General features: G+C 61.8%; 38 protein-coding genes and 2 pseudogenes (1 of these 40 running past the window's edge). 24 read left to right on the top strand and 16 right to left on the bottom strand.

Annotated features, from left to right (window positions below):
• Together P0D89_RS17315 and P0D89_RS17310 are read left to right on the top strand one after the other, a co-directional pair.
• Positions 1-166 carry the 3' portion of a glycogen/starch/alpha-glucan phosphorylase gene (locus P0D89_RS17315; protein ID WP_408359216.1) on the top strand. It extends 83 nt beyond the left edge of the window, so only the last 166 of its 249 coding nucleotides appear in the window; the start codon falls outside the window, past its left edge; its stop codon occupies positions 164-166.
• Positions 167-173: 7 nt separating this feature from the next.
• Positions 174-2246, top strand: a complete 2073-nt coding sequence (locus P0D89_RS17310) for a glycogen debranching protein (RefSeq protein WP_408359218.1) — start codon at positions 174-176, stop codon at positions 2244-2246.
• 617 nt (positions 2247-2863) lie between these two features.
• Here P0D89_RS17310 and ptsG read toward each other — a convergent pair.
• Positions 2864-4642 carry a PTS glucose transporter subunit IIBC gene (gene ptsG, locus P0D89_RS17305; RefSeq protein WP_408359220.1) on the bottom strand — a complete coding sequence of 593 codons (1779 nt, stop codon included), beginning with the start codon at positions 4640-4642 and terminating at the stop codon, positions 2864-2866.
• A 23-nt stretch (positions 4643-4665) separates the two neighbouring features.
• Positions 4666-7203: a phosphoenolpyruvate--protein phosphotransferase gene (gene ptsP, locus P0D89_RS17300; RefSeq protein WP_408359222.1), complete on the bottom strand. Its 2538-nt coding sequence runs from the start codon at positions 7201-7203 to the stop codon at positions 4666-4668.
• 488 nt (positions 7204-7691) lie between these two features.
• Between ptsP and P0D89_RS17295 the strand changes: the two genes are divergently transcribed.
• Both P0D89_RS17295 and P0D89_RS17290 read left to right on the top strand, forming a co-directional pair.
• A complete protein-coding gene (locus tag P0D89_RS17295) occupies positions 7692-7958 on the top strand; it encodes a hypothetical protein (RefSeq protein ID WP_408359224.1) in 267 nt (88 codons plus the stop codon).
• 26 nt (positions 7959-7984) lie between these two features.
• Positions 7985-8980, top strand: coding sequence for a 2-hydroxyacid dehydrogenase (locus tag P0D89_RS17290; RefSeq protein ID WP_408376937.1), 996 nt, complete (start codon positions 7985-7987; stop codon positions 8978-8980).
• 54 nt (positions 8981-9034) lie between these two features.
• Here P0D89_RS17290 and P0D89_RS17285 read toward each other — a convergent pair whose 3' ends face one another.
• Both P0D89_RS17285 and P0D89_RS17280 read right to left on the bottom strand, forming a co-directional pair.
• Positions 9035-11533, bottom strand: coding sequence for a glycogen/starch/alpha-glucan phosphorylase (locus P0D89_RS17285; protein WP_408376935.1), 2499 nt, complete (start codon positions 11531-11533; stop codon positions 9035-9037).
• 19 nt (positions 11534-11552) lie between these two features.
• Complete coding sequence (locus tag P0D89_RS17280) at positions 11553-13949, bottom strand: phosphoketolase family protein (protein ID WP_408359228.1); 2397 nt, start codon at positions 13947-13949, stop codon at positions 11553-11555.
• Between the two features lie 544 nt (positions 13950-14493).
• Here P0D89_RS17280 and P0D89_RS17275 point away from each other — a divergent pair.
• Both P0D89_RS17275 and P0D89_RS17270 read left to right on the top strand, forming a co-directional pair.
• Positions 14494-15633 (top strand): acyltransferase family protein, encoded by a 1140-nt coding sequence (locus P0D89_RS17275; protein WP_408359229.1) that lies wholly within the window; start codon positions 14494-14496, stop codon positions 15631-15633.
• Positions 15634-15869: 236 nt separating this feature from the next.
• Positions 15870-17717, top strand: coding sequence for an FAD-binding oxidoreductase (locus P0D89_RS17270; RefSeq protein WP_408359231.1), 1848 nt, complete (start codon positions 15870-15872; stop codon positions 17715-17717).
• A gap of 235 nt (positions 17718-17952) precedes the next feature.
• Here P0D89_RS17270 and P0D89_RS17265 read toward each other — a convergent pair whose 3' ends face one another.
• Both P0D89_RS17265 and P0D89_RS17260 read right to left on the bottom strand, forming a co-directional pair.
• Positions 17953-18528 (bottom strand): class I SAM-dependent methyltransferase, encoded by a 576-nt coding sequence (locus tag P0D89_RS17265; RefSeq protein ID WP_408359233.1) that lies wholly within the window; start codon positions 18526-18528, stop codon positions 17953-17955.
• A gap of 114 nt (positions 18529-18642) precedes the next feature.
• Complete coding sequence (locus P0D89_RS17260) at positions 18643-18966, bottom strand: hypothetical protein (RefSeq protein ID WP_408359235.1); 324 nt, start codon at positions 18964-18966, stop codon at positions 18643-18645.
• Positions 18967-19135: 169 nt separating this feature from the next.
• Between P0D89_RS17260 and P0D89_RS17255 the strand changes: the two genes are divergently transcribed.
• On the top strand, positions 19136-20002 hold the full coding sequence (locus P0D89_RS17255) for a sigma-70 family RNA polymerase sigma factor (RefSeq protein WP_408376934.1): 867 nt from the start codon (positions 19136-19138) through the stop codon (positions 20000-20002).
• Positions 20003-20121: 119 nt separating this feature from the next.
• Here P0D89_RS17255 and P0D89_RS17250 read toward each other — a convergent pair whose 3' ends face one another.
• Both P0D89_RS17250 and P0D89_RS17245 read right to left on the bottom strand, forming a co-directional pair.
• A complete protein-coding gene (locus P0D89_RS17250) occupies positions 20122-21045 on the bottom strand; it encodes an ATP adenylyltransferase family protein (protein WP_408359239.1) in 924 nt (307 codons plus the stop codon).
• 138 nt (positions 21046-21183) lie between these two features.
• Entirely contained in the window at positions 21184-21669 is a 486-nt protein-coding gene (locus tag P0D89_RS17245) for an adenosine-specific kinase (RefSeq protein ID WP_408359241.1), read from the bottom strand.
• Between the two features lie 440 nt (positions 21670-22109).
• On the opposite strand from P0D89_RS17245, the gene P0D89_RS17240 reads away from it, so the two are divergent.
• Complete coding sequence (locus P0D89_RS17240; RefSeq protein WP_408359243.1) at positions 22110-22517, top strand: GFA family protein; 408 nt, start codon at positions 22110-22112, stop codon at positions 22515-22517.
• Between the two features lie 9 nt (positions 22518-22526).
• Here the strand turns inward: P0D89_RS17240 and P0D89_RS17235 are convergent, their stop codons facing one another.
• The 3 genes from P0D89_RS17235 to P0D89_RS17225 all read right to left on the bottom strand — a co-directional run bounded on the left by P0D89_RS17235 (position 22527) and on the right by P0D89_RS17225 (position 27302).
• Positions 22527-22835: a GFA family protein gene (locus P0D89_RS17235; protein WP_408376932.1), complete on the bottom strand. Its 309-nt coding sequence runs from the start codon at positions 22833-22835 to the stop codon at positions 22527-22529.
• A gap of 255 nt (positions 22836-23090) precedes the next feature.
• The gene (locus P0D89_RS17230; RefSeq protein ID WP_408376931.1) at positions 23091-23783 is read right to left on the bottom strand and encodes an NnrU family protein; all 693 of its coding nucleotides are present in this window, start codon (positions 23781-23783) and stop codon (positions 23091-23093) included.
• Between the two features lie 234 nt (positions 23784-24017).
• Entirely contained in the window at positions 24018-27302 is a 3285-nt protein-coding gene (locus P0D89_RS17225; protein WP_408359249.1) for an adenylate/guanylate cyclase domain-containing protein, read from the bottom strand.
• A 424-nt stretch (positions 27303-27726) separates the two neighbouring features.
• Between P0D89_RS17225 and P0D89_RS17220 the strand changes: the two genes are divergently transcribed.
• The 8 genes from P0D89_RS17220 (at position 27727) to P0D89_RS17185 (ending at position 38064) form a co-directional block, all read left to right on the top strand.
• On the top strand, positions 27727-29958 hold the full coding sequence (locus P0D89_RS17220) for a SulP family inorganic anion transporter (RefSeq protein WP_408359251.1): 2232 nt from the start codon (positions 27727-27729) through the stop codon (positions 29956-29958).
• 16 nt (positions 29959-29974) lie between these two features.
• The gene (locus P0D89_RS17215) at positions 29975-30532 is read left to right on the top strand and encodes an SRPBCC family protein (RefSeq protein ID WP_408359253.1); all 558 of its coding nucleotides are present in this window, start codon (positions 29975-29977) and stop codon (positions 30530-30532) included.
• Between the two features lie 335 nt (positions 30533-30867).
• Complete coding sequence (locus P0D89_RS17210) at positions 30868-31842, top strand: hypothetical protein (protein WP_408359255.1); 975 nt, start codon at positions 30868-30870, stop codon at positions 31840-31842.
• A gap of 20 nt (positions 31843-31862) precedes the next feature.
• The gene (locus P0D89_RS17205) at positions 31863-33191 is read left to right on the top strand and encodes a hypothetical protein (RefSeq protein WP_408376945.1); all 1329 of its coding nucleotides are present in this window, start codon (positions 31863-31865) and stop codon (positions 33189-33191) included.
• Positions 33192-33211: 20 nt separating this feature from the next.
• Positions 33212-35365, top strand: a complete 2154-nt coding sequence (locus P0D89_RS17200) for an 8-amino-7-oxononanoate synthase (protein ID WP_408359257.1) — start codon at positions 33212-33214, stop codon at positions 35363-35365.
• Positions 35366-35412: 47 nt separating this feature from the next.
• Positions 35413-36543, top strand: a complete 1131-nt coding sequence (locus P0D89_RS17195) for an aminotransferase class I/II-fold pyridoxal phosphate-dependent enzyme (protein WP_408359259.1) — start codon at positions 35413-35415, stop codon at positions 36541-36543.
• Positions 36536-37297 (top strand): GIY-YIG nuclease family protein, encoded by a 762-nt coding sequence (locus P0D89_RS17190; RefSeq protein ID WP_408359261.1) that lies wholly within the window; start codon positions 36536-36538, stop codon positions 37295-37297. Before P0D89_RS17195 ends, P0D89_RS17190 begins: the two co-directional genes overlap by 8 nt.
• Positions 37294-38064, top strand: coding sequence for an amidohydrolase family protein (locus tag P0D89_RS17185; protein WP_408359262.1), 771 nt, complete (start codon positions 37294-37296; stop codon positions 38062-38064). The genes P0D89_RS17190 and P0D89_RS17185 overlap by 4 nt, the downstream gene beginning before the upstream one ends.
• Here the strand turns inward: P0D89_RS17185 and P0D89_RS17180 are convergent, their stop codons facing one another.
• The gene (locus P0D89_RS17180; protein WP_408376929.1) at positions 38065-39408 is read right to left on the bottom strand and encodes a sigma 54-interacting transcriptional regulator; all 1344 of its coding nucleotides are present in this window, start codon (positions 39406-39408) and stop codon (positions 38065-38067) included.
• A 754-nt stretch (positions 39409-40162) separates the two neighbouring features.
• Here P0D89_RS17180 and P0D89_RS17175 point away from each other — a divergent pair.
• Positions 40163-41095: pseudogene (locus P0D89_RS17175) on the top strand (LysR family transcriptional regulator).
• Positions 41096-41143: 48 nt separating this feature from the next.
• Here P0D89_RS17175 and P0D89_RS17170 read toward each other — a convergent pair.
• On the bottom strand, positions 41144-41815 hold the full coding sequence (locus tag P0D89_RS17170; protein WP_408359268.1) for a peroxiredoxin-like family protein: 672 nt from the start codon (positions 41813-41815) through the stop codon (positions 41144-41146).
• A 372-nt stretch (positions 41816-42187) separates the two neighbouring features.
• On the opposite strand from P0D89_RS17170, the gene P0D89_RS17165 reads away from it, so the two are divergent.
• The 4 genes from P0D89_RS17165 (at position 42188) to P0D89_RS17150 (ending at position 48361) form a co-directional block, all read left to right on the top strand.
• Positions 42188-42955 (top strand): SDR family NAD(P)-dependent oxidoreductase, encoded by a 768-nt coding sequence (locus P0D89_RS17165; protein ID WP_408359270.1) that lies wholly within the window; start codon positions 42188-42190, stop codon positions 42953-42955.
• Positions 42956-43084: 129 nt separating this feature from the next.
• Positions 43085-43723, top strand: a complete 639-nt coding sequence (locus P0D89_RS17160; protein ID WP_408359272.1) for a TetR/AcrR family transcriptional regulator — start codon at positions 43085-43087, stop codon at positions 43721-43723.
• Positions 43720-44628 (top strand): haloalkane dehalogenase, encoded by a 909-nt coding sequence (locus tag P0D89_RS17155; RefSeq protein ID WP_408359274.1) that lies wholly within the window; start codon positions 43720-43722, stop codon positions 44626-44628. The genes P0D89_RS17160 and P0D89_RS17155 overlap by 4 nt, the downstream gene beginning before the upstream one ends.
• A gap of 205 nt (positions 44629-44833) precedes the next feature.
• Positions 44834-48361: an ATP-binding protein gene (locus P0D89_RS17150; RefSeq protein WP_408376927.1), complete on the top strand. Its 3528-nt coding sequence runs from the start codon at positions 44834-44836 to the stop codon at positions 48359-48361.
• Between the two features lie 203 nt (positions 48362-48564).
• Here P0D89_RS17150 and P0D89_RS17145 read toward each other — a convergent pair whose 3' ends face one another.
• Together P0D89_RS17145 and P0D89_RS17140 are read right to left on the bottom strand one after the other, a co-directional pair.
• A complete protein-coding gene (locus P0D89_RS17145; RefSeq protein ID WP_408359278.1) occupies positions 48565-49269 on the bottom strand; it encodes a response regulator in 705 nt (234 codons plus the stop codon).
• A gap of 413 nt (positions 49270-49682) precedes the next feature.
• A complete protein-coding gene (locus P0D89_RS17140) occupies positions 49683-50357 on the bottom strand; it encodes a response regulator (RefSeq protein WP_408359292.1) in 675 nt (224 codons plus the stop codon).
• A gap of 423 nt (positions 50358-50780) precedes the next feature.
• On the opposite strand from P0D89_RS17140, the gene P0D89_RS17135 reads away from it, so the two are divergent.
• Both P0D89_RS17135 and P0D89_RS17130 read left to right on the top strand, forming a co-directional pair.
• On the top strand, positions 50781-51578 hold the full coding sequence (locus P0D89_RS17135) for a hypothetical protein (RefSeq protein ID WP_408359280.1): 798 nt from the start codon (positions 50781-50783) through the stop codon (positions 51576-51578).
• 286 nt (positions 51579-51864) lie between these two features.
• The gene (locus P0D89_RS17130; protein WP_408359282.1) at positions 51865-53979 is read left to right on the top strand and encodes an ATP-binding protein; all 2115 of its coding nucleotides are present in this window, start codon (positions 51865-51867) and stop codon (positions 53977-53979) included.
• Positions 53980-54879: 900 nt separating this feature from the next.
• On the opposite strand, the pseudogene P0D89_RS17125 reads toward P0D89_RS17130, so the two are convergent.
• Positions 54880-55561, bottom strand: a pseudogene (locus tag P0D89_RS17125) (transposase); the annotation flags it as partial.
• Positions 55562-56295: 734 nt separating this feature from the next.
• On the opposite strand from P0D89_RS17125, the gene P0D89_RS17120 reads away from it, so the two are divergent.
• Positions 56296-57671 (top strand): ESPR domain-containing protein (locus P0D89_RS17120; protein ID WP_408376926.1); only part of this gene is annotated, 1376 nt, incomplete at its 3' end.

The raw sequence follows: 57671 nt of genomic DNA, 5'->3' as shown, positions 1-57671 counted from the left end.
AGCGGAACGGGTGAGCGCTGCGCGCCACGACGCACGGCAATGGACCCGAATGCCGATCACGAATGTGGCGCGCTCGGGGCCTTTGTCTTCCGACGGAGCGATTCGCAAGTACTGCGAGCGCATCTGGGACGCTCGCGCGATGAAAGTGAACCTTGCCGAGCCATAAAGCCGCGATGAAACGCAGCTATGCATTGCAGCCGGGTTCAAGATTCCCATCTGGCGCGACGCTCGTATCCGGCGGCGTCAATTTCTGCGTGTTCTGCCGCCACGCAACAGCAGTCGAACTTCTCCTTTACGCCGGTCCGGACAGTCCGGAGCCGTTTCAGGTGATCTCGCTCGCGCCCGAATCCAATCGCACGTTTTTCTACTGGCATGTGTTGGTGGAAGATCTGCCGTTGCACTGTTATTACACGTGGCGCGCGCATGGCCCGCACGACCTGCCGCAGATCAGCGACGAATCCGCGGGCCGCATGGAGCTTCTCGATCCTCACGCGCGCGCAGTGAGCGATCGCCTCTGGAGCCGACAGCGATCTGCAGATCCGGCCGACACCAGTCGCGCGTCATTGAGGGCCATCGTCACGGAACCGATCTGCGCGCCCGACGCTGCGAACGTCCGCACGCTGGACGACGCGATCATCTACGAACTGCACGTCGGCGGCTTTACCCGGCATCCTTCGAGCGGTGTCCGGTATCCCGGCACATTCGCGGGTCTGATCGAAAAAATCCCCTATCTGCAGCAACTCGGCGTGACGCATGTGGAACTGATGCCGGTGATGGCTTTCGACGAGCAGGACGTCCCCCCCGCAGTGGCGGCGAGGAGCTTGCGCAACTACTGGGGATACAGCACCCATAGCTTTTATAGCGCGCACCCGCGCTACTGTGTCGAACCTGAACTGGGACCGCAGGAGTTCCGCTCGCTCGTCGACGCCTTTCATGCGGCGGGCATCAGCGTACTGCTCGACGTGGTGTTCAACCATACGGCGGAAGCGGGCGCGACTGGCCCGGTGATCAACTTCAAGGTTCTCGCGAACGACATCTTCTACCATTTCGATCCGACCGTCGGCGAGCCTTACCGCGACTATACGGGCTGCGGCAATACGGTGAACTGCAATCATCCGCTGGTGTGCGCATTCATTGTGCAGTGCCTCGAATACTGGGTGCGTGAACTGGGCGTCGACGGCTTCCGGTTCGACCTTGCGAGCGTTTTTGCACGCGGCTCGCGCGGCGAATTGATGACCGTGCCCCCGCTGCCGTGGACGATCGAGTCCTCGCCCGCACTGTCTCGCGTGTCGCTGATCGCAGAGGCGTGGGATGCGGCGGGCCTCTATCATTTGGGGGCGTTTCCCGGCATGGCATGGGCGGAATGGAACGGACGTTACCGCGATATGATCCGCCGTTTTGTGCGAGGCGACCCTGGACTCGTTGGGCAGGTCGCCACGTGTGTGGCGGGAAGCGCCGATCTCTATCAGGACGACGGGAGGCTACCGTCCAACAGCATCAATTTCTTCGCATGTCACGATGGCTTCACGCTGAGCGATCTCGTCAGCTATAACGCAAAACACAATGAGGCCAATGGAGAGGACAACCGGGACGGCAGCAACGACAACCTGTCGTGGAATTGCGGCGCCGAAGGCGCGACAGACGATGCGCAGATCATCGAACTGCGCCAGCGTCAGGCTAGCAACTTCATGGCGATCCTGCTCCTGAGCCAGGGTGTGCCGATGATCCTGGCGGGCGACGAGTTCCTGCGAAGCCAGCATGGGAACAACAACGCCTTTTGCCAGGACAACGAGCTGTCGTGGGTAGACTGGCGGCTCCCGGATCGTGCTTGCAGAATGCTGCGCTTCACGCGTGAGCTCATCGCATTGCGCAAGCGCCATGCGTGCCTGCGCCACCGGCGTTTCTTGACCGGGCGTCCGTCGAACGGGCAAACGCATCCGGATGTCGCTTGGCATGGCGAGTGCCTGAACGCTCCTGAATTTGGCGATGCCGAGGGCCGTCTCCTCGCTTTCACGCTCGCCGGGAGGTCGCCCGGCGAGCCGATGCTGAATGTTGCGTTCAACATGGGCGATGCCGCGCGTGTGGTCGCGCTTCCTGTTCTCGAAGAAAAGCGGCAGTGGCGGCGCATTGTCGATACCGCGGCCGCACCGCCGCGCGATATCGTTTCGCGCGCCGACGACGCGAACGTCGAAAGCGGCGCATGTACCGTGCAACCACGCAGTGTCGTCGTTCTCGAAGAGGGGTGATGTTGCCGTTGCTGCCGTGCCCGGCGTAGACGTCGCCATTGTTCAAGGCGAATGCATCGCCAGTGCCGGGATTGACCACGCTTCCCTTGCTGGTCACGGTCGATTCGCCAGTCTGCGTGTTGCCACTCACACCGATTTCGGCGGCGCCGGCCTGTCAGGTTTGAGCCTTGTATCCCGCGATCCGCCGGCCGGCCGCATTTTCGCCTGGAGCACGTCGAGCGCGGCTGTCAGTCCTTGGGGCGGCAGCCGGGAACCAATGCCTTGAGCACCAGGCTGGCCTTATCCGGGTCTATCGGCATTTCTACGCGACTCACGGTGATTTGCGACAGCTGTACGAGACCAGAGGGGCTTGTCGATGTCAGCAATCGCGGAGAGGCGCGCGACTACGTAAGTCGGGCTGCCTCCATTCGACCAGGCGCAATCGCGGCACGGGCTGAGAGCTTGTTGCCTTCCTACGCGTCGATCTCGGGGTGGTATAACTCGATGCGATCGGAAACTGCGTGGCCAACTCGATGAAGGTCTCAGTCCAGGCGAGGTGGTGGCATCCTGACAGCAGTGTCAGGCGTCTGCTGATTCCGCCAGAATCGCCCCGTCGGCACGGGCGTCATTGCCCGCGCTTATCGCATCGCGCCAGCCAGATTTTCCGCATCGAGACCGACGATCAGATCCAACTCGCCGCTGCTGAAGGATTGCGTCGCGGGGACGCCGGCCGCCTTCAGCGCTGCGGTGTCGAGGCGGGACGCATCGGACAGCACGACGCGCAGGCGCGTGGCGGCAAGCGCTTCGAGCTTCTGGATGTTGGCGGCGCCACCGAGCGCTGCGCGGATCTTTTCCGCACGCGCCGTTTGCTGTGTCGAACTGGCCGCTGAAACCGCGGCCGCTGCAACCGGAGCCGCGGCTTCAGCAGCAGGCGTACCGGCCGGCGCGAGTTCAGCGTCGCTGCCTGCCGTCTTCAGGTATTCCTGCATGTCGGTCTTCATGTTCTCCGACAGCGGCCCGAAGATCGCCTGCACGCCGTTGCCGACGCGCACCACGCCCGCTGCACCGAGCGCCTTGAGCCTGCCGTCGTCGACGAGCGCCGGATTGTCCACCGTGATGCGCAGACGCGTGATGCAGGCGTCCAGGCTCTTGATGTTGGAACGGCCGCCGAAGGCGAGCACGAGATCGCGCGAACGTCCTCCAACCCCGCTCGTGCCGACTGCGGTTGCTTCGACTGTGTCGTCCTCGCGGCCCGGCGTCTTGAGGTTGAAGCGGGTAATCACGAAGCGGAACACGCAGTAATAGATGACGGCGTAGATCGGACCGAGGATGAACACGTACCAGGCGTGAGTCGCCTTGTTGCCGATCAGGTTGAACATCAGGAAGTCGATGCCGCCCTGCGAGAAAGTGAACCCCATGCGCATGCCCAGGGTGTTGGCCACGAACTGCGCTGTCGCCGCGAGGCACGCGTGGATGAAGTAAAGGACCGGAGCAACGAAAAGGAAAGCGAACTCGATCGGCTCGGTGATGCCGGTGAGGAACGAGGTCAGCGCGGCCGAGACCATGATGCCGCCGACGACGACCTTATTCTCCGGCTTGGCGCAGTGCCAGATTGCGATCGCTGCGGCCGGCAGGCCGAACATCTTGAACAGGAACGCGCCCGCCAGGATGCCGGCGGTGCGATCGCCCGCGAAGAAGCGGCCGATGTCGCCGTGAACCACCTTGCCGGTCGTCGGGTCCATGAAGCTGCCCGCCTCGAAGAAGAACGGCACGTTCCAGATGTGATGCAGGCCGAACGGAATCAGCAGACGCTCGACGAAGCCGTAGACCGTCGCCGCGGTGCGCGGATCCGAAACCGCCGCCCACTGCGAAAATGCCTTGATCGCGCTGCCGATCGGCGGCCACACGACGGACAGGATCCCGCCGAGCACGATTGCACCGATCGCCGTCACGATCGGCACGAAGCGCTTGCCCGCGAAGAAGCCGAGATAGGCCGGCAGCGCGATCCTGTAGTAGCGGTTGAACATCCATGCCGCCAGGCCGCCCGCCAGGATGCCGCCGAACACGCCGGTCTGGATCGACGGAATGCCCATGATCGTGTCGGGCTCGACGCCTTCCGCCTTGGCGATCACGCCCAGGGTCGCTGTCATGACCAGGTAGCCGATCGTCGCGGCGACGCCTGAAACGCCATCGTTCTCGGTGAAACCCAGCGCAACGCCGATCGCGAAGATCAGCGGCAGGTTGCCGAAGATCACGTCGCCCGCGTTCTTCATGAGCGCGAGCACGATGAGCGGCACGTAACCGTGGAAGTCGGTCGCGCCCAGGCCGAGCAACAGTCCGGCCACGGGCAGCACGGCAACGGGCAGCATCAGCGATTTGCCGACCTTCTGCACGACTCCGAACGCGTTCTTGAACATGGTTGATCTCCCGCTGGGCCAGCTTATTCGGCGTAGGGGGTGAGGAGGGCGCGGACTTCGGCAGCGGTGCCGAGTTGCAGCACGCTGGCGGCGAGCTTGCGCGCTTCGTCCATCGTGATCCTCGCGAGCTGGGCCTTGATGGACCCGACGGCGGGAATGCTGACCGACAGTTCGTCGATGCCGAGGCCGACGAGCACGGGCACCGCCATCGCATCCGACGCGATGCCGCCGCAGACTCCGACCCATTTGCCATGCTTGTGCGCGCCATCGACCGTCATGCCGATCAGGCGCAGCACCGCCGGGTGCAGCGCGTCGGCTTGCCTCGCGAGCTTCGGATGCCCGCGGTCCATCGCGAGCGTGTATTGCGTCAGATCGTTGGTGCCGATCGAAAAGAAATCGACTTCGCGTGCGAGTGGCTCGGCGATCAGCGCGGCGGACGGCACTTCGATCATCACGCCGATCTTGACACTGCTCGCGCGATCGCCGGCCTCTTCCAGCAGGATCTTCCTGGCCGCGCGCACTTCCTCGATCGCGGCGACCATCGGAAACATCACATGCAGATTGCCGATGGACGCGGCGCGCAAGATCGCCCGCAGTTGCGTGCGGAAGATGTCCGGGCGGTCGAGACTCACGCGTATGCCGCGCAGGCCGAGGAACGGGTTGTCTTCCTCGGGCAGCGGCAGGTAGGAAAGCGGCTTGTCGCCGCCGACGTCGAGCGTGCGGACCACGAGTGGACGTTCGCGGCCGAGCGCTTCGGCCACCGCGCAGTATTGCGCGGCCTGCTCGTCCTCGGACGGCGCGGTGTCGCGGTTGTCGAACAGGAACTCGGAGCGCAGCAGGCCCACCCCTTCGGCGCCGGCCAACACTGCATCGCGCGCTTCCTGTGCATTGCGGATGTTCGCGACCACCTCGACGCGATGACCGTCGGCCGTCATGGCAAGCTTGCTCGCGGCGAGCTTCTCTTCTTCACGTTTGGCCGTCTGCCGACCGATGCGTTCGCGCGCCTGCTCGAGCTCCCCGGCGCTGGGATTGCGACGCAAGCTGCCATGCGTGCCGTCGAGCACGACGAGCGTGTCATTGGCAAGCTGAAGCGCCTCCTCGTCGATGCCGCAAATCGCCGGGATACCCAGCGAGCGCGCGAGGATCGCGACGTGGCTCGTGGCGCCGCCGGTCGTCGTGCAGAAACCGACCACCTTGCTGCGATCGAGCGAGGCGGTGTCGGACGGCGAAAGCTCCTCGGCGATCAGGATCGAATCGGCAGGCACTTCGATCTGCGCCTGCTTCACGCCAGCAAGCAGTGCCAGCATGCGGCGACCGACATCACGGATGTCGCCGGCGCGTTCGCGCAGGAGCGGATTGTCGAGCGCATCGAGCGCGCGCGCCTGATTCTCGAAAGCAGCGCGCCATGCGAAGCCCGCGCTCTTGCCTTCGCTGATCTCGCTGATTGCGAGGTCGCTAAGGTCGGGGTCTTCGAGCAGTTCGAGGTGCGCGTCGAGGATTTGCGCCTTCGAGGGATCGGTGAGTTTGGCTTTGACCGCCTCGATTTGCTGACGCGCTTCGTGCCGGGCCGATTCGAGCCGCGCACGTTCGCGCTGCGGCGATTCGCCCGCTTCCGCAACGTCGATGACTTCCTGGCGGAACTGCACGATCTTGCCGACCGCGAGCCCGGGCGAGGCCGATACGCCGGTCAGTTCGTTGGCGTCCGCGGTGGCCGTGCGGCTGGCGGCGACGGGGGCAGGTGAGGCCGCAGCCGGTGCGGCAGCGGGTGCGTCGCCGGGTTTTTCGCCCGAACCTGCTGCCAGCAAACGCGCGATCGCGGCGGCGGCTTCGCCCGCGTCGGGACCGGCCGCCTGGACGCGGACCTTGTCGCCGAACTTCGTCGCAAGCCCCATGAGCGACACGACCGACTTGGCGTTCGCACTGTCGCCGCCGCGCAGCAGGCGGATGTCGGACTTATACTTTTTCGCTTCAACGGCGACGACCGCGGCGGGCCGCGCGTGCAGGCCCGCGGGGTTCGGCAGCGTGACTTCGTCGGAGACGATCGCGCCCGCCGTGCTGCCCGTCTCTTCCGCGGGCTCGCTGCCGACGAGTTCCAGAGACAGCGCCGTGTCCTTGCCCGCGGTGACGAGTCCCGTCGCGGGCACGTAGCGCGTGACGAGATCGCCGTTGGCGATCACCATCTGCGTGAGCAGGCTCGCCGCCTTCGCACCGACGACGAGCGGATCGAAACGGATCAGCGGCTGGCCTGTTGCGACCATGTCGCCTTCCTTAACCAGTGGGGTGAAGCCCTCGCCGCGCAGCATCACCGTATCGAGCCCGATGTGCAGCAACACCTGGAGCCCGCTTTCGCCCGTAATCGTTGCGGCGTGGTTCGCGCGGTGCAGTTGTGTGACCTTGCCGGGGAGCGGGGCGAGCAGCTCGTCCGAGATCGGGTCGATCGAAATGCCGTCGCCGACCATTTTCTGCGCGAAGACGGGATCAGGCACGGTTGCAAGCGGCACCATCACGCCCGAGAGCGGCGCCGTCAACTCGATGCGTATTGGACGCTGAGGGGCTTTCATCTGCGCGACTCCTTTTGTTTGACGCCCGGTTGAAACACTTCGAGTTGAGCGCCGCGAGCCCGGTCTTCGCTGTCGTGGATGGCCATAAGCTCAGGGGATCTATCGGAATAGGGTAAAACCCTAGGCTTGCCGGGGAGTTGCGCTGCGGAGGACTGAGGCCAGCCTAGCTAAATCATAGGCAACGAGTTGGTGATTCGCTGACCGAATTAATGCGCTCGTGTTCTCTTGAGGTCCGTTTGCGAATCGATCGGAGTGGCGAGCTTACGTGCTGAGCCGGACCGGCTTCATTGGCGACCACTGTCACGGCATCGGACCATGGTCGCATTGTCTTTCGATCTGTTTGAAACTACATTGAAAGTTCGCCTTCAGACGGTCGAGAAGCTTTAATCCCTGGCAGTATGACCGGGCGGATGTCGAGCGCGTCGGCGGCGTTCCGGGAGCGACGATTCTATTCGCCGTTGCGTCCTTGCGCCTCGAAAGGAACTGCCATGGATGCAGTCAGGACCTTGTTCGAAACCCAGCTGATTTTTACGTCGTTTTTGACGGCCGCGTGGGTATCGCTCTTCGGCGTGAAGCGGCAAGCGGCGACGGCTGCGATGAAGAGCGACGGCCCCACCGTGCGCTACAGCGCCGCGTATCCGTTCGGCGTCGCGGGGTCGATCGTCTTTCTGTATGTCCTTAGCGCACTGATCAAGCCCAATATCGTGCGGCCGTCGCCCAGGCTCATCGAGACCGCCGGGATCGCGCTGAGATGAACCTCGACCAGCCACGGAGGCACACGATGGACATAGCCGTCTTCAGCGCGAAGCCCTACGACCGCGAGTATCTGAATGCCGCGAACGCGGCGCACCGCCATCGCCTGCAGTACTTCGACGTTTCCCTCGCCGTCGAGACGGTCGGCCTCGCGGCGGGGCACGGCGCCGTGTGCATCTTCGTCAATGACCGGGCGGATGCCACCGTGCTGCAGGCGCTCGAGCGGGGCGGCACGAAGCTGGTCGCGCTGCGCTGCACCGGCTTCAACAACGTCGATCTGAAAGCCGCGCAGGATCTCGGGATCAAGGTGGTGCGGGTGGTGGACTACTCGCCGAACTCGGTGGCCGAGCATGCCGTCGCCTTGGTGATGGCGATCAACCGCAGGATTCACCGTGCCTACAATCGCACGCGTGACTTCAATTTTTCCCTCGACAGTCTGATGGGCTTCGACCTGTGCGGCAAAACGGTTGCTGTGATCGGCACGGGGAAGATCGGGCGCGTCTTCAGCAAAATCATGGTGGGATTCGGCTGCAACGTGATCGGCTATGACAGGTTTCCGTCGCCGGAATTCGAGGCGCTGGGCGCGCGTTACGCGCTGCCGGGGGAAATCGGCGAGAGCGCGGACATCATCTCGCTGCATTGCCCGCTCACGCCCGACACCTATCACATCATCGACGCCGACACGCTATCGCGCGCGAAGCCCGGCGCGCTCCTGGTCAACACGAGCCGAGGCGGGCTCATCGACACCGAGGCGGTCATCGCCGCGCTGAGGAGCGGGCAGTTGGGCGGGCTTGCAATCGATGTGTACGAGCAGGAGGCGAACCTGTTCTTCCGCGACCTGTCCGGCACCATCATCTCCGACGACACACTCCAGCGTCTCATCACGTTCCCGAATGTGATCGTGACGGGCCACCAGGCTTTTCTCACGCGCGAGGCGGTAACGACGATCTGCGCGACGACTCTGCAAAGCGTCACGGAGTTCGAGACGGGCAGCGCGCTTTCGAACGAAATCAGCGCGAACTGAACGCGGCGCGCGGCAGATGGAACGGGCCTGCGGGCAGGCTCGGGTGCGGGTGCGTCAAAGCCGGTCCAGCGCGATCTTCACAGGGCGGATTTTCCAGATCTGCTCGCAGTACTCGCCGATCGCACGGTCGGACGAGAACTTGCCCGCGTAGGCGGTGTTGAGGACGGACATGCGAGCCCAGCGTTGCGGGTCTTGCCAGGCGGCGCTCACGCGCTCCTGGCATGCCACGTAGTCGGCATAGTCGGCTAGCACGAGGAATGGGTCGACGCGGAGCAGATTCTCCACCAACGGACGGAACATGTCGCGGTCGCCGCGCGAGAAGTGCCCCTCGGCAATCAGCGCCAAGGCTTCACGCAGTTCCGGGTTCCCGTTCACGTAGTCTTCCGGCCGGTAGCCCTCGCGCCTCACGCGCTCGACCTGCTCCGCCGTCAGACCGAAGAGAAAGAAATTCTCGTCGCCGACTTCTTCGCGGATCTCGACGTTGGCGCCATCCAGTGTGCCGATTGTCAGCGCGCCGTTCATCATGAACTTCATGTTGCCGGTGCCCGATGCCTCCTTGCCGGCCGTTGAGATCTGCTCGGAGAGGTCCGCCGCCGGATAGATGAAGTGCGCGTTCTTGACGTTGAAGTCAGGAAAGAACACGACCTTCAGTCGATCGTTCACTGCCGGGTCGTTGTTCACCACTTCGGCCACACCATTGATCAGGCGGATGATCAGTTTAGCCATCGCATAGCCCGGCGCCGCCTTTCCGCCGAACACAAAGCAGCGGGGCGCGCACACCAGTTGCGGATCGCGCCGCAGGCGTTGATAGAGACTGACGATGAAGAGTGCATTCAGATGCTGGCGCTTGTATTCGTGAATGCGCTTGACCTGGATGTCGAACAACATACCGGGGTCGACGACAATACCTGTCGCGCTGCGGATCCGCGCTGCCAGTACTTCCTTATTTGATAGTTTGACGCGACACCACCGCTCCTGGAAGGCCGCGTCGTCGGCATGGGCTGCGAGTCCCCGTAGCCGGGTGAGGTCGGTGATCCAACCTTCTCCAACGGTTTCGTCGAGCAGCCGCGCGAGCTTGGGGTTGCAGAGCAACATGAAGCGGCGTGGGGTGACGCCGTTCGTGACGTTGTGGAACCGCTCAGGCCACAGTTCGGCGAAATCCCGCAGCACCGTCTGCCTGAGGAGTGTGGAGTGCAGCGCGGCTACGCCATTCACCGCATGGCTGCCGACGGTCGCCAGGTTAGCCATGCGCAGCAGCTTCTCGCCGCGTTCGTCGATCAGCGACATCCGGGCCACGCGCGCCTCGTCACCGGCGTAGCGCTGCCGGAGTTCGTCGAGAAACCGGCGGTTGATTTCATAGATGATCTCGAGCGGGCGTGGCAGCAGGCTCCGGAAAAGCGGCAGCCCCCAGGTCTCCAGCGCTTCGGGCAAAAGCGTATGGTTCGTATAGGCCAGTGAGCGCCGGGTGATGTCCCATGCCTCGTCCCACCCCAGTTGCCTCTCGTCGATCAGTAGCCGCATCAGCTCGGCAACTGCGATCGCCGGATGGGTATCGTTCAACTGCACCGCGAACATGTCGGCGAACCGCGACGTCGGTTCGCCCTTCAGATCGAGCAGTCGAAGCATGTCCTGAAGCGAGCATGAAACGAAGAAGTACTGCTGCGCAAGACGCAGGCGCTTACCTGCTTCGGGCTCATCGTTCGGGTAAAGCACCTTCGACAGCGTCTCGGAGATCACTTTTTCCTGCACGGCCTGGTAGTAATCGCCGGCGTTGAAGTCTTGCAAGTCGAACGACTCTACAGCCTCGCTCTTCCATAGCCTCAGCATGTTGCAAGTGTTGACGCGAAAGCCGAGGATCGGGATGTCGCAGGCAACGCCCTTGACCTTGTTCGCCGGTATCCAGCGCACGCGAAGACGGCCCTGCGCGTCGGTCTCGTTCTCCGTGCGGCCGCCGAAGGACACATAGCACGTTACGTCCGGGTGGACGATCTCCCAGGGATTGCCCTTTTGCAGCCACTTGTCGGTGACTTCCTCCTGCCAGCCGTCACGGATCTGCTGATCGAAGATGCCGAACTCATAGCGGATGCCGTAGCCGATTGCCGGAGTTTCAAGTGTGGCGAGCGAATCCAGATAGCAGGCAGCGAGCCGCCCAAGCCCGCCGTTGCCGAGCCCTGGTTCTTCTTCCAGCGCGAGCAGCACGTCGAGGTCCTGGCCGAGCGCCAGCAGGGCTGCGCGCGTATTGGCCTCAATGCCGAGATTGACGATGTTGTTGCCAAGCTGCGGCCCGATCAGAAACTCAGCGGAGAGATAGCAGGCAACTCGCACGTCGCGTGCGGCATAGGTCTGCATGGTCGCCACCCAGCGGGCCAGCATGCGGTCGCGCACGCTGTAAGCGAGTGCCATGTACCAGTCGTGCGGGGTGGCGATGGCCGGAAAGCGGGCCTGCCGGCAAATGAGATTGTCGACGACGTCGCGCTGCAGCGCGTCGGCATCCAGTCCGCTTCGCGCGGGTTCGGCGCTGCCGGATGCTTTGGCGGGCAGATCTGCGGCCATGGTTTTTCCCTTGGGGTACTCAGTCCGGCCACACCCAGTCGGTGATCTCGGCGCGGTCGATGCCTTGTGTGTGCGCGTAGTTCAGGTTGCTGATGATCGCGTTTTTCATGTCTTCCCTGAGATACGCCGTTCTGCCCTGTAATCGCGGCACGCGGTCGAGGACATCGATGACCAGATTGAAGCGATCGACCTGATTGAGGATCGCCAGTTCGAGCGGCGTGTTGATGTTGCCCTTCTCCTTGTAACCGCGCACGTGCAGATGTTCGTGGTTGCGGAAACGATAGGCCAGTTTGTGGATCAACCACGGATAGCCGTGGAAGTTGAAGATCACCGGCTTGTCCACCGTGAACAGGCTGTCGAACTCGCGTTCGGTCGAGCCGTGCGGATGCTCGCTCGCGGGTTGCATCCTGAAGAGGTCCACCACGTTCACGAAGCGCAGTTTGAGTTCCGGCAGCCGCTCGCGCAAAATTGCCGTCGCCGCCAGCGCTTCCTGAGTGGCGACGTCGCCACACGATGCCATCACCACGTCCGGCTCCTCGCCCTCGTCGTTGCTCGCGCGCCGCCACACGCCCAGTCCCTTCGCGCAGTGCACGACCGCTTCGTCGATGGTGGTGAACTGCAGATGCTTCTGCTTGTCCGCCACGATGATGTTGATGCAGTCGGTCGAACGAAGACATTCGTCGGCCACCACGAGCAGCGTATTCGCGTCCGGCGGAAGGTAGACGCGCGTGACAGACGGGCTCTTGTTGGTGACGAGGTCGATGAAGCCCGGGTCCTGATGCGAGAAGCCGTTGTGATCCTGCCGCCACACGGTCGACGACAACAGGATGTTTTGCGACGACACCGACGCGCGCCACGGCACATGGTTCTTGCAGATGTCCAGCCATTTCGCATGCTGGTTGAACATCGAATCCACCACATGCGCAAATGCCTCGTAGGTGTGGAAGAAGCCATGCCGCCCCGAAAGGAGATAGCCCTCGAGCCATCCCACCAGCGTATGCTCCGAGAGCATTTCCATCACCCGGCCGTCGCGCGACAGTTCTCCGCCGTCCTCGTCCTCGGGTAGCAGATCGCCCATCCAGACTTTTTTGCTGACCTCGTAGATCGCTTGCAGACGATTGGAAGCCGTTTCGTCCGGGCCGAACACGCGGAAAGTGCTCATGTTGGCGCGCATGGTGTCGCGTAGAAATTCGCCTAGTGGCCGCGTATTCTCCTGAAGCACCTGGCCCGCGTGAGAGACCTCGACCGCATAGGAGCGGAAATCCGGCAGCTTCAACTCTCTGCGTAACACTCCGCCATTCGCGTGCGGATTCGCGCTGATGCGTCTTGACCCGGTTGGCGCGAGCGCCCGCAGTTCCGGCATCAGCCGCCCGTCGGCATCGAAAAGCTCGTCGGGCTTGTAGCTGTGCAACCAGCTTTCCAGCAGCGCGAGGCTATCGGGGTTGTCGCGTACATCGCCGAACGGCACCTGATGTGAACGCCACGAGCCCTCGGCTTTGTGGCCTTTGACCTCCTTGGGTCCAGACCAGCCTTTGGGCGTTCTCAGCACGATCATCGGCCAGCGCGGCCGCTCGGGCTCGCCGCCCGCGCGCGCTTTCTCGTGAATCGCGCGAATCTCCGCAATGATGGTGTCGAGCGTGGCGGCCATCTTTTCATGCATCTCAGCATGGTCCGATCCCTCGACAAAGAATGGCTTATAGCCATAGCCTTCGAACAACGCCTCCAGTTCCCGGTGGCTGATGCGCGCGAGGATGGTCGGGTTGGCGATCTTGTAGCCGTTCAGGTTGAGAATCGGCAGCACGGTGCCGTCGCGAGCAGGATTGACGAATTTGTTCGAATGCCAGGCCGTGGCGAGCGGTCCCGTTTCCGCCTCGCCGTCGCCGACCACGCAGGCGACGATGAGGTCCGGATTGTCGAGCGCGGCGCCATATGCGTGGGACAGGCTGTAACCCAGTTCGCCGCCTTCATGAATCGAGCCGGGCGTCTCCGGTGTGACATGCGAACCGATATGACCGGGAAACGAGAATTGCTTGAAGAATTTCTGCATGCCCTCAGCGTCTTCGCTCTTATCCGGATACACCTCCGAATAGGTGCCTTCCAGATAGGCGGGACCGAGCACGCCAGGAGCACCATGGCCTGGGCCGGCCATGAAGATCACGTCGAGGTCGTCGCGCTTGATGACACGGTTCAGATGCGCCCAGACAAACGAAAGCGCTGGGCTTGCACCCCAATGCCCAAGCAAACGCTGCTTCACGTGATCGACCTTCAGCGGCTCCTTCAACAAGGGATTGTCGATCAGATAGATCATGCCGACCGAGAGGTAGTTGCATGCGCGCCACCAGGCATCGATCAGTCGAAGTTCGTTGGAGTCGAGGGTATCCTGCTGTGCAGCACTTGAAGTGGAACGCTGGCCCATAGCGACGTCTCCTGAACATGCAGCCCCATCCCAATGGGTTCGAACTGTGACAGGATGCGCTGCATCCGCGCTTTTCGGTATTTGTGGGGCCGTGTCGCGCCTGTTGGCGGCCTCTCTAAATCGAATTTGCTACACAAAGCAGACAGGCATATATCACGCCAGCATATGTCACCTGGCACAGAATTCAAGGGCAATTCCATGTGCTTGCCGCTCACTATCCGGGCGGCATACGACGACAGTGATGCAAATAGGCCGCAAAAGACCGCTATGCCAGGTCTTGTCTGAAAACGGACACAATCGCCCACGCCTGAGCTGCACCGTGCTGCTGATCGCGCCAATTCATAGGGTCTTTGTGACGGACCCATTTCCCCGTAGAAAGTGTCGCCTGATACTTGGTTAAGCTACATCGAATTCTTCAGTCGCGGTGCCGCGAGACTCATCGAACCGATGCGTCCTACGGGTAGACTGCGTCCTCGCCATGATTCAAGCCAACGTGCCAGTCCGCGCCGGAAACGGCCGCAGAAACATCGAAGCATTCACTTCATTGCGCGGCTTCGCATCCGTGATCGTGGTCATGGCGCACGTCTGGAGCATTCTCGACTTGCCGCGCCTCCTTGCCGGCAACCCTTCGCTGGTTTCTTCAAGCCGGTTCGTTGGGAGCCTGCTCAATGGATCCGCTGCCGTCCAGATCTTTTTCGTGTTGAGCGCCTGTGTGCTTGCGGTGTCGTTGGGAAGCCACTCGGGCACGCAACACGCGCCCTGGATCACAAGATTTTATGTGCGACGTGTGTTCAGAATCTATCCCGCCTTATGGGTTTCCATCGTAATGACGATATGCCTATGGCATATCATTCGCTCGCCGCAGGGATTCAACTCCGGGCTTTATAGTCCCTGGGCAGCATGGCAGGCCTATCCTTCGGCGCCCACGCCAAAGCTCGTCGCGCTGTCCATGCTGGGATTCTATGTGCATTTGAACGGGCCGCTCTGGACGTTGCGTATCGAGCTGCTCTACTCGCTGGCTTTCCCGGTCATCTATCTGCTCGTCCGCGATCCACACAAGCGGCTGGCGCTGCTCGCCGGTCTGTTGCTGCTGGCCCTGCTGCCGATCCCGCGGGTGTTCTCGGTGCATTATGCATTCGCCTTCGGACTCGGCGCCGCCATTCCCTTCTTGCCGTCCGCGCGCAACGTCCCATACCGCACGACGGCAGCCATCGCGTTGATTGCGTTGCTGTTCACGCACATGACGACGGACAAGCTCGGCATGCACATGAAAGCCGAAGAGAACGTCGAAATGCTGATCTCGTTCGTCGTAGTCTATTGCCTGTACCACAGCCAGGCGTCGATGCCGGCACTCGAAAACAGGCCGTTCGCATTCATCGGCGACATCTCCTACAGCGTCTACGTTCTGCATTTCCCAATTCTTTTTGCGCTCACGCCGCTAGTCATCGGGATGCTCGGAACGGTACGAGTACGCGTGCACCCGTTGGCATCCGTGCTCGTGCTCGCAGTCATCGTCCTTTGCACAACGATCGTCACCGCTACGCTCTCGCGCCGTTACGTCGAACGGCCCGGAGAACGGTTGGGGAAGGTTTTATACAACGCCCGCAAGGAACGGTGCGCGCGGGCGTCTGCGCTTGGCAAATCGCGAAAGGCCGCTGACGGAAGCGCATCCGCCCGCGACTGATGGAAAAGCCCGGGCGCGTGGCGTTTTCAAGTCGGGCACGCTCGGTCACTCGACCTCGAACGCTTAGTCGTTGATAATCTGCCCGGCAGTGGGCCAGGGGCTAATGATTTGAATCAGCCCGTCTGGCAGACTTCGAACGCTTCCAGGCAGGTCTTCCGGTCACTCCATTATTAGAAGAGTTCCGCGGGTTTTTCAGTGATCCGAGTTGCGACCATATCGCGATTTCACGCATACCGATGAAATCTTCAAACAAAACCACGTCCTCGAAAAGACGACGTATTTTGCAATTTGCGGTCGGAATCACATTTTCGCATGGCGCTCGGAAACAGATGCTCGCCTCGGCGCAAGCGCCGGCATCCGGAACGCTTGATCGCGTGCGTCCTGGCAAGCCGGGCTGGCCGTCCGAGACTCAGTGGAACGAACTCAGCCAGCAAGTCGGCGATGCATTGGTCAAGGTGAGAGCGCCCTTGGCGACGTGCCTGAACTCACCCGACAGTGACGACTGCAGGCAGCTATTCAAGGAACTCAATAATCCTTATTTTCTCGGCGACGAGGTGGGCCTGACGCAGTCCCTCGGCTGGGTAGATGCGTGGACATCAATGCCCAGTGTGTATGCGGTGGCCGCCCGCAATACGAACGACGTGGTCGCCGCAGTGGACTTCGCACGCCGGCACAATATGCGTCTGGTGGTGAAGGGCGGGGGCCACAGCTATCAAGGCACGTCGAATGCGCCGGACTCTCTACTCATCTGGACGCGAAAAATTAACGACATCACCTTGCAGGATGCGTTCATTGGTGAGGGATGCGAGGGGCACACCTCGCCGGTGCGGGCAGTCACGGTCGGCGCCGGTGCGCTCTGGGCACATGTCTATGACGCGGTCACTACGCATGCAGGTGGTTATGTGCAAGGCGGCGGCTGCATGACGGTCGGCGTGGCCGGCCCGATCCAGAGCGGCGGGTTCGGCAGCTTCTCCAAGGCATATGGACTGGCGGCGGGAAGCCTGCTTGAAGCCGAAGTTGTTACGGCGGACGGTGCCGTCCGGATCGCTAATGCATGCACGAATCCTGATCTGTTCTGGGGGCTGAAAGGCGGTGGCGGCGGCAGCCTGGGCGTGGTCACACGACTTACGCTGCGGGTCCACGAATTGCCCGAGACCTTCGGCGCGGTGAACATGACGGTCAAGGCCGCATCGGCGCCCGCGTTTCGCCGGTTGATCGGCTTGATGGTGGACTTCTATAAACAGAATCTGCTGAATCCGCACTGGGGCGAACAGATCACCCTGCGCCGCGACAACGTCCTCAAGATCGCGATGGTGTTCCAGGGGCTCAGCCGCAGCGAAGCGCAAGCAGTCTGGCGGCCGTTCATGGAGACGGTCGCTCGCGAACCGGATGATTTGGAGGTCGAGTTCTCCCCGCTCAAGATCGTGGCAACCTCAGCCCGCGGTTTCTGGGCTCCGACGATGTTCAAGAAACTCCTCGGTTTCATCAGTACCGACGACAGGCCAGGCGCCCCTGAGGACAATGTCTTCTGGTCGGGTAACCGGGGAGAGGCGGGACAAGTGTTGCACGGCTACGAGTCCGCATGGCTTCCCGTGGCCTTGCTGCAAGATGACCGGCGTCATGCGCTGGCCGACACACTGCTTGCCGCGACCCGCCACTGGAGCGTGACGCTGCACGTCAATAAGGGCCTGGCGGGTGCGCCGGACGAAGCCATCGCTGCGGCAAGGAATACCGCCACGAATCCTGCCGCGTTAGACGCCTTCGCGTTGCTTATCGCCGCGGCGGAAGGTCCGCCAGCCTATCCGGGCATCCAGGGCCACGAACCGGACACCGGGTTGGCGCGCAGGAACGCGCGGGCTATTGGGCGTGCAATGGATGAAGTTCGCAAGCTGGTTCCGCACCCCGGTTCTTACGTCGCCGAAAGCGATTTTTTTAACGCAGAGTGGCAGCGGTCCTTCTGGGGTTCGAATTACAGCAGGCTGCTCGCCGTCAAGGATCGGTATGATCCCGATGGTTTGTTCTTCGTTCATCACGGCGTAGGGAGCGAACGCTGGAGCGCCGAAGGTTTCACTAGATTCGGATGAAGTAGTCGACTTTCGAATTCGTACACGTGGTTCAGCGGGCGACGCGTTTCAAAATCTGGTATTGAGGCTTCCCCGCACCAATCGGTCATGACCGTCCGCTAACGTGAATGTTGACAGGCTGCTTCACGTCCTGAGTCCGTCAGTCATGCATTGCTCGGGTCGAATGCATAAAGCAGACATCGACTCTTGAGTCGTCTAACGGTGCGTCACGATCAACTGGCCTTAATGCGCCCAGTTACGGTTTGACAGCGAGCACGCAAAAAGCCTTATTCATCTCTTCGAATCTCGCTTCGACGAAGCCAGCCGCCGCAAGTCGTTCTATCAATCCGCTCTTCTTTTGGCCCGAATGGATAGTAAAACCCAGTGCAAGGGTGCCGCCGGACTTCATGACACGCCGGGTCTCCGACAGGCTGGCGCCGGGGTCCGGCCAGACTTGCATGGAGTTGATCGCTAGTGCCTTATCGAAAGTATTGTCTTCGAATGGCAAGCACTCCGCTGAGCCGATTCGCAGATCGACTTGACCGCGTTTGATCGCAGCGGCATTCCGGGCTACGGCGTGCTCGACCATCTCCTGTGACGGATCGATGCCGTCTACATGTCCGGCCGACGCCACCTCGGCGAGAAGTTGGATACCCACGCCTGGTCCGAATCCAATTTCAAGTATTCGGTCGTCTGTGCGCATCTTGAGAAGATCGATTGTCCAGGCCGCGCACGGTCGGTTCATGCTTGCCATAGCCATGCCGCCGAGTCGGCCGAGAATGCCCTCGGGGCGACCGAACGTCCGCATTAGAACGCGTTCGAAGCCACTCATTGTTGCCCGTTCCATGCCAGGACCGCGGCCGTGAATGCCGAGTTCTGGTCCGCATCGGCGGTGCTGGTGAAACCCTTGGCCAGCACCGCAGGACCCAAAGCAGATTCGCCTGATTCAGCGCGCTGCCGAGCCATTTGGCAAACCGTATGAGTCCAGCATGTCGAGGCCCAATCGCAAGACTTCGGCCGGCGCTTCGCAGCGTCCTGCGAAATCTTTCTGGTACGCCTTGAAGGTAGGAAGATCGGTGACGACCGCCGAATCGTCAGCGGCGAGATTCATGAAGACATGGATGAACTCGCGGCCGTTTCTGAAGAGCGCATAGGCCGCGTGCTCGGGCGCCGTAGCCCGAAGCTCATCGAACACGGCCCGCGAGAGCGCTTCGTTTTCCGCGATCTGTTCAGGCTTGACGGCGTAACGTACCAAGGTCAGTCGTTGCATGATATTTTCCTTTCACGGTTCCGGCGCCGGTTTGCGCCGATAAACGTAGAGACGACAGCAACAGCCAAAAGGATGCGCGGTTACAAGAATTTTTGCAGGACCGCATCCTTTTCGGAGACCGGAACGTCTATCCGATATTGGCGTGTTGGATCAAACGGAGGTTTGCGCTTTGGATTCGGATGGACTGACTCAATTGATGGCGGCGATGCGCCCGCGCCTGCACCGGTATTGCACGCGTATGATGGGCTCGGCTTTCGACGGCGAAGATGTCGTCCAGGAAGCGCTGTTCAATGCTGCCGCGGCATTTCCCGCTGCCGGCGAGATCATGCGGCCGGAAAGCTGGCTGCTGGGCATTGCTCACAACGCGGCGCTGGACGCGCTGCGCCGCCGCAAGCGGCAAGGTCTGGTGGAGTCCGACGAAGCACTGGCGAATCTGGCGGACCACGGCGCCCAGGCCGATGCGAGAGTGGCGGCGGCTGCGAGCCTCGCCATGTTCCTGCATTTGTCCATCATCCAGCGCTCATGCGTGGTGCTCGTGGATGTGCTCGGCTATTCGCTAACGGAAACGGCGGCGATTCTCAGCGTCAGTGTCCCCGCGGTTAAGGCCGCGCTGCACCGGGGGCGCGGCCGGCTCAGGGAGCTGGTCGACGTTTCCGATGCAGCGCTGCCGCGCCTCGCCGAAGCCGATCTTGAGCGGTTGCGCGCCTACGCGGAGCGCTTCAACGCCCGTGACTTCGACGCGCTGCGCGATCTGCTTTCCGAGGAAGTCCGCCTCGACCTTGTAAGTCGAACGCGACTCACGGGGCGCAAAGACGTCTCGATCTATTTCACACGTTATGCAGAGGCGCCCGGTTGTTCGCTCGCGTTGGGTTGGGCGGAGCATCGCCCTGTGCTGCTGGTCACCGATCCGGTGGTGGCCGCCGCCCGCGTCGCGTATGTCATCCTGCTCGACTGGGTCGACGGCCGTATCGTCGCGATCCGTGACTTCCGGTACGCGCCTTATGTCATGGAAAGTCTCACCGTACAGCGGCTGTGACGGGCGACGCGTGGCCGGGAGCGTTAAAAACATCGGGGTATCGCAGGTCTCATCGAGCATTGTGACGGACTGGCGGGCAAGTGTTCTGTCGACGCGGCTGGCGCGGCCGCATCGGCCCGCTATCGCAGGGCGATCGCAGGCAGCGCGACTCGTTTCAGCGCGGCCATCGGGCCGAGCCGCTCGATCACCTGCATCTGCGCCGCGTCGCGCACGAAGAGCGATCCGGCGAATCCCAGTGCGTTTATTGATACTCCCTCGACACGCTCTTCCGACCTTGGCACAAGCATCATCCATCGGCGTGTAACGAGCAGGTTGTAGGGCGCCGATTGACGAAGTTCACCGCTGACCTCAACCGCTCGGACGCCGACGGCTTCGAGCAGCGCACGATAGCAGGCGAGGAGCGACTGCGCCGCATCCGCGGAGGTCACAGTGCCAGGTTCGAGGCGCGCGAACGCATGCCGGAATGGCAGGCTTGGTGTGCGTTGCGCCAGACCATCGATGAGCGTGGACACAAGAATGGGCTCAATGGGGACCGCTGGTTCGGAGTCGCCGAGCGGCAGCGGTACGATTTGCAGATGCTTGTGCGCCTGACTCGCGCCCGCTTCAGCGCCTGCATTGTAGAAGCCGATGCCGTCGAACTCGGCCATACAGGTAATCAGCGACTCGAAGTCGGCCAGATCGAGGAGAGTTTCCTGCGGTTCGAAATCGCGGGTGACGATCAGCAGATGATTGTCGATGACGTTGAACTTGTTGATCAAAGCCAGATGCGTGTCCGAGATGTCCGCGACAAAGAGATCCGGGTCGTAGGGAAGAAATGGATTCACCGATGGGCGCTCTCCGCCATGAAGCCTTCGCGTTTGCCGACGCTGCTGCTCCTTGCGACTCAGGCTGGAGACCTGCCGCACGACAAAGCGGATGCCGCCGCTTTCGATCACCGCCTGGAAGGTCTCGATCGGTTGCAGCGCGCCGCAGCGCAGTGCGTGCGTGGCCTGGCGCAGCATGGCAGGCCACAGGGTTCCCGGGGCGAGGCGGCGATTTTCCATGGTTCGTTGGGAAGACACGTTGGTGATCGGGCACGATCATTGATTGCCGCGCGCAGTGATACGAAGCCCATGTAGCGCTGCCTCCGACCTGGTACGACAGCCCGTGCGGCACACGGAACGGCCTGCGCGTGATGGCCGCTAAAGCTTGTAACCGATCGTGCGCAACAGATCCTTGCGCCATTGCACGTCTTCCGCGCCTTCTACGCCGAGCGGCGAGAATCCGTCGATCACACCGACGATGCCGCGGCCCTGGTTCGTTTCTGCAATCAACACCTCGACGGGATTCGCTGTCGCACAGAAGATCCGGCATACCTCGGGCACCGCCTTGATCGCGTTCAGCACATTGACCGGGTAAAAGCCGTCCCCCAGAAAAACAAAGAAGCTGTGGCCCGCGGCGACGCTCATGGCGTTTTTGCAGGCCATCTCGACCAGGCCCTCGTCGGTGCCGGACTGGCGTACGAGGCGCTTGCCGGAAGCCTCGCAAAACGCCAGGCCGAACTTTATGCCGGGCACGGTGCCAACCATTGCCTCGTGAATATCCTCTACGGATTTGATGAAATGGGTTTGCCCGAGGATGAAGTTAGTTGCTTCGGGCTTGACGATTGTGACGGCGGACAATTGCATATCGGACCTCGCTCCATTACGACAGCGCACAGGTAGAGACGAGCAGATCACCGGCGATTGTGATTTCGGAAATTGTCGCCAGCCAGTCCGCCGCCTTACCCCATCTTCTAGGCTAGTACTAACCGCCCGTCAGCGAAAGCACCGTTCGCCGATGAGGCCTCGCCAGCCTGCTGTTTTCTCGTTGCCGGTCGGCATCCATGTACGCGCTCCGCGGCGTTGCAGCTCCGACTGTGACAGTCGCGTCGAAACGTGGGAGGGGAGCCCGGTCAGGCACAGATAGTCGACGTCAAGGTGTAGACACGGCAAGACTAAGGTAAAGTGCGAAGCTCATTGGCTGCGCGATTATTCTGGCTAACGCCAATCACAAGATATAAAGCAAACAGGTAAACCGCGATCCTCAAAACTCGCGCCGAGTGTATCCATAAACATTGGAGAGCCCAATGCTGCGTACATACCTCGGAAGTTGCCATTGCCGACTAGTGAGGTTTGAAGCTCGGATTGATTTCGACAATGGTACGTTGAAATGCAATTGCAGTTTCTGTAGCAGGCTGCGATTCTGGCACGTCACGGTTCGTCGGGAAGAGTTTCGTCTCCTTTCCGGTGAAACCGCACTTGCGGAATATCAGGGTGAAAATCCGGTAGCTCATCACCCGTTTTGCAAACGGTGCGGTGTCCACGTATTTGATCGCGTGGATACACCAAACGCAACAGGGTACCCGTATATCAATGTGAACATCATGTGTCTCGAAGAACTTGACGTCGACGAAGCGCTGAATGCGCCGGTTACCTATCAGAATGGACTGCAGAATGATTGGAGCAATCCGCCTTCGGAAAGCCGACATCTTTGATTTTGCCGGTCAGGGCGCTCTTCTCAAATGTTGGGGAATTTCTTGTGGGCAGAAATTGCGCGTTGTTGGCATCCCGCTGCCGCCGATCGTCGTATAAGTCCTGATTGCCCCTTTGAATGAGAAATCTGTGCCTCTCACTACGATGACAGGCAAACCTGCCGAGCCGGAAGCGCGCTGACAATCCCGGCAATGACAGATGAGTTGCCCGAGTGAAGCTGCACCGCGCCGCAAAGGCAGCGCCCCATCCATGGATTCGACATGGATCTTCTCCAGTTGAAATGATCCTGCGATTTGTTTGGCGAGAATTTGCGACGCCATGCCCCGTCATCAAGGCGACGCCCGCTTCGATGAAACGAAACCCCCACGTGATCTTTACAGAATCGACCAGCCTTGGCGTGGATGTTGTCATAACTGACGGGTGGCCTAAAGGGATAGATGCGCCGGATCGGAGCTTAGCCGAGCACCGTCTTGACCAAACGGGGAATACCAGACTATTACCTCCGCCCGCGTCCGAAATCGGGCGTGAATTGTCCGTTGACCCGCTCGCATAAGCGGCTTTACTGTCTACAGCAGCTACAGCCAGCGCCAAATGCCCGCTGGCCAACCGGCGAGCGGAATATGAGCCCAGGTCGCTGCGAGCCAAACGACAAGGCCGCCCAAAAGCGCGTGCAAGCCGAACCCGCCGAGCTGTGCACGGCCGGCGGCGATCGCCGCGAACGGCAGGTAGCTTGTCTTCGCCTCCCATGCGGGCCACAGATCGGGCTGTAGCCGCTGCTTCTTCCGGTCCTGTAATGCTGCGCCGACGAGCGCGAGGACGACCATCGCTGCGGCCAGGATGATGTTCCGGGTTACGGGGAACACTGCGATATGGCACAGTCCCCAAAGCGCGAACGACCACATCATCGGGTGGCGTGTCACCGCGTACACGCCGCGCGCCGCTTCAGGGAACGAGCCGGGCCGGCCGCCAGTGGGCAGCGCCGGGTTGCGGATCAGGGAGCCCATCAGGAGGATCGACGCGATCAGCATGAGCACAGTCGCAACCGCCCAGAGCCCGTTGCCTACCGGCCATAGTGGCGCGGAGAGTGGCGCCTTTCGGTAAGCCAGAATCAGCCAGCCGAATGTCAGGATCGCAACCAGCGAATAGACGCCCTGGAACCCCGCTTCACCCATTGCGCGGACCAAACCCCTGCGCAGCGGATGGGACAGAAGAAAGTGGCTGCCCACGAAGGCGACTGCCGCCGCCACAACTGCATTGATGCTTCCCATTGGCCTGGCTCCTCAAGTCAATCGGTGGGTGACCGTCTGCACTGGAGAATACTACTTCGTGTGCTGCAAAGACCGGGTTGAGCGTCGCGCCAATTCGATTTAGTGCGCGTCGGCGCTGGCCGCTGCGTTGGCGCGGCATGTCCTTCGTCGGCGTCCTTCCGGCGCTATCAATCGGTTTCGCCCACATACTACTGCGCTAGCCGAACCAATGGGATGCTTCGGGCAACGCCCGAGCTACACGAGGAGTGCAGCGTCCACCGCAGGCAGATAGCTGTTGAAGCCCGCTTCCACAAGGGCTCCGCGTGCACGTTCGAGTTCGCGTCTTGCTTCTTCGTTAGAAGGGTCTTGCTTCACATGAGCGAGACTACGGCCACGGGCCGCGAACAGCTCCGCCCACGGCAACGGTTCGACGCGCGTGTAGTCTTCGAGGGCGCTGACATAGCGCAATGCGGCTGCCGGTTCGCCGACGTTCAACATCGTTTCAATGGCGTCGCGGTAGAACCACAAATGGTTGTGGCCAACCGCGCCGCGCCGCAACATCTCGGCGCCTTCAGCGAGCAGACGCATGCGCTCGCCATCGTCCTCGACCGCGCGGCTCAGTGCGCTCACGGCCTTGGGTGCGCTGAATTGAGTTCCCACTTCGCGGCAAATCGCTAGTGCTTCACGTAGCAACAGAGCGGCCTCTCGCCGATGCCCGCTATCTAGCAGCACGCGCGCTCGCATTTCCATGTTCTGCGCTTCGAAGCGACGCGCTCCCAGTTGACGGATGATCTGCATCTCGCGCTCCAGATGGGCGAGCGCAGCATTCATGTCGCCCATTTCGTAGCATGCAAAAACACCCAGCGTTTCGCACAGCATTTGCGCGCGCGGCTGGCCGACCAGCGCGGCCGCGTGTGCGGCGGCGCTTGCATCTTCGCGGGCCACGAATGCCTCGTTGAGGAAGATCCGGCTAAAGCCTGTCATCGAACGATTGGCAACCTCGATGCGGCCGAAGCCATGTTCGCGGCTCAATGCGACGCACCGGCTAAAGTACTCGAAGGCCGTGCGCATACGTCCTTGCGCGTAGGCAGCATCCGCGAGCCCGCCGAGCGCGCGCGCCTCTGCTTCCGGCAAGCCGAGGCGCTGTGCATAGGCGAGGCCACGCTCGTGCTCGATGCGGCAATCTTCGATTCTGCCGAGCGGAAAGAAGATGTTGCCGCGAAGATGATGCAGGCGCGCGAGTTCAGGCACCTTGTTCAGCCGTTGCGCCACTTGCTGGGCCGCGTCGAGCAGGGAGAGAGCTTCGTCGAGGCCTTCGCTCACTCGCAGACCCTCGGCGAGCCCAAGCTGGGACTGGCAGAGATCCCCTTCGTCGGGTGCGGCGGCCACGGCCGCGCGGTACGTCGCGATCGACGCTGTGATGTCGCCGAGATCTCGCTGGAGTTCGCCCTTGAAGCAGGTCAGGGCGTGGCGATCCGTATCCTTTGGCGCGATTTGCAGACCTCGCTCGACTAGCCGGAATGCCGCTTCGGTCAAGTAGGTCGCGCGTTGTGCGATTGCGGCTTCGAGGTAGGCCTGCGGTGCCCGCTCGTCCTCGGCGCGATCGAGATGCTGGGCGCGCAGTACGGGGTCGGTCGCTGCGAACCAGTCGGCCGCCCGGCGGTGCAACTCGCGCCGGCGCGCTCGTAGCAGCGTCGAGTAGGTGCTCTCCTGGATGAGCGCGTGGGCAAACAGGAAGTCTTCGCCATCGGGTAAGACAAGCGCGTTGGCGACGAGCCCGTTACAAACGTAGTCTGCTGCATCGATCAGCCGCCGCAACAAGGCGAGCCCAAAGCGCTGTCCAATGACCGCGGCAGCCTGGAAAGCCTCGCGGTCTCGCGAAGACAGCCTGTCCATGCGAGCCAGCACGAGGCTCTGGATGGTTGCGGGGACCGCCTCGGCGCTGCCTTCCTCGGCGTTATGCAGGAGTTGCTCGAGGAACAGCGGGTTGCCGCCGGCTCGTTCGATGCACGCGAGCGCGACGCGCTGGGTTGCATCGATAAAAGTGCCGGCCAGCGTCAGCGCCTCGTCGCTGCGCAGCGGACCAAGATCGATGGTGGCGAAAGAAGTGCCGTGGCAACTCGCTCGCCATCCCGCGTCGAGCGGATCGCCGTCCACCCGCGAAGTCATCACAAGCAGGCCTGGACCGTTCGCGATGGCCACGGCGAAGGCGGCCAGGTAGCCGAGCACCTGTGGGTCGGCCCAATGAAGGTCTTCCACGACGATCATGGTTGGCTTGTGGCGGCAGACATCCTCCGCGATCGCTGCTGCAACGGCGCGCTTGCCGCGCGTGCGCGCAGTGTTATCCATCGCGTCGTAAAGCGTGCGCCACTCCCCGGTTTGCGTGAGGTCGAGGATGTCATGAAGAAACATGAGCTGATCGCCGCTGACAGCCCCGCATGCGACCACCCGTTCTGCGGCGGCGCGCCGTTCATCCGGGCCGGCCTCAGACGACAGGCCCAACAGGCTGCCGACAATGGTGCGGATCGGGGCTTGGCCTTTGCCCATGCCAAAATCCAGCACGAGGCCGCGGTGGCTCGCAAAGCCCAGCGTTTCGACGAACCGGCGCATCTCTTCGACGAGCCGTGTCTTGCCGATTCCAGCCTCACCGCGTACGTAGACGACGTGACCGGCCCGCTGTTCGAGGCAGGCGCGGGCAAGGCCCTTGAACTGCTCGAATTCGGCCCTGCGACCGACAAAAACACCGCGGCTGGCGGAAACGGCTTCGAGCGCGAGACCGCGTAGACGCCACACGCGTACCGGCGAGTCAATTCCCTTGAAGCGCATTTCGCCGACCGCATCGCTCATCACGCAGTCACCGAGTGCGCGATGGACTCTCTCCGAGAGCAGCGTCTCACCAGGGCCGGCGGCAGCGACCAGCCGGGCAGCGAGGTTCACGGAGTCGCCGAGCACCGTGTAGTCCTGAACATCTGCGCGCTCGAGCGGCCCCGCGACCACCTCTCCGCTGGCAATGCCCACATGCGCTCGCAGCGGAGGCGACGCTTGCCCGGCCAGTTCGTTAAGTGCCTCATGAATCTCCAATGCCGCCCGCGCCGCGCGCAGCGGATCGGTGTCGTGCGCGCGTGGCGCGCCGAAGATGGCCATTACGGCGTCGCCGATGTGCTTGTCGACCGTCCCGCCGTAGCCGAGGACGATTCCGTCGACGAGCGCTGTATAGCGGCCGGTCAACTCGCGCAACTCTTCAGGATCGAGCGTTTGCGACAGCGCGGTAAAACCGCACAGATCGGCGAACAGAATCGTGACTTGCCGGCGCTCGCTCGCAGGCGCATTCACAGTGGGCGGCGGTTCGCAAGGCGTGGCGGCGCGCTGATCGGCAATCGCCGCCAGCAGACGCTTGCGGTGGCCGAGCGAGACGACGCCAAGCTCCTTGAGGTCCGCGTCGTCGAGATGCTCCAGCATGGCGAGGTCGATGTCATTCGCGGCAAATGCCGGTGCGTATTGTTCAAGCCCCACTGCATGCAGCCACTGACCGATATCCATCGCCGCCGCCTGATCCGATGTGTTCGAACGTGCGCATTCCGTCGCAACGCAATCTGCCGAACTGCATGTCCGCCGGGTTGCGTTGCATCCGCCTGTCATAAGAATCGATGCACCGCCCTTAGCCGGACGATCGCAGTTGCAGCGGATTCCGTATCCAAGGCATTCCTGACGAAAATACAGTGTACGTCCAGCGTGAAGGAGATGGATGCCGCGCGTGATGACGTGCGGCCGTGCGTTTGACACTGGTCGAGGCCACGACGGATACTTGATAAGGATTCGCGCACGGTCTCGGGCGACGAGGCAAGCAACGTTCTGTCGCTCGTCATCCGAAACGATAGGTGACGTTCGAACCCGGCGCAACCGCAGCACGAAACGCGAACCGCTCAGTCCAGGCGCGATTGTGTCCGCCCTCACGGGAAACACTGTGAAGCCAGCTACGACAGCTTCCTCATCCGAGGTCCACTCCGGTTCGCGCATCCGGGGGGTGGCCGGAGATCTGACGGCCGGCATGGTGTCGATGCTGGTCATGCTCTCTTACGCAATGAGTCTCGGCACACTGATCTTCAGCGCGGATCTCGCGCGTTACGCCGGGCTTGGCGTACCCACCGCGTTCATCAGTTGCGTAGTGACGGCACTCGTGATCGCGTTGATGAGTTCGATGCGCGTGAATATCGCCGGACCTGACGGCAACGCGGCGGCGTTTCTTGCCGGAGTCGCGGCAGGCGTCGCGAGCAGCGTACGGGCTGACGGCGGTACACCGCAGACCATCCTGCTGACGGTACTGTTCGCTATCGCGTTGTGTTCGGTGGTGACGGGCGTCATTCTGTATGCGGTCGGCTCGTCCAGGCGCAGTGGTTCCCTGCAATTCCTGCCTTACCCGGTCGTCGGTGGTTTCCTTGCCGGCACGGGCTATCTGCTGCTGGCTGGCGCGTTTCGAGTCGTGACCGGCGAGCCGTTGAGCTGGCACACATTGCCACTGGTGACGCATCTGAACTGGCTGGCATGGACGCCCGCTTTCGTGGTGGGTGCGTTAGCCACGCTCCTGTCGCACACATGGAAACATGCAGCGGCGTTGCCGATCACCCTTGCACTCGGCATCGCGCTGTTCTACCTGCTGCTGTTTGCCTCGGACCTGTCGATCGACGACGCCCGCGAGTCGCGCCTATTGCTCCCGCGCGTGGCGTTGCACCCCATGCGGATTCCCGAACTGCATCTGCCAGCATCGCTGGCGCACGGAGGCGTCGACTGGTCGGCAATCGGCGCCCACTTGCCGGAGACATTCGTTGTCACGTCGATTGCGGCCATCACGATCCTGATGAATTCGACAGCGATCGGCGCGGCCACGGGAGAAGACATCGATCTGAACCGCGAGATGCGGGCAGCCGGGATCGCCAACATCGCGAGCGGGATGCTGGGCGGCATGGTGGGTTACCAGTCGTTCAACCGATCGATGCTCAACGCGCGCGCGGGTGCGACCAGTCGTCTGGCGGCCGTATTCGCGTCCCTCGCGTGCCTGGTCGTGCTGGCCGTGTCGCCTGGCCTCGTGGCGCTATTCCCGGTGCCGGTGCTGGTCGGGCTGCAACTCTTCCTGGGATTGCGTCTGTTGATCCAGTGGCTGGTTGGTGCGTATAGCAAGCTCAACTGGCACGAGTATCTGCTTGTGCCGCTTATCCTGGGCGCAATTGCGTTCTATGGCGTCGTCACGGGTGTGGTGGCGGGGGTGATCGCCGCATGTGTGATGTTCGCCCTGCTGTACGGCCGCGTCAGTTGCGTTCGCATGGAGTTCGATGGCAGTACGCGCGCATCGAATGTCGAGCGCAGTATCGAGGCAACCAGACGGCTGCAGGAACTCGGCGCACAGGTGTGCGGAACCTGTTTGCAGGGGTTCCTGTTCTTTGGCATGGCCAATTCGATCCTGCACCGGGTGCGCGAACGGTTGGTCACGCAAAGTCCGATACCCGTCCGGTTTGTCGTGCTCGACTTTGCTTTGACCAACGGCATGGACGCCTCGGTATCGGTCAGCTTCGTCAAGCTCCGGCAACTGTGCGCGACGAATGATGCGGATCTGGTGCTGACGGGGCTGCCGGCACGCTCGCGAGAACTGCTCATGAAGACCGGCACCTTGAACCTGCGGATTCACGAGTTCGTGACGCTGGATGCCGGTCTGGAATGGGTCGAAGATACGCTGCTCCGGTCGGATCTACGTGCGCTGCCTCACGCAGACGAGGATTTCCCGACGATGCTCGCGCCGCATTTCACACCATGCGCGCTCGACAGACTGCTGGCCCTTCTGGACGTTCGCGAACTGGGCGCGGGGCAGCCGGTATTCCGTCAAGGCGAACCGGGGGACGCTGTGTACTTTGTCGAGCGTGGCCGTGTTGCTGTCTTATTGCCGCTTGCGGGCGGGAGATCCCTCAGGCTGCGCTCGTACGGGCCGGGCACGATCGTCGGCGAAATGGCGGTGTACACGCAACAGGCGCGCAGCGCAGACGTTCTCGCGGAGGAGCCCGCGCGCGTGCGGCGTTTGACGCTCGAGTCGTTGCGTGCGCTCGAACACGACGATCCGGTGACCGCGCAGCAATTTCATCGCTTCGTAGTCAAGGTCATGGCGTCACGGCTTGCCGTCGCGGACGAGGCCTTGCGCGCGTTTCATTGATAGCTAGGCCTCGCCAATGAAAAGCGCCAACCGAAACCTTACCCGATACGTAACGGCAATATTGACGTTGCTCGTCGTCATTGCATTGCTTCTTGTCCCGTTGCCGCAAATGTTCAGGCTCGAAACGCATGTCGTTACGGTCGCGTCGATTCAACTTCCCCCGACGGTCGTATTCGACTATGTCACGACACCGGCTCACTGGCCGGTCTGGCATCCGTCATCGCTTGCGGTCAGAGGTGCCGTTGACCATCCACTGGATCTGGGCGAGCGGGTGGTCGAGGAATTTCTTGTGGCGGGCAGACGCGGCAGCGTGACGTGGACAGTCACTACGCATGAGCCTCCGGCCAAGTGGACTATAGAAGGAGTCATTGATCGCAGGCCGGCGGGCAGCGTCACGTATTCACTGACATCGACCGCGAACGGAACGCGCTTCGAGCGCGAGTTCACGTATCGTGCGCCGTCTTTGTGGTTCGCGATACTCAACTGGCTTTTTCTGCGTGCGCGGATTCAGGCGGAATCCGACGAGGCGGTTATGCGACTGAAGAGCCTTCTGAACGGCACATTGCAGCATTAGCAGCGCTTGCTGCCCGACCGGGTCACGGGACAGCAGGAGTGCAGAGTTGCCGCGTTCCGCCAGCGCGTAGACCATTTCAGTCAGATCGGCCTTGGAGCGCTCGCCGCGAAAACTCAAAAGCGGCGACTGCAAAGAGGAACCGGCGAAGCAAGCTTCGTGGGGCATGCCGCTTTGCGCGCGGAACTGCGAAGCGTGATTCGCTTCCGGTCACGCGGCGCCCGGCTCGAAGCCTCGTCTATCAACCCATCCGATGATTTTCTCCAGCTGGCACGCCCTCTGCATTGAACGGAGCACGCGAGATTCCGTTCTCGCCAACCTCAGTCAAGGAGAGGCAAATGCACGATATCGGGACTTCCAGGCCCGGCGGTTGGGGTCCTGGCTACAACGAGTTTGAACAGGAGCTTTCCCCGGAACTGGCTGGCGAGTTTGGTCAGGAGCTGGAGAGCGAATTTGCCAACGAGTTCGAGAATGAGTTCGAGGGCGGCGAGACCGAATTCGAAAACGAGTTCGAGACCGAGATGTCCGGCGAGATGCAGGAAATGGAACTCGCCGCCGAACTCCTCGCCGTGAACTCCGAACAGGAGATGGAGCAGTTCCTCGGCGGTCTTATCAAATCGGTTGGGCGTGCCGCCACCAACTTCGCGAAGTCGTCGGCCGGCAAGGCGCTGGGCGGAATCCTCAAGTCCGCTGTGAAATCCGCGTTGCCGATTGTCGGCAGCACCTTGGGGAATCTGGTCGTGCCGGGCGCTGGCGGATTGATCGGCGGCAAGCTGGCCGGCATGGCAGGTAGCGCGCTCGGGCTCGAACTGGAAGGGCTGAGCAACGAAGACCGCGAGTTCGAAGTTGCACGCCGGCTGGTGCGCATCGGCCAGCACGCGGCCCATCATCTCAGTTCGGTTCCTCCGCATGTTCCGCCGGCCCGAGCCGCGCGTATCGCGTTCCTGCGCGGCGCGCGTCAGGTCGCACCGGGACTCCTGACCGCGATGCGCACGATCGCCCAAAACGGTATTAACGCGGCGCGTCAGAACCCCACGCCGATCTTCGGGCCGGCATCGTCGATTGGCCGCGTGCCGCAGCCAGGTGCCGCGCCAGGCATGCCAGCGCGCCTGGGCCAGAACGGCTATGGCCAGACTGGTTACGGCCAGCCCGGCTATGGCCAGAGCGGTTACGGCGCTCCCGCTGGCACCAGTTGTCCTTCATGCGGCACACCGGTTGGGCATGGCATGGCGCATAGCGGACACTGGCGCCGGTCGCGCAACGGACGCGCGATCATTCTGTACCTGACTCCGCAGCATCGCACTGCTTACTGAGCGCCGCGATGTCCTCCGCGATGAGTCCTTGCGCCCAGGCGCTGCGTCTGCTCGAACAGGAAGTGCTCGGCATCCGTGCACGTCTGGACGCGCAGTTGCCCTACGCGCTGCAAATGCCAATGGTGCCGGCGGCAAACGTCAGCGATGAAGCGATGGCGGCAATCGAGAAGCACATGCAGGCGGCCAGGCGGCAACTGCGTGTGCACATCGCGCACTTCCTGCGGCAGTTGCGCGAGATGGCCGCCACGCCGCACAACGTCGCGCTGGCGCAGCGTCGTTATGCGTTGCTGAAGCTGTTCTTCCATGCGGCGCTGACGCACTTCGAGATCTTCGCAGAAGTGCTTACGCAACGCAGCCAGCATGGCACCGGCGTCTGGCTTTCGGGACTCGACGTCGCCGCGCAGGACGGGCTCAGACAACCGGGCGTCCCCATCGCCGCGCCGCCTGTCATCTGCTATGTCGAGCGCGGGCATGGCGGCGCGATCCGGCGCGCGCGGACGCGCTTGCCCGGCGGCGGCAACAACCCGGTGGCCGTCATCAGAATGCCGCGCGAGCGGATGGTGGGCACCGGCGTCGCGGCGTCGCTCTTTCACGAGGTCGGTCATCAGGCCGCGGCGCTGCTCGATCTGGCCAATGCATACAAGCGCGCGTCGCCGGGAAGAATGGCTCGCGGACATCCGGTGTGGGGCGCGTGGGAGCGCTGGATCAGTGAGATTCTCGCCGACCTGTGGGCGGTCTCGAGAGTGGGTATCGCGGCGACCTGCGGTTTGATGAGCGTCGTCAGCCTGCCGCTTGCGTTCGTCCTTCGCATCAACCTGGACGATCCGCATCCGGCGCCGTGGATACGCGTGAAGCTGTCTGTCGCAATGGGCAAGGCGCTCTATCCGCATCCGCAATGGGATCAACTGGAGCAGGTGTGGGAAAGGCTGTATCCGCGCTCGCAGATGAACCCGGGGCAGCGCAAGGCGTTCGATGCGCTAGACCGCGCGATCCCGCAGTTCGTCGCGGTGCTGCTGGCGATGCATCCTCCCGCACTGCGCGGCCGCAGTCTGGGTGCCGCACTGCGGCTGCCGGACCGGCATCCCCAGCATCTTCTGCGCGTGTGGCACGCGGTGAAATTGCGGCCGCAACAGCTTCTCGCCGATACGCCGACGCTTGCGTTCGCGGTGCTGGGCCAGGCGCGCTACAGCGGTCTGCTGCCGGCGAGCCAGGAGTTGAAGGTGATTGCCGAATTGTTGCAGCGCTGGGCGCTTGCCGGTTACTTGCCATGGAGCGCGGGTAGTGCGCAACTGAGCGTCGCGCTCAATCAGCGCGAGACGATCAGTACGCCTCTTGCCGCATACGCATGATTCTCTGAAGGAGAAATACGATGGCTTCCAAAGAATTCCCTGTCACGCTGATGCTGGCCGGCAACTTCAACGAGAACACGGGCAAATACGAGGTACACGATCCGGTGAGCGCGGGTGGCAAGTATGTGACGATCTCCTGCCATATGGGTCGGGAGCGCAAACCCTTTCCGACGACCGACGATCCGGTTTTGGCGTTCGAACCGGGCGAGACGGTCGAGGTCGAAGTCGAAATCTCGCTGCATGACGGCAAAGAGCATCTGGCCGCACAGGCGAAGGAACTCGACAGTGCGCTCAATGAACTGGTCGATTTCACGAAGGGCGGTCGTTCGTTGAACACACAGATCCTGATGCAACTGGTTCACGCCAACAGCATCACGCTCACCTATCAGATGCCCATTCCGAAGCAACCCGCCGAAGACGCCTCGGAATTGCCGCAAGCAGCGCCGGCGTCGGCAGGCGAGCAGGAACGTGCGCAGGCAAGCGTGCCAGAAGCCGATCGCCTCGTCGTCAGGAGTGCCGAACCGGCCGCCGCTGCCCCGAGCGTCAATACGAAGCAACTCATCACCCGGCGATCGACGATGCTGATGGCAAGCGGTTCGGCGGGGCAAGATCAGCCTCCGCTGGATCCCATCGGCGCCAGTTCCGGGCCGGCCGATGGCGACTACAAGACCTCGAAGACGATCAATCTGCAACGCACCACCCGGCCGCTGACCGGCGACGTCGCGCTGTGGCTGTTGATCAAGCTGAACGCGGACATGCTGAGCTGGACCAACTACGCCAGTCAGATCGACGCACTGTTCTTTCCCGGCGGTTCGGCAGCGGGTGACTCCGGCACGAGCGGCCAGGCGAAGCCGTTGCGGCCTCATATGCTGGACGGTACGCAGCAATTGAGCCGGCGCCGCTTTCTGCCCTTCACCGATACCGATGCGTATCGTGCGTTGAAGGTGGCAACTGAAGCGTTTGTCGTTACGTGGGGCGGCGTGGTGCCTAGAGGACCTGACCTGCCGCAGATCGCAACGCTGCTGGCTTTCGATCCCGAGGCGCTCCGGCTCGCGAATGAGCGCCTGGGCCTGACCATTACGGCTGAAGGGCCGCTCGGCGAACAGTACTTCGGAAAGACCGGGTCCCCCACATTGCCGTACCTTCGGCGGGTGGTGCAGGCCTTGCAAGGCACCGACGCCGCAGCGTCGGCGGAAGAGGCATTCGCAGACGCGACGAGGAACGACGGCGCCGGCATGGGTTGTCGTGAAGGCTGCCTGTGGCTGGAGTACTGGAACAACGACATCTCCGCGAAGCTGGCCTACCCCCCGCTGATCGAGCTGATATGGAGCTACTGGATGGAGGAGATGCAACTCGTGCAAACGATGAATGCGATCTCCCGCCGCTTCCAGAATGTGTCGAGCGGACCGCGCGATCCGCTGAACCAGATCGAACTCGATGCGCTGCGGCCATTGAACAACCTGATCTGGGGCTGGGTGCAGGACGAGCAGCATCGTCTGCCGATCGAGCGGCGCGCCGCGGAATATCAGCACGAATACGGCTTCAGGCTGATTGGCCGCGCCGTGCCGAAAATGCACGCCGCCGACAACCGCAGCAAGTTTCTCGCCGCGTTCCATACGCTGCTGAACCTGTGCGTGCCGTTCTTCCGTCAGGCGGACGACACCACGGTCGTGCCGGATGGTTTCCCGCTGCTCAACGCGCTGCGTGAAGTGCATCTGATCCTCTCAGAAGGCGCGCATAACCAGTTCCGCGATATGCCGACCACGTCGCGTGTGGAAATGATGATGCAGCAGTGGCTGCTCGCGCGGCCCGAGTTCCGTGAATACCTGCCGCGTCGCGCGATGGTCGCGTATCCGGAACCGTGGATGCATTCGGTGGAAAGCATGCGCAAGCTGCAGGGCTGGGGCGACACCAATACGTATCAGTTCTGGCAACTCGCGACAACCGGTGAACAGATCGTGTCGTCGATCCGCTGGAGCGACTGGAACTCGGTCAACGATCCGGTCAACGCGGCGAACTGGGCGGCGTTTTTCCGGCCGGAGATCCAGACGTATATCCATTCGTACCGTGCCGTGACGGGCATCGACGTGGGTGCTGAACCGGTGGACGTGCAGGTGCCTGGTATGCACCTGTTGCGACGCCTCAATGAGCAGAAAGGAATCAAGGTGGCGTGACCTGGCGCAACACGCAAGGCAACGGGCAAGGCAAAACGGAATCCGCAATGATCGATTTTGCTTCGGCGCTCTATCTGGGCCTGCAGCATCCTGCCGCGCAACTAGACGACTATGCGGCGTTGACGACGGGCACGCCTGCATCGCTCGCCGCTGCGCCGCTCGCCAACCGGCTCGCGGCGCAGGCCGCCGCGTTGCAAGGCTGCGAAGCGGGTCTGGTGGCGCCTTCGACACTGCATCTCGCGATCGACGTGTTCGACCGGCTCGCACGCACGCATGCGCTGGTTGCCGACGAAGCGCTGTATCCGGTGATGCGATGGGGCCTCGAACGCGCCGTGGGCCTGGGCGTGCCGGTCGCCTGGTTCCGTCACGGCGATCTTGCGGATCTGGCGCAGCGTCTCACGAAGCGGCGCAGCGCGAGGCCGCCCGCGGTGATGACGGACGCGACGCGCATTGAAGGCGGAATTGTGCCGATTGGCCGCTATCTGAAACTGGTGAGCCGTCACGGAGGGTTGATCGTGGTCGATCACAGCCAAATGCTCGGCTTGATGGGCGAGCGTCCGGCGATGCGGCATCCATGGGGACATGGAGGCGGCGGCGCGGTGCGGTATGCGGGTCTTGCGCCCGCACAACCGGTGTTGCTGTTTGCGTCGTGGGCCAAGGCCTTCGGTGCGCCGCTGGCGACGCTGTGCGGCCCGGACGCGCTGGTGCGCGAAATCGCCCGCGATGGGCCCACGCAGTCGCATTGCAGCGCCGCGAGCCAGGTCGCGTTGCTCGCCGGGCTCAACGCGCTGGAGATTAACCGGCGCGAAGGCGCGCAATTGCGTGCGGGCTTGCTGTTGCTCCTGAGGCATCTGCACGCCGGCTTGCGATGGCTGGTGCGCAACTGTCTGTCGGATCTGCAGGTCTCACGGCGCGATCATCCGCTGCAGCAGATGCATCTGGATACGACAGAGCGCACGCTCGCGCTGCATGCAGGGCTTCGCAGCAGCGGCTTTCGTACCGCGCTGCTGCGTCAGCATCAGGGACGCTACGCGCTGGCTGTCGTGATCCGCGCGAATCACTGCGTGGCCGATATCGATGCGCTGCTTTCGGCAATGGCCGCGCTCGCCGTTCGGTTGCCCGGCACCGGACACGTTACGGCAAGCCGCTCTTCGATGGAGGAACGCCAGCATGTTTAAGACCGCAGATGGTGAAACGCTCGAACTCGCGCCGTGGCGCATGCGCCGTGCGATGCGGCTCATCGCCGAGGTGCGCCGCTATCCGCCCGGCACACCGCCGCAAGCGCTGATCCGGGACTTGCGACAAATCATTGCGCGCGCGCGCCGTGTGAGCACGCAGCCGCGCATCGGCACGGCTCGCCTGCAGAGTTCGGGGGCGTGCTGTCAGGCCTGTCTGCTTGCACGACAGCAGCAGGGAGTGCTTACGCTGCTTGGGATCAGTCTCTTGTCGCAGCCGCCCAGCGCTCATCTTTACGAGGGTGCCGCGCCGCAATTCGAGTTCGAGTCGATGGCCAAGTCGGCGACCGTCGATCTGGAATGGAAGGACTGGCTACCGCTCGAAGATGCACCGAACAAGGTCAAAGGCGCAGGCGTCTATATCCTGCGGCGCGGGAGCAACGCGATCTATGTCGGCATGTCGGCCAACCTGCCGCAGCGTTTGCGCTTGCATCTCTGGTGCGCGAATAATCACGGCAATACCGGCTTGAGCGTGGCGGTAGCCAATGTCGATTCCAGCGCGCTGCGGGCGACCGAGCACACGCTGGTGCGCGCGCTGCGCGACCACGTGATGAACCGGCAATTGAAGGTGGAGATGAAGGTCGGCCCCGGACCGTTGAAGATCACTCACCTGCTGCCCAAGGGACTGTCGTCGCCTTATGTGAGCCGGAACCGGGTCGAGCGTCCGGCGGGTGGTCAATTCGAGTGGTCGACATGATCATCGATTTCCATGTGCACGCAGGGCAGGGCGACGGCATGACCGGGCCGTGGGATACGACTGCTCCGCTTTCCGCATATGCGCGCCGGGCGAGCGAAGCCCGCATCGCCCGCTCGGTGCTTCTGCCGGTATTTCAGTCGGACTATGCGCAGGGCAATCGCGACGTCGCCGCCATCGTGCGCGCCGATCCGCGCCGCTGGATCGGTTTCGCGATGGTGCATGCCGAACGTGACCGCGAACGGATGCACCGGATGATCGAAGAGGCCGTGATGCGGCTCGGCTTGCGCGGCATCAAGGTTCATCGTCACGACGCGCGCATTCACCGACAGGTGTGCGACGCCGCGCAGCGCTGGCAATTGCCTGTGCTGTACGACCCGGGCGGCGACACGGGCGCGCTGAGTCTGCTCGCGCAGACGCATCCGGATGTGGCCTTCGTGTTCGCGCATCTGGGCAGCTTCGCCGACGATTGGGCCGCGCAGCGGCAGGTCATCGACCTGATCGTGCGCTATCCGAATCTGTTTGCCGACACCGCGGGCGTGCGGCGCTTCGATCTGCTAGAGGAAGCATTCGCGCGAGCGGGACCGGCCAAGTTGCTGTTCGGTTCGGACGGGCCGTGGCTGCATCCCGGCCTCGAACTGGCGAAGATCCGTGCGCTGCGGCCTTCGCCGGCCGCTTTTGCCGCTATCGCGGGCGGCAACGCGCTGCGCCTGTTGCGGCGCTCGCGAGTGCCGTCCGTGTCGCGTTCAACAGGCGTGCTGGCCGGATGACTAGCCGGTTTCCGACGGGCGTCCTTGCCGGCGCAATTGCAACGCACGCGGCGTCACCCCGAGTAGTTCCGCGGCGCGCCCAGTCGATCCGGCGCGGCGCTCGGCAATCCGCACTGCGATCGACTCCGCGATCTGCCCGATGTTCTTCAGGCCGAGGCCGGCGTCCAGCGCGCCTTCCACCGCGCGGGCGAAGGTCTGCTCCCAGCCGTCGGCGCTGCCGGCCGTATTCGTATCGATGGCGAGTCCATCAAGACAGCCGGTGCTCAGCACACGAAAGCCGTGCTGCCGGTCCGCCATGCGGTGCACGACATTGCGCAGTTCCCGCACGTTGCCCGGATAGTCGGCGCCGGCCAGTTGCCGCATGACCTCGGGCATCACCTGCGGGACCGGATCGCCGTGCTCCGCGAGAAAATGCCGGACCAGCAGCGGAATGTCTTCACGCCGCTCTGCAAGAGTGGGCGCGCGTACCGTCCACTGCGTCATGCGGAAATATAGATCGCTGCGAAAGCGGCCCGCCAGCACCTCGGCTTCAAGATTTCGGTTAGTCGCGCAGACCAGCCGGAAATCCGACTTGCGCCAGATATCTTCACCGACGCGTTTGAACGCGTGTTCCTGAATGACGCGCAGCAAGCGCGCCTGCAATGGCAATTCGAGTTCACCGATCTCATCGAGAAAAAGCGTCCCGCGGTCCGCCAGCGTGACCGCCCCGTCTCGGGCGCTAATGGCGTGCGTGAACGCACCTTTCGCATGGCCGAACAATTCGCTGCCGGATAGCTCCGGGCTGAGGGTCGTGCAGTCGACCACGACGAAGGGGCCCGGCCGGCGCTCAGGGTCGAGATCGTGAATCAGCCGTGCGAGCAGTTCCTTGCCGCAACCACTCGCGCCTAGCAGCAGGCAGGCGCCACGACCGAAGCGTCCGACCTCGGCCACCTCGCGCAACGTTGCGCGCCATACGGCCGACTCGCCGACGGCCCGCCTGCGCAGCCAGTCGGACGCGAGGACCGCTTCCAGCGACGCGAGCCGGGCGAGGCGCAGGGCGAGTTCGCTGAGCAGCGTGTCCTCGTCGTCGGCCGAGACGACATCGCAAACCGACGCGGGCCACCACGTTTCAGCCTGACATTGGCAGCGGGTACTAGAGGTGCATCCGGCGATGAACGCGTCGGGTAGAGGAAAGCGCCGCAGCCAGTGATCGGCGGCCGACGCAACGCGCTGAGCGTGCGCAAGCACCACGACGACGTGCAGGCCTTCGCCCGCACCGGATAGGTCCACGTCTTCCGGCAAGCCGTGCTGGCGCAGCATCTGTCCAAGCCGCTGCGCGTCCTCGTCGTGGAGAACGACACGCATCCAATACCTCGCAAGCACGGGAAATCAGATTCGGCCAAGCGGTGAAATTGCACAAACGGAAGCGATGCCTCTGATCGTGTCGATGAATGAAAATATTCAAGGACGAGACAACGCTTTATGCCGCGAAGCCGCTCACGGACGTTCACATTCGTGGTTTGTAAACGAAACGAAATCGCACGAATAAAAATAGGCGATCCGATTGGGTTTCGAAAGATGTATCGTCCGGACATTACAACCCGTGCGGTTGTCGTCGCGCGCTCAGCGTGGAGTGAAGGTTCCCAACATTGCGCAATGGCCCACGCAGACGCAAGCGGTCGGGGTTTGGAATGCGATTGAGGCGGGCAAAGGGCATTGCTGCGTTGGCGTCTTCGCAATACGCCTCGTTTCGTCGTGCGCAGCTTCATGGAAAGCGGACGCCGTGAGAGCGGTCGTGGCGAATGCAGCATATACGCCAAAGAACGCTGGGAGAGCAACTCTGATCCTGTTTGTCGTGACCTTCAATCACGCGAAACAATGAATCAAGACTTGTCACACTCCAGGCACTTCCCCAGACCCTGATTTATTTCGACGATCCAGGCGGGTTCCGTTCCGGAAGGGATGTTGGATTTCTGGACCAAACGCAACCCGCCAGTCGCACCGACTTGACCTGTCCTCGCAGACGACGGTTCCACATTTTCCGCCACCGAAGACAGCAGGAGCCGATGCTCGCTAGACTGTGCTGTCCGATTACAACAAGATCGCAGGAGAGCAACGCATGGACCGCATGATGGCGATGGAAACGTTTGCAACCGTGGTGGACGCGGGTTCCTTTTCTGCCGCCGCTCGCCGGCTTAAGCTGGGTCAGCCGGCAGTCTCGAAGTCGATTGCGCAACTGGAAGAGCATCTCGGCGCGCGCCTCCTGCTCCGCTCAACCTGAGGCCTGACGCCGACGGACGCGGGTCAGCGATTCTACGAGCACGCCCGCCGTGCGATCGATGAGGCAGATCAGGCCGAACAGGCAGTGCGGGAATCGTCGGACGGCCTCTCCGGACGCTTGCGGATCAGTGCAGCCGTCACGTTCGCGCGACTGCATGTTCTGCCCGCGCTCAAGACTTTCCTCGACCGGCATCCGAAACTGAGTATCGACATCATCCTCGACGACCGCTCTATCGATCTGCTCGAACAGGGTGTCGACGTGGCGCTGCGCATGGGTACGCTCGACGATTCGACGATGACCGCGCGACGCATCCTGCGAGGACGGCGACTGGTTGTCGGGACGCCGCGCTATTTCGAGGAAGCCGGCATTCCGAAGACACCGGCGGATCTGAGCCGACACCAGGCGATCGTCTACTCGCTGCGAGGTGGCGGCGAGTCGTGGGCGTTCAGCCGCAACGATGGCGCCGAGGTCGCCGTGGCCGTGTCGGGCCGGGTAAGCGTGAGCGCGGCCGAGGGCATGCGCACGGCAGTGCTGAGGCACATGGGCCTCGCCGTCGCGTCGGAATGGATGTTCTCCCCTGAACTCGCCGACGGCACTGTGCAAGCGGTTCTCACCGAATGGACGCTGCCGCCCATCGACGTCTGGGCAGTTTTCCCATCGGGCCGCACGGCGACGACGAAGAGGCGCGCCTTCGTCGCTTTCGTCGAGCACCTGCTTGGTGGGCACGATGGCAGTGCGGCAATCGGCCCGGAATCCACTGGTGCCGATTGACGTGCCGGGCGCCGAAAACAGAAGAATTGCGGCCGGTGAGTTATCCGTTTACGCCTTCGCAGTGGCCTTTTCGAGCACCACGAACATGTCGCCGGGATCGGGACGGCGCGTGTAGTCCGCGTTGACTTCCGAGTACAGCACGATACCGTCGCGCCGAATGACGTAACGCGCAGGCATGGGCAGAGTCCAACTGTGGTCGTCGTTGAACGCCGGGAGGTCGCTTCTCAGATGCCTGTACAGGTCGACGAGATAGCCAGGCAGCGAAAAGCGTAGACCGAACACTGCGCTGGTCTCGCCGTTGAGGTCGCTCAGCACCGGGAAACGCAACCTGTTCTTGTGCACCGACTCGCGGCTATGAACCGGCGTCTGCGGCGAAATGGCGACCACATTCGCACCGTAGGCGTGAATCTGCGGCAGCACTTCGTTGATCGCCTGGAGCTCAATGTTGCAGTCCGGACACCATACGCCGCAATAGAACGTCACGACGAGCGGCCCCCGCGCGAGCAGATCGGCTGACCAGACCTCGTTGGCGTTCTGGTCCTTCAGCGTGAATTGCGGTGCGCGGTCGCCAGCCTTGATGGTACGGGCCGCCTGACCGCTCGCGATCAGCTCGGCAGTCGCGCGTTCCATGAGCGGGTGGATTTCTGGCGGTGCGTGATAAGGCGCTTTGCCGGCCTTGAAGTCGGCTTTGAAAGCGTCGAGTCTGTCTTGCAGTGCCATCGCAAATCTCCTTGAGTGATCGAGGCTGGCGCGGCCTTGCGATAGCCACAGGTTGGCTCTCCCAGATCATCAGTAGAAGGCATCTCGCGTCGATAGCAGCTATTCCGGGCAGGCATGTTATGCATAGGCGCATTCGCGGCCCAACGAAGCGGCGCAGTGGCGGTGACTTGCATCGCAACCGGCGCCGCGGCCCGAAAAAGCGCACCGCACAGGAATAGGGCCTATTCTTCCCCGATGACTACCGCGTATTCCGACGCGAGCGGACGATACGCATCAACCAATGCAGGAACGCATTGGCGCACATGCAGCGGTCCGCGAATCCCCACGCCAGGGTATTGCGCGACCCCTTGAAAACTCACTATCGAGGTAATCATGACTCAAGCTCTGAAAGGCAAACTTGCACTCGTAACCGGCGCTTCTCGCGGTATCGGCGCCGCCATCGCAACCCGTCTCGCGCGGGACGGCGCGTCGCTCATCGTCCACTACGCGTCGAGTTCGGAACGCGCGGAGGCCGTGGTCAAGGCGATCCGCGATGCAGGCGGCGAGGCCGAGGCAGTGGGCGCCAATCTGTCGAAGCCGGAAGGTGTGACAGCGTTGATCGATTCAGTGGGCGGCGTCTTCGGCGGCAAGTTCGAAGGGCGGCTCGATATTCTCGTCAACAATGCGGGCACCGTTGAATACGGACCGTTCCTCGAGTCGTCGCAGACGTCCTATGACACGCACTTCAATCTGAATGTGCGTGCGCCGATCGAACTGGCGAAGGACGCGGCAAAGCGCATGATCAAGACGGGCTGGGGACGCATTATCAATGTGGGCTCCGCCTTCGGCGAAGCAGCGCCGCTGCCTGGCGTAACGCTTTACATCGCGTCGAAATTCGCCATTCGGGGCTTCACACGCGGTCTTTCGCGCGAGTTGGGGAAGTACGGCGTGACCGTCAACGCAGTCCAGCCCGGCCCGATCGACACTGAACTGTCTCCCCAGCCGGGGACGGAAGACCACGCAACGATGACCAGGCTCGCCAGCATGGGCCGCTTCGGTAAGCCCGAAGAAATCGCAGCGGCGGTAGCCTATCTGGCGAGCCCCGAAGCAGGCTACACCACCGGCGAAAGTCTGACCGTCGATGGTGGCTGGATTGCCTGAGGAAGCCGAAGTGCGGTCTCGCAGGCACGTTGCGAGACGCTGATTCACCGGCAGAAGCACGTGCGGATGCGAAAACATCCGCACGTGCGCCGGAGGCGGCCGTCGATCAAGTTAGGGCTTGACATGCGAATGCGGACGTCTATTCTTTACAAGAATACGCACGACTGTATTGCTGTCATGGGCAAACCATCATTTCGTGAAGACATTCTTGCCGCCGGCCTTCAGGTCATGCTTCGTTCAGGGTATGAGGGAGCAAGCGTGCGCGATATCTGTGCCGCCGCCGGTGCTCCTCATGGCTCCTTTACCAATCATTTCCGTTCCAAAGAGGCGTTTGCCGAGGAAGTACTGGACCGCTATTTTGCTCACACCAAGGGGTTGGTCGGACAGGCATTGGGCGACAGGTCACTGACTCCCCGGCAGCGGCTCAAACGGTATCTGGACATCATCAGCGGCGTATTGGCGGATGACAAATGGAATCGCGGTTGCCTGATCGGCGATTTCAGTCTTGAGACCACCTCTCAGAGCAAACTCTTGCGCAAGAGGCTTGAGGCCATATTCCAGGAATGGCGTGCTCCGTTCACATCATGCATCGCCGAGGCTCAAGCCGCCGGCGAAATCGACTCCACCTTCGATCCGCTGGATCTCGCCGAATTTCTTCTCGCTTCCTGGGAAGGCGCAATTCTCCGCATGAAGGTGGAGCGCGGTCCTGCCGCGCTCGATCGCTTCAAGAACATCGTTTTCCAGACTATATTCAAGGAGCAGAAATGAGCGTCCTTCCTGACGTTGTGCTGCCACATGTGAAGGTGCTGGGGTCCACCATGGCATACCGGGAGGCGGGGAATCCTGAAGTACCGGTGGCGCTTTTTTTGCATGGAAACCCGACATCGTCGTTCATATGGCGGAATATCATTCCGCTGGTTGCGCCGGTGGCGCATTGCATTGCGCCGGACCTCATTGGGTTCGGCCAATCGGGAAAGCCAGACATCGAGTATCGATTTGCCGATCATGTGCGCTACCTCGACGCGTTCCTCGATAACGCTGGAATCTCGCAGGCATACGTCATAGCGCAGGACTGGGGAACCGCGCTGGCATTTCACCTGGCGGCCCGCCGGCCCGAGTTTGTTCGTGGGCTTGCTTTTATGGAATTCACCTGGCCCATGCCGACCTGGGACGATTTTCATGCGGATGCGCGGGAAATTTTCCGGAAGTTCAGGACCCCCGGAGTGGGGGAGCAGATGATTCTTGAAAACAATGCGTTCGTGGAGCAGGTTCTGCCCGCGGCTACTGTACGAAAGCTGACGGACGACGAAATGTCTGTGTACAGGGCACCATTTCCAACCCCCGAATCACGTCGTCCGACCTGGCGCTTCCCGAATGAGTTGCCGATTGCCGGAGAGCCGGCTGATGTGTACTCAATCCTGGAGGAAGCACATCGCGCGCTCGAAGAGTCGGCTTATCCGAAGCTGCTTTTCACTGCAAATCCTGGTGCTCTGGTCTCGCCGAACGTTGCTGAAAAATTTGTAGATAAACTTAAGGATTGCAGAGTTGTTGAGCTTGGCGCTGGCATTCACTACCTGCAGGAGGACCATCCTGAAGTCATTGGCACTACTGTCAATGAATGGCTAGTCGGACTGGGAGCAGGGTCTAGCCCGAAACAAAGGCTCACATTGTAGGCTAGGCGGTTCTCTAAGGGTGCTGTCGAGCCGCACGGCTGCCCAATCGCGACATATCGCCGTTTGCACCAGACTTCCCGGCCGCCTGGCGTGGTCAATCCCTCTTTCGCGGCTTCGCCGTGAGGTGGATAATCAACCGGATACCCGCCGCGTGAGCCACTCTGTGTAGGGGCGCCCGGCAAAAGCGCCGACTCCTTCAGAACCTATGACCCGATCCGCGCAAGGCAGTGTGCTGGACCGCTTCCGCCGCTATCAACGTCTGTTGATGTTTGGCGGCGGGGCCGCGATCACGGTGGTTGTGCTGGCCGCGTTCATCATCAACGCGGTGTCCATCGTGCGTGCCTATGTCATGGTCCAGCGCCAGGAAATGTCGCTTAGTGCAAACCGGCTCTCCGACCTGTACACGCGCAACGCCGCGATTTTTCGAAACAATTTACGGATCTTCGAAGTCTCCTGGAGGGCCGATCAACGGGCCGACCCAGCCCTTGTTGATCAATTCAGCCACAACGGTCAGATACTTCGTCTTCAGAAGGCACCCGATCACGTTCCCGTGACGTTGGTCGGTGCATCTTCCGAAGTTCCGCCCGCTGTGGCAGTCAGCCGCTATATCCGGCTTGCTGAACAGTTGAGTCGCGCGTTTACGGCCGTGGCAGAGCGGAACGGAGGCGTATTGAACTCGTGGTTGTACAGCCGCGATCATGCGCTGGTGGGCATGGTGGCGGTGCCATGGCCCGGCGATGCGCGGATGGACAAGCTGCTTTCCGATCACGCGGCGCTTGTGGCCGCACTGACCGACCCCCACGGCAATCTTCTTGCTCCGGAAGACGCGCCATTGCGCGATCCCAGCACCGGGGACGTTGTGCTGCGCTGGCTCCCCACCTACGAGAGTCCTTTCAGTGGCAATCCTGCGATCCGGGTTGCAGCGACCGTGTTCGACGATAAGCAGAAGCCGTTCGGCGTCGTTGTTTGCGAGTTACCGGTTTCCGCAGTCACTGCTGCTCTGGGAAATACGGCATTTGACGGCTCGCTCTTGCTTTTCGCGCGCGATGGACAGGTGATCACGTCGGAAGCCGGGCGTCCGGTTGGCCCGGAGGCGTTAGCTGTCGCGCGCGCTCTGGGTGTGTCGGACATTTCCAAGGCGACGGGTCCAATCTTTCGCGATGGCCACATGCTGTTTGGCTGGCCAATCGGCGACAGGAGTGCAACGCTCGTTTTTGTCGAGTCGTGGCGCGCCATCGCGAGGGATGTGAGTGGTCCAGTTGGCGTGTCAGCCGCAACGATGGGAGCGATCATCCTGGTGGTATGGACGCTCATCCTGCTCTTCAATCGACGCGTCTTCCAGCCGGTTCTGGCGCGCTCGCAACGGGTGTTCGAAAGTGAGCACCTGAGCAGGACGCTGATCAAGACGGCGCCAGTCGGGCTCGGGCTGATTGCAGTGGAGAGCGGAAAGCCGCTGTTGCGTAGCCCGACGATGATCGACAAGGCGGCCCGGATGCTCGTCGAGGCGCCACCGCTGTCGGCGGAACTGGTTCGCCGTCACCTGCAACGGGGTGGGGCAATCGGGGCGAAAGAGGTGACTCGCGAGGAACTGACGCTGCCGACGCGTGAAGGCGGGACGATGGACCTCTCGGTTAGCGTCGTACCGGCGCGCTACCAGGGGCAGGACGTGCTGGTCACGGCGTTCACGGACGTGACAGCGGAAAAGAACCTCGAGCGGCAACTACGGGAGGCGAAGCGGTCGGCCGACTCGGCCAACGCGGCGAAATCGGCGTTCCTCGCGGCGATCAGCCATGAGATCCGCACGCCGCTGAACGCGATCCTGGGGAATCTGGAACTGCTGTCGCACTCGCAGCTTGATGCGTTGCAGCGCGACCGGGTGAAGACAATCCGCGGCTCGTCGGATGGGCTGCTCGCGATCGTCAGCGACGTGCTGGATTTCTCGAAGATCGAGGCCGGCGAGATGACGCTGGAGCGGATCGTGTTCGACGCGCAGGAGGTGGCCTCGCGAGCCCTGACAATGTTCGGACCGGTGGCGCGGGCGAAAGGCTTGAGGTTGGCGGGCGAGTTCGGTACTTCGGCGACCCAGCCGATGCAGGGCGATCCGACCCGGCTGGGCCAGGTGTTGAACAACCTGCTGTCGAACGCCATCAAGTTTACGAAGCGGGGCGAGGTCACGTTGCGGCTGTCGGTGAGGGCAGGCACGAACGATGAGGGCGGTCGCGACGATCGAGCTGGCTGGCTAGTGGTCGAAGTGCAAGACAGCGGGATCGGGATGTCGCCCGAGCAGCAGGCAATGCTGTTCCAGGCGTTCAGTCAGGTCGATGCGACGATCAGCCGGCGCTTTGGCGGCACAGGCCTGGGTCTGGCGTTGTGCGCGCGGCTGACGGACGCGATGGGCGGAACGATCGTAGTGCGCAGTGAGCCTGGCAAGGGCAGCATCTTTACCGTGCGGGTGCCGCTGGGGGACCGTGAAGCCGCGCCCGGGCCGGATAGTCCGCATTTCTCGGGCGAACTGGTGCTGTTCGTGGCAAATGCGGACGCATGGCATGCGTATGCGGTCTCAGCACTGGAGACATGGGGGCTAAGGGTGCAGGCGTACCGGCATCCGGCGCAATTCGATCCAGAGACGCTGGAGGAGGCGGACACATTGATCCTCTGTGGCGAGCGCGGGACCTGGCACGCGGATGATGAGCGCGACCTGCTGGAAGAGTCATCCTGGATCATCGACTGCAGTACGGAAGGTCCGGCCTATCCTGTCGCAACGGGACGGGTGGTGAAGGTGTCGAGCTATGGGCTGAAAGGGCTGGCGGCGGCGCTACGGTACACGTTGCAGGGCGAGCCGCTGGAGGTGGACAAAGAGACGCAGCGGGTGCTCTCGCGCAGGTTGAAGGTCCTCGTGGCGGAAGACAACGCGGTGAACCGGCAACTGTTCGAAGAGCAGCTGAAGCTGCTGGGTTGCGAGCCGCAGGTGGCGGAAGATGGGCAGCAAGCGCTGGAATGTCTGTCGCGGGAACGCTTCGACGTGCTGGTGACGGATCTGGCAATGCCGGTGCTGGACGGCTATGGCCTTGCCCGCGCGGCCCAGGCACGCTGGCCGGAGATGCCGATCGTAGCGGCGACGGCGAGTGCGACGCTGGAGGAGCGAACGCGGTGTGAAGCGGCCGGGATAGCGCGGGTGGTGACCAAGCCGCTGCAGCTGGATGAGCTGTCGGCGACGCTGTCGGAGGTGGCCGGCGTGCCGGGTATCCCGGTGGAAGCGGGGAGGCAGGAGGGCCAGCGTGATGGTGTGTTGGGCGGGCGGACAGTACCGGAGCAGGTACGAGCGACGTTTCTGAGATCGTGCGAGGCGTCACTAGCAGTGCTCCATGCAGCGTACGATGCCGGGGACGCGGCACGGATACTCGGGGAGTTGCACTCTCTGCGGGGGGCGCTGGCCGTGTTCGACTATGACGCGCTTGCAGATCAGTGTGCTGAAATGCAAACCACGATATCGAAGGAGGGTGTCCCCTCGGCGCATAATTTGATCGAGGCCTTCGACGGTCATTTGCGGGCAGTTATCGCGGCCGACGCGACCGATTTACGTCAAGTCCTGGCGCGCATCCTCGAGCTTGCAGAGCGGTCGGAAAGGGGCGACGCACTGCTGGAGATCGTCCGACTCGTGCGTAGGGCGTTGCCGCCCGCAGATCTGCGCCATGCGGAGGATGCGACGAGCGTCAAGGGTTTACCACGTTGAGGTGTTAGCGACGACAACGGAAAGAACGCGTGCCTACCGTGAAGACGTCGGGATATGAAATGAAAACGATAGCTATCCGTTGATTTGCAGTCCTGTTGAAATTGGGACCCCTGTACATGGATATTTTGAGGAGAGGCGTAGAAAGAAAAAGCGGTCATGAAATTGACCGCCCTTGTCGAAACCACTCGCCGGCCGTGCATGCGTCAAATTTCTGCGAAGTCGCTAGAGTCCGCATCAGTAGCCGTTGCTTTTGGTTGACCGATGGAAGCGGAAAATCCGACTTCGTATGCATATCTGAATAGCTCCGCATCGCGCTCGATTCCAAGCTTACGCATCGCGGTCCTTTTTTGGGCGCTCACTGTCTGCTTCGTCCGGTTCAACTGCGCAGCTATTTCGGTGATCGTGACGCCAGACACATAGAGACGCACGACCTCCGCTTCCCGGCTCGAGAGCGCGGACACGCTTTTGCTAGAGAACTGCGCGGGCGAGGCCACTTCGCCATGCTCGCGCGTGGTGGGTGAAAAATAGATTGCACCGGCATGCACCGCATGGATCGCCGTAATCAAACGGCCGATATCTTTTGCCTTGTTCAGCACCGAATGAATACCGATTTTCCGCATTTCGGCAGCAATGGCCATGTTGTCGATCGTAGTGAATACGACAATTTTCAGGTCAGGATGTCGGCGCCGCACGAACGACAGCATTGCCATGCCGTCACCGTATTCTCCGCCAGGCATCGAGTAGTCAGTGACGAGAATGTCGCACGGTACCCACGATAGCAAGTCGACAAGTTCTGTCGAGTCGCGGGCCGTTCCCACGACGTTGAGCGTGTGGATTCGCGATAATTCATGCTTGACACCGGCGATCAATGCCGGATGGTCGTCAGCAAGTATCAGGTTGATTCTCATGGTGCCTTCAATCGGTTGACCTGCTTATCGGGTAATTTCCGAGGAGCTTGTAATGTATTACCGACGATGAGACGCCTGTTTCGTATTGGCCAGATTTAATGCCGAAGCGTCTCTGACCAGTCTGAAATTTCGATCGAATCACATGTGGCAAACCCTAATTGCCATTCAAGACAATAGGACGCGGCGATGTCATGGGCCCCGAGGGACGTTTCGGTTTTCGCGGTGGAGCACAATCTGGTCAATACTTGGATTCGCGGGCGCATCGCGCCGGCCACGGGCGCTCAGAGAAGGATGACCGCAGACACCTCACGCCGGTGCTGCCGGGGACATTTTCCCTGCAAATAGCGCTGCATAAGCGCCGATATTTCGATGCGGCATCGAGCCATGTGCTCGCTCTTCGGTGAAGAGACCACTCATTCATGCAGCTTTGTGGGGTCGGTTGCGACATCGAGTCCGGTTTCGTAGGCAAAACGAAATAAATCGGCATCGCGGTCTATACCGAGTTTGCGCATTGCCCGGGTCTTCTGGGAACTGATTGTCTGTTTCGTACGATGCAGTCGCTCCGCGATTTCATTGATGGACATACCGGACACAAAAAGCCGGACGACTTCCATCTCGCGTGGGGTCAGCGTCCGTTCGCGTGCGTCCCCGCTAACGGACGCTTTAAGAAGCTCTCCTTCCTGAACGCGCGACGTCGAGCGAAAGTATGTGGCGCCGGCGTACACAGCGTGAACCGCCGAAATCAGATGACTGGTGTCATGGGATTTGCTCAATACCGCGTGCACGCCAAGCTTCTTGATCTCCTGGGCAAGGGCGGGGTTCTCTATCGTCGTGAAGACTATGATCTTGAGCTCCGGATAGGTTCTCCGCAGGTAAGCCAGCAGCGTCATGCCATCCCCGTACTCTCCGCCGGGCATTGCGTAATCGGTGATGACGACGTCGCAGGCCTTCATGTCCAGCAGTTTGATTAGTTCGCCGGAGTCTGCGGCGGTACCGATCACTTCCAAGGTGGGAAGTACGGCCAGACCGTGTTTGATGCCTGACAGTACGGCCGGATGATCGTCAGCGAGTACGAGGCGGATCTTCATGTTGCTCATGCAGACCTCCGCAGAATAAGAGTGAAGAGGGGATGTGACTGGCTATGCATAAACATGAAACTGACTTATCCGAGAATCCTATCCCAAAGCTCAGACTGACACCCGAAGAAAATAGTTAAATCTTGACTAGTCTGAAAACACTCGCATCTTATCTAGGATTAATCCAGTTTTCTGGGTCGATTTCTCCAGACTCCGCTTCGTGCCTTGATAATTGCTTTCAACGGGCGCATCGTGCAGAAATGACCTACGGCGCGCCGCTCATACACAGCATGAACCGGTGCCGCCATGTCGTCCAGTCCACAACATCACTCCCTGAATCAACTGCGCCGCTACAAGCGGCTCCTCGTGTTCGGCAGCGGACTGGTGACGACGGTCATGATGCTCCTCGCGTTCGCGTTCGCGACGCTGTCGGCTTTGCGCACGCACATTGCGGCGGAGCGGCAGGATTTCATCGTCGACCGCGATCTGATCTTGGGCCAGATCAGGGCGAGCGAAGAATCGTTCCGCACCGCGCTCGTAGGCGCAGAGCTGACATGGCATGAAGCGCCGAAGGTCGACTCCGCGCTCGTCAAGCGCTTTCGATCGGATGGGTATCAATTCGTTCTTCACCCGTCGCCTGCTCTGTGGCCGCAACGAATATTCGGAGTGAACGGCGATGCGCTGTCGGACGATGAGATAGGCCGCTATCTGGTTCTTGCGCAGGAACTCCGCCGCGCCCGCATCGTCCATTCACTGGCGCGCGGGCACCAACTTCCCGGTTATTTCTACGGCATGCGGCACGATATTGCCGGCATCATGCCTTCGCCTTCGTCTTCCAATCCGTCCATGCTCGGGACGCCCGCCGACCATAAGCATCTGATGACGGCCCTCGCGGAGGGCCTCGACAACCTGGCTGATATCCGTGCAGGCGGCGAATCCGATCAACGCCCATCCATGTTCTGGATACCGCCGGCTGTTAGTCCGCTGACCGGCAAGATGGCCATTCGCCTCGCTGCGCCCGCGTTCCACAATGGGTTGCCGTTTGCGATGCTGGTGACCGAATACGAACCAGAGTTTCTGACTACGCCGCTGCGTGTAGACCAGTTCGATGGTAACTATTTGATCGTGTCGGAAAAAGGGGAGATCGTCGCGAGCACGGCTGGGCATGCGCCGGGTTCCGTCCTTAAGGATGGCGAGCCGTCCTTAGGCGTTGCGAGGACGATCGGGGAGTGAAATCTGGCGGCACGGTGCTTTCACGATTGCCGAACGTCTTGGCGAGACGGGCTGGGTGCTTGTTTACACCTATACCTGGCGCGATATCGTTGCGGGCATAGGCAAGCAGATCGGTATCAGTGCGGGGATGACCATCGCTACGTTGGTGGCTGTATGGGTGTTCCTGACATATTTCAGGCGACGCGTGTTCAGGCCTGTTATCGAACGCTCGGAACGCGTATTCGAGAGCGAGCGCCTGAGCCGTACGCTGATCGACACAGCGCCAGTCGGATTGGGACTGATCGCAATGAAGAACGGCACGCCGCTTCTGTACAGCCCGACCATGGTCGAGACCACGAAGCTCCTGGTCGTGCCGGCGCCGACGCTGACGTCCGAACTGGCCGCACGGTACCGCGAGCGTAAACAGGAGGGCACATGCGGCGACAGCGGTATCATCCACGAGGAGTTGACGCTGCCCACGCGCGATGGCGGTTCGATCGATCTGGCGGTGAACGTGGCGCCTGCGCGTTACCGGGGCGAGGACGTGCTGGTCACGGCATTTACGGACGTGACAATACATAAGCGCCTCGAGCAGCGGTTGCGCGAGGCGAAGGAGACAGCGGACCTGGCCAGTGCAGCCAAGTCGGCCTTCCTGGCGATGATGAGCCATGAGATCCGCACGCCACTGAATGCGGTTCTCGGCAACCTTGAACTGTTCTCGCAATCGAGGCTCGATGCGTTGCAGCGTGACCGGCTGAAGACTATCCGCGCGTCGGCGGACGGGCTACTCACGATCATCAGCGACGTGCTGGATTTCTCGAAGATCGAGGCGGGCGAGATGACGCTGGAGCACATCGGCTTCGATGTGCTGGAGGTGGCGTCGCGCTCGCTGACGATGTTCGGGGCGGTGGCACGTGCTAAGGGGTTGCGGCTGTCGGGTGACTTCGGCGTGGTGACGGCGCGGCTCATACACGGCGATCCGACGCGGCTCGGGCAGGTGATCAACAACCTGCTGTCGAACGCGATCAAGTTCACCGAACGCGGCGAGGTGACGCTGCGGGTGTCGGCGGACGTCGGGGCGATGCTGTTGATTGAGGTGGAGGACAGTGGCATCGGCATGACGTCGCAACAGCAGACGGCGGTGTTCGAGCCGTTCAGTCAGGCGGACGCTACGGTCAGTCGCCGCTTTGGCGGCACGGGTCTCGGACTCACACTGTGCGCGCGGCTCGCGCAGGCGATGGGCGGTAGCATTGCGGTGCGCAGCGAGCCAGGCAACGGTAGCTGCTTCACCGTGCGAGTGCCCTTGGGCGAACCCGCGGCCGCGTCGGGGATGCCACGGTTTATAGGCGAGCCTGTGGTGTTTGTCGCCGCGGCCGATGCATGGCACGCCTATGCGGTGCCGGCGCTGCAGGCGTGGGGACTGACGGTGAACGCGTACCGGCACCCGGCGCAGATCGACGAGGCGATGCTGGACGAGGTCAAGGCAGTCATCCTTTGCGGCGAGCGCGACACGTGGCATGCGGATGACGAGAGCAGGCTGGTCGAGGGGGCATCGTGGGTGATCGACTGTAGTGCTGAGGGTCCGGCAAATCCCATGGCGAAGGGCCGTTTCGTCAGTGTGTCAAGCTACGGTTTGATGGGGCTGGCGAGCGCATTACAGCATACGCTGCGGGGCGTGCCGCTGGAATCGGCGGCCGAGACGCCGCAGTTGCTGCCGCGCCGGCTGAAGGTATTGGTGGCGGAGGACAATGCCGCCAACCGCAGACTGTTCGAAGAACAGCTGAAGCTCCTGGCCTGCGATGCGGTGCTGGCGGAAGACGGCAAGCGGGCGCTTGCGTGGCTGTCGCGACAGACCTTCGACGTGCTGGTGACCGACCTATCGATGCCGGAGATGGATGGCTATGCGCTGGCGCGCGAGGCGCGCCAGCGCTGGCCGGGAATGCCGGTGATGGCGGCCACAGCTGCGACCACGCTGGAGGAACGCAAGCGCTGCGAGGCGTTGGGCATCGCCCAGGTGGTGAGCAAGCCGCTGTCGCTCGCGCGGCTGCGGGCGGCGCTATCGGAGCTGACCGGTATGCCGGTTGACGCAGCGCAGGTAGATACCCGCCAGACGGAAGATGCCGGCGACGATCTCTTGGGCGGCGACGCATTGCCTAGCGACTTGCGGCAGGTGTTTCTCGCGTCGTTCGATGCATCGCTCGCGGCGATCGCCAGCGCTCAGCGGAACAATGACGCGGTGCGCGTGCTCGCCGAACTGCACTCGCTGCGGGGCACCCTGGGCGTATTCAGACAATGTGCGCTCGCGGAACGATGCGCCGCCCTGGACGCAAGGATTAGGAGCGAGGGCTTCGTCGGGCTGGCCGGCGTCGATATCGCGTCGTGTCTTCAAGAGATGCCGGAAATCGGATTGATGCATGCGTGACGCGGCGCATTCGCAGGAGCGTCCAGTTTCGGCGGCCGGCCGAAAAGCCATCCAAAATAGAATTGTCGAGGCGATAACTATCTTGAATCCGGGCGGTAAGCGGTTGGGATATTCGTCCTGCTTGAAGACTCCTCCCTAATCTGATCAATTATTTCCCGCCGTCTCTTCGGCGAAGCGCGAAGCAGGAGATTCATGGTTGAGATAAACTCGCGTTCCTCACTCTTACGCAGATCGGCGAACGCAAGTAGCGCTCGAACTGTTGCGCACCGTTCGTCATTTGACATTTCCATCTCCTATGGCATCACTTGACATCGCTATCTGATAAAACACAAGGAATTGAGGCACTTTGCTCCGTCTTTCATCAGATTCTCTATTGGATTGCGATGGTCATTTTCACGATGAATCTCCTCGACAGAAAAAACATGATGGCTTCTGCAACTGGCCTCGAGAGCAGCATCACAACACTCCCCACACACATTTGTTTAGGTTTGCCGAAATACACTCGCGTCAGTGAGACTGTATGGAACCGCTGCCCCTATGCTCGGCAACCGATGCCCGATAATCCTGACAGATTTTCACGGAATTGAGTTCGTGCAAACCGTGAAAAAAGAAGTGTTGAAATCAAGTTTGGGCGTTTAATACTTCTTAATAAATTTGACTGGTATGAAAGTTCGCATCGCGGATCCAGGTACTCATTGCGATTGCACGAAAGGCTAAATCGCGAAGACTGTTGTATTGTAAGGCTGTGCCGGAATGTCTTGTAAGGTTTTCGGGAATACCTGCGATTATCCACAGTTGTCACACTCAAACCAATGTCCAATTTCAATGTCGATAAGGCGATGCATGCCGCGCTAGATGAGCCTATTGCTAGGCCGCGGATCGTTGGTGCGTGTAGGTGGGTTATGCGGAATGCGGGTTGATCGGGGCGATGTTGAGCTTTCCAGCGATCAGGAACAGCACGGTGCGCATGGTGGTGAAGTTGGCATAGCCGCGCGCGCGTCGCCTGGCGGCCTGAAACAGGCCGTTGAGAGCTTCCAGGAAGCCGTTGGTCTGGCGCGTCTGTGTCCAGGCAACGATACCGTCGAAGTGCTTGCGAATCATGCGAGCCACCTCCTTCGTGGGTTCAACTTTGGAGTGCATCACGTTGGTGTACCACTGCTCGAGCATCGCGGAGACCACGCTGATCTGTTTGCGATGGGGGATGTCGCGCAATTGCTCCCGATACAGCCAGGCGCGGGCGGTACGCTGTGTCGTGGCGTCGGCGCCCAGCGCGTCGAGGTCGGTGCGCTGCGCCGCGGACAGCTAGTAGCGGTCCTTGAGCAGCGCGCAGCGCAGACCCTTGAGATCTGGGTCGGTCTCGCCGCGCCTTGTCCAAGGCAAACGACGCTTGGGCGACGACATGGAACTTGTCGAAAGTGATGCGAGCATTGGGCAGGTGAAGGCTTACGTCTTTGATGAGGGCGGCCGACATGTCGATGCTGACCGAGGTGATCTGCTGGGGTTTGGCGTGCTGCTCGCCCAGGTGGGCGGCGAACTGCTCGATGGTGGCGGCGTCCCGCCCTTCGGTAACGCACACGACCTTGCATCTGATCCTGCCCGCTTCGGACAGCAATTTTGGCATCAGTATTCAGGATAGCAACGGCCAGCATCTGCCTGTACGCGAGCCTTTTCCCTGGCGAACTTTTCGGCAAGCCAGGCACATATCGACGTGCCCTTGTCTGCGACGCTGGTTCCCCTCGGAACCCCGAAGATCGGACTTTTCACAGCCATCGTGACTGTGCAGATCCTCTACGACTGATCGAATAAGGGCGGGTACCCCGCCCTTACGTCATGTGGCCTGGCGGGGCGCCTCGCGCTCACTTTCGGACTAGTCAGGTCGAATGTGGGAGGTTTCATAACTGGTCGGATTTCAAAAAGATCTCAAAAAAATACAATGCAATCAGGTTGCAGGACAAACGACAGGTCCCCGGAGGGCAGCGAATCCGATCTCCCTGATGCCGGTTCATTTAGCCCGGCGTTACCTCGAATCGTCGGTCCCGCGAATTTTTGACGGAGCTCTGCTGGAGCATGTCATGTGAACATGATCTCCATATATTTCGGATAACTTAATACATCGTATATTTTTAATCATATGGAAATTGACGCAATGAACAAGTCCTGTATCAGCAACTGGATTCTGCTGGTTGCTCGGCGCAGCGCCCCCTAACCCGTTATCCCGTTTTTCGCGAAGGTCTGATCAGGCATGTCGATACGCATCGACATCCATGTTATTCGCATACCTGATTATTGTGAATTAATTTTAGAGAAATCAACATCATGAACAAGTCCTATATCAGTGTCTGGAATGAAGCCCTTGGGTCGTGGGTAGCGGCCTCCGAGAATACGGTTGCGCGCGGCAAGCGTAGCAAGTCGAAGGTCGTGGCTGGCGCAGTCGCCACTATGGTAGGCCTGGCAGGACTGATGGGTTCGCCCGCGGCAGAGGCGGCCGGTTCTGGTTTGCAGTTGTGCAATGGAAATGCCACCAACGGTTATTCCTGGGGCTCGGGTTCGGCAACGGGTGCCGCTTTGAACTGTAGCTACGGTGGGACGCAAACTGCATATGGCTTTTCGCTCAATAATGCTGGCACCGATACCGGAGACAACGGCTTCAGTACAGCGACGGCCCGCATAACCGGGTATGTAAACGGAAAGCTTGAACTGAAGGGCACGGGCGGCATTTCAATGCTTAACCAGGTGCAGATGAACAACAACACGATTACCGGGCTGGCCGCGGGCGCGGTGAACGCCACGAGCGTGGACGCGGTCAACGGCAGCCAGCTGTACGGCACCAGCAACTCGGTGGCGAGCGCGCTGGGTGGCGGTTCGACGGTGAACCCGGACGGCACGATCAGCGCGCCGAGCTACAGCGTGGGCGGCACGACGGTCAGCAATGTGGGTGCTGCGGTCAGCAACCTCGACGGCCGCGTGACGACGAACACGACCAACATCGCCACCGTGAACAGCGCCCTCACCACGGTGACTAACACGCCGATCACCTTCGCGGGCAACAGCGGTACGGTTGGCAAGAAGCTGGGTGACACTGTGACCATCCAGGGTGCGGCCACCACGGCCGGCACCTACTCGGGTGCCAACCTGAAAACGCAGGTGGACGGCAACGGCAACGTGCAACTGCAGATGGCGGACAACGCGGCGTTCACGTCGGTGACGACGGGCAACACGGTGATGAACACCAACGGCGTGACCATCGCGGGCGGTCCGAGCATGACGGCCAGCGGCATCGACGCAGCGGGTCAGACGATCAGCAACGTAGGCGCCGGCACCGCCGACACCGACGCGGCCACCGTAGGCCAGGTGAACGCGGCCGTGGCCAGTGCCGCGAATGCCGCGGCCGATGCGGTCAAGTACGATGACGCCACGCACACCAGTGTCACGATGGGGGGTGCCGGTGCGAGCGCGCCGGTCAAGCTCGGCAACGTCGCCAGCGGCGTGGTGAATGCGTCCAGCACGGACGCAGTGAACGGCAGCCAGCTGTACGGCACCAGCAGCTCGGTGGCGAGCGCGCTGGGTGGCGGTTCGACGGTGAACCCGGACGGCACGGTGTCGGCGCCGAGCTACAGCGTGGGCGGCACGACGGTTGGCAATGTGGGTGATGCGATCAGCAATCTCGACGGCCGCACGACGCAGAACGCGGA

This window comes from Paraburkholderia sp. RL18-085-BIA-A (assembly GCF_046027075.1).
Classification (GTDB): Bacteria; Pseudomonadota; Gammaproteobacteria; order Burkholderiales; family Burkholderiaceae; genus Paraburkholderia.
The sequence above is the reverse complement of the archived record's forward strand: the minus strand, read 5'-3'. Positions and strand labels throughout refer to the sequence as shown.

What these genes read in the sequence shown, in the direction of transcription:
- P0D89_RS17180 (WP_408376929.1), bottom strand. Translation starts at nt 39,408, where the DNA reads ATGCGTGTCGTTCTCCACGACGAGGACGCGCAGCGGCTTGGACAGATG.
- P0D89_RS17260 (WP_408359235.1), bottom strand. Translation starts at nt 18,966, where the DNA reads ATGCAACGACTGACCTTGGTACGTTACGCCGTCAAGCCTGAACAGATC.
- P0D89_RS17190 (WP_408359261.1), top strand. Translation starts at nt 36,536, where the DNA reads ATGTTTAAGACCGCAGATGGTGAAACGCTCGAACTCGCGCCGTGGCGC.
- P0D89_RS17285 (WP_408376935.1), bottom strand. Translation starts at nt 11,533, where the DNA reads ATGGCCGCAGATCTGCCCGCCAAAGCATCCGGCAGCGCCGAACCCGCG.
- P0D89_RS17235 (WP_408376932.1), bottom strand. Translation starts at nt 22,835, where the DNA reads ATGGCGTCGCAAATTCTCGCCAAACAAATCGCAGGATCATTTCAACTG.
- P0D89_RS17160 (WP_408359272.1), top strand. Translation starts at nt 43,085, where the DNA reads ATGCGGACGTCTATTCTTTACAAGAATACGCACGACTGTATTGCTGTC.
- P0D89_RS17240 (WP_408359243.1), top strand. Translation starts at nt 22,110, where the DNA reads ATGCTGCGTACATACCTCGGAAGTTGCCATTGCCGACTAGTGAGGTTT.
- ptsG (WP_408359220.1), bottom strand. Translation starts at nt 4,642, where the DNA reads ATGTTCAAGAACGCGTTCGGAGTCGTGCAGAAGGTCGGCAAATCGCTG.
- P0D89_RS17200 (WP_408359257.1), top strand. Translation starts at nt 33,212, where the DNA reads ATGGCTTCCAAAGAATTCCCTGTCACGCTGATGCTGGCCGGCAACTTC.
- P0D89_RS17280 (WP_408359228.1), bottom strand. Translation starts at nt 13,949, where the DNA reads ATGGGCCAGCGTTCCACTTCAAGTGCTGCACAGCAGGATACCCTCGAC.
- P0D89_RS17195 (WP_408359259.1), top strand. Translation starts at nt 35,413, where the DNA reads ATGATCGATTTTGCTTCGGCGCTCTATCTGGGCCTGCAGCATCCTGCC.
- P0D89_RS17155 (WP_408359274.1), top strand. Translation starts at nt 43,720, where the DNA reads ATGAGCGTCCTTCCTGACGTTGTGCTGCCACATGTGAAGGTGCTGGGG.
- P0D89_RS17250 (WP_408359239.1), bottom strand. Translation starts at nt 21,045, where the DNA reads ATGGAAAATCGCCGCCTCGCCCCGGGAACCCTGTGGCCTGCCATGCTG.
- P0D89_RS17310 (WP_408359218.1), top strand. Translation starts at nt 174, where the DNA reads ATGAAACGCAGCTATGCATTGCAGCCGGGTTCAAGATTCCCATCTGGC.
- P0D89_RS17210 (WP_408359255.1), top strand. Translation starts at nt 30,868, where the DNA reads ATGCACGATATCGGGACTTCCAGGCCCGGCGGTTGGGGTCCTGGCTAC.
- P0D89_RS17145 (WP_408359278.1), bottom strand. Translation starts at nt 49,269, where the DNA reads ATGAGAATCAACCTGATACTTGCTGACGACCATCCGGCATTGATCGCC.
- P0D89_RS17270 (WP_408359231.1), top strand. Translation starts at nt 15,870, where the DNA reads ATGAAATCTTCAAACAAAACCACGTCCTCGAAAAGACGACGTATTTTG.
- P0D89_RS17165 (WP_408359270.1), top strand. Translation starts at nt 42,188, where the DNA reads ATGACTCAAGCTCTGAAAGGCAAACTTGCACTCGTAACCGGCGCTTCT.
- P0D89_RS17265 (WP_408359233.1), bottom strand. Translation starts at nt 18,528, where the DNA reads ATGAGTGGCTTCGAACGCGTTCTAATGCGGACGTTCGGTCGCCCCGAG.
- P0D89_RS17245 (WP_408359241.1), bottom strand. Translation starts at nt 21,669, where the DNA reads ATGCAATTGTCCGCCGTCACAATCGTCAAGCCCGAAGCAACTAACTTC.
- ptsP (WP_408359222.1), bottom strand. Translation starts at nt 7,203, where the DNA reads ATGAAAGCCCCTCAGCGTCCAATACGCATCGAGTTGACGGCGCCGCTC.
- P0D89_RS17185 (WP_408359262.1), top strand. Translation starts at nt 37,294, where the DNA reads ATGATCATCGATTTCCATGTGCACGCAGGGCAGGGCGACGGCATGACC.
- P0D89_RS17150 (WP_408376927.1), top strand. Translation starts at nt 44,834, where the DNA reads ATGACCCGATCCGCGCAAGGCAGTGTGCTGGACCGCTTCCGCCGCTAT.
- P0D89_RS17205 (WP_408376945.1), top strand. Translation starts at nt 31,863, where the DNA reads ATGAGTCCTTGCGCCCAGGCGCTGCGTCTGCTCGAACAGGAAGTGCTC.
- P0D89_RS17140 (WP_408359292.1), bottom strand. Translation starts at nt 50,357, where the DNA reads ATGAAGATCCGCCTCGTACTCGCTGACGATCATCCGGCCGTACTGTCA.
- P0D89_RS17130 (WP_408359282.1), top strand. Translation starts at nt 51,865, where the DNA reads ATGAAGAACGGCACGCCGCTTCTGTACAGCCCGACCATGGTCGAGACC.
- P0D89_RS17170 (WP_408359268.1), bottom strand. Translation starts at nt 41,815, where the DNA reads ATGGCACTGCAAGACAGACTCGACGCTTTCAAAGCCGACTTCAAGGCC.
- P0D89_RS17295 (WP_408359224.1), top strand. Translation starts at nt 7,692, where the DNA reads ATGGATGCAGTCAGGACCTTGTTCGAAACCCAGCTGATTTTTACGTCG.
- P0D89_RS17225 (WP_408359249.1), bottom strand. Translation starts at nt 27,302, where the DNA reads ATGGATATCGGTCAGTGGCTGCATGCAGTGGGGCTTGAACAATACGCA.
- P0D89_RS17230 (WP_408376931.1), bottom strand. Translation starts at nt 23,783, where the DNA reads ATGGGAAGCATCAATGCAGTTGTGGCGGCGGCAGTCGCCTTCGTGGGC.
- P0D89_RS17290 (WP_408376937.1), top strand. Translation starts at nt 7,985, where the DNA reads ATGGACATAGCCGTCTTCAGCGCGAAGCCCTACGACCGCGAGTATCTG.
- P0D89_RS17215 (WP_408359253.1), top strand. Translation starts at nt 29,975, where the DNA reads ATGAAAAGCGCCAACCGAAACCTTACCCGATACGTAACGGCAATATTG.